The sequence below is a fragment of the Paraburkholderia aromaticivorans genome, assembly GCF_012689525.1.
Taxonomy (GTDB): Bacteria; Pseudomonadota; Gammaproteobacteria; order Burkholderiales; family Burkholderiaceae; genus Paraburkholderia; species Paraburkholderia aromaticivorans_A.
Genome location: NZ_CP051515.1, coordinates 3507074 through 3564221 on the forward strand (window position 1 = coordinate 3507074; position 57148 = coordinate 3564221).

A 57148-nucleotide genomic window follows, 5' to 3' on the forward strand; every position below is an offset into this window, starting at 1 on the left:
TGGCAATGGCTGGTGGGCGGCGTCGCGCCGCGCGACGAAGTGATGGCCGACGTCATCACCACCCGCAACGAATTCCTGCTGCTCGGCCTGGTGCTCGTCGGCGTGTTCGCAGCCGTGTTCCTGTTTGCGGTGCGACGCCTCGTGAGCCGCCCGCTCGACGAAGCCGCCAAGGCATCCGAGCGTTTCGCCTCGGGCGATCTAAGCGTGCGCGTCGCGAAGGGCGCGAACGCGCGCGCCGATGAAATCGGCCGCCTGATGCAGTCGATCGACGGCATCGGCGAAGGTCTCGCGCGCATCGTTTCGCAAGTGCGCAATGCTTCGACGGATATGTCGCACGGCACCGAAAAGATCGCCACCGGCAGCGGCAATATCGCCGCGCGGATCGCCACCCAGGCGAGCAGCCTCGAGGAAACGGCAGCCAGCATGGAAGAGATCACCTCGACCGTGCAGCAGAACGCCGACCACGCCGCGCAAGCCAACACGCTCGTCGCGCGCGCCGCCGATGCCGCGCTCGAAGGCGGCCGCGCTGTCGAACGCGTGGTGTCGACGATGGGCGAGATCAGCCGCTCGTCGCAGAAGATCGCCGAGATCACGAGCGTGATTGAAGGCATCGCATTCCAGACCAATATCCTCGCGCTGAATGCAGCGGTGGAAGCGGCACGCGCCGGCGAGCACGGCAAGGGCTTCGCGGTCGTGGCTTCGGAAGTGCGCGCGCTGGCGCAACGCAGCGCGGCTTCGGTGAAGGAGATCGAGAGTCTGATCGCGACATCCACGGCGACCGTGCAAAGCGGTTTCCAGATTGCCGAAGAAGCCAGTTCGACGATGCAGGGCATCGTCCAACAGGTCGGCCAGGTGCGGGCGATCATGGGCGAAATCAGCGTCGCGTCGCGCGAGCAATCGGGCGGCATCGAGCAGGTGAATCTCGCCGTCACGCAGATCGGCGAAGCCACGCAGCAGAACGCGACGATCGTCGGCGAGGCCGAACTCGCGGCGGCCGAGTTGCGCGATCAGGCCGCGCGTCTCGCGCAAGTGGTCAGCGTGTTCAAACTGGGGAACGGGCGCGATTGAGGTGCAGTGGTCGCGGCACGGTGCGGCTCGTCGCGCCGAGCGCCGCCCGCTGTTGCGGCAGTGTCGCCGCTCGGCTTCTTCAGAACTCGACGTCCAGTTCGTCGATTTCCTCCACTTCCTGTTGCGCGTCGGCGATCCACTCCAGCATCTCGGGCATCGCCATGATCCGCTGCCCGTATTCGACGATCTCCGGATCGAGTTTGACGTCGTAGGTCACGAAACGCGTCACGACGGGCGCGTACATTGCGTCCGCCGCGGTGCGCTCGCCGAACAGAAACGGCCCGCCGTACTGCTTCAGACAATCGCCCCAGATTGTCACGATGCGATCGATATCCGACTGTGCCCGCGCCCACACCTTGAAGCCCGGAAAGTGAGCTTTGAGGTTCATCGGCAGAGCCGAGCGCAGCGAGCCGAAACCCGAGTGCATCTCGCCGCAGATCGAGCGGCAATGCGCGCGGGCGCGAATATCTTCGGGCAGCAGCTTCGCGTCCGGTTTCAGTTCGTTCAGGTATTCCGCGATCGCGAGCGTGTCCCAGATTTTGATGCCGTCATGAACGAGGCACGGCACCAGGATCGACGGCGACAGCAACAGGAGTTCGGCGCGTGCCGCGGGATCGTCGATCGGCATCACGATCTCTTCGAAAGGCAAACCGCTGAACTTGGTCAGCAGCCAGCCGCGCAACGACCACGACGAATAATTCTTGCTGCTGATGGTGAGCGAGGTATTCGCCATACGATTCTCCTTCAGATGAGGCGCTCGGTCGGCGCCTGACGCGATGCGTGCACGTTGCCGTGCGCGCGCGCACCAAAGCGCGGCAAATTCGGCCCGTTCTCCCGACTCGCGCAAATGCTATGCCAACGTGATGGCACGGCTGCACCAGTGCGTATGCATGCATGGCACATGACTTGCCTTTATTTGGGTTCCTTCCTCTTCAGCATTCGTGCGAAGGTTATGAACCTGTTCGCATATCCCACATACCAGGCTTTCGCCGACATGATGCTGCCGATGCGGCACGGCGCGGCGCTGGTGAATCATTCGCTCGACGCGTGGCCTGCGTTCGCCGAGACATCGCATGGACGCTCGATCCGCGCGGGTTGCGAGTTGTTGACGCTGGCCGGACTCACGCCCGTGCGGCCGCCGTTCGAGATCGACAGCGTAATATCGGAAGGCAAATCCGTGGCGGTCGTCGAGGAGATCGCGGCGCACACGCCGTTCTGTTCGCTATTGCATTTCCGTAAGGAGACCCAGCCGTCGGCGCCGCAACCGCGCGTGCTGGTGATCGCACCGATGTCCGGCCACTTCGCGACGCTGCTGCGCGGCACCGTGCGCACCATGCTGGCCGAACACGACGTCTACGTTACCGACTGGCACAACCCGCGCGACGTGCCGTTGAGCCAGGGCCGCTTCGGCTTCGACGAATTCGTGCAGCACGTGATCGACTTCACCGAAACGATCGGGCCTGGCGCGCATCTGCTGGCCGTGTGCCAGCCAACCGTCGCCGCGCTAGCCGCAGTCGCGCTCATGGCCGCCGACGATCATCCCGCGCAACCGGCGAGCATGACGCTGATGGCCGGCCCGCTCGATACCCGCATCAACCCGACGCGCGTCAACGAACTTGCCAAAAGCAAACCGCTGGAGTGGTTCGAGCAGAAGCTGATCAGCGCGGTGCCGTTCGGTTTTGCGGGCGCGCATCGGCGCGTGTATCCGGGCTTCATGCAGTTGACCGCGTTCATGGCGATGAACCTCAACCGACATCTCGACTCGTTCGAGACGATGCATTACGAGCGCGCCAAAGGCGATCCGGCGAAGGCCGACACGATCCGCACGTTCTATGAAGAATACTTCGCGACGATGGACCTGACGGCTGACTTTTATCTGGAGACCGTCGATACGGTTTTTCAGCGTCATGCGCTGCCGTTGCATGCGCTCGAAGTGCGAGGGCGTCTCGTCGAGCCGTCGAAGATTCGCCGCACCGCGTTGCTCACTGTAGAAGGCGAGAAGGACGATATCTGCGCCGTCGGCCAGACGCTCGCTGCGCAAGACATGTGCGACAAGTTGCGGCCGTATCTGAAGACGCATCACGTGCAGACTGGCGTCGGGCATTACGGCGTGTTCAATGGACATCGCTGGGAGCGGCATATTTATCCGCGCGTGCGCGCCGTGATCTACGACAACGAACCGCGCGCCGTGCTGGTGAGTTCGGGGGCGCGCACGATTCAGCCGGTGCCAGCAGCGACGGCTGCAGAGGTCACTCCAGCAGCGCCGGCGGCAACGGCGGTGGTCGATGTGGAAGTGGGCGCGGCGGCAACGGCCGGGGCGAATGGATCGAGCGCCACGTCGAGTGCGGGTTCAACGGCTGCCATCAAGCCGCAGGCGTCACGCGCTCCGCGCAGACGGCCGCCGGCGGCGCAATGACTTGTTGTTCAGAAGCGAGCGGCGGCTGCCTGCTTGATTGCGTAGTACTCGCGCTACTCAAGCATGCAACCGCTGTCGGCTTTCGCTAAGCCGCAATACTCTTCCACGGCGTCACTGCTGGCACCTCGCACGGTCCGTCGACTTCAATCGATTTAAAATCGGCCGGCGAGACGATTTCGATGTACTCCATATCTTCCGAGTAGTCGAACAGATAGTGGACGATGCCCGGCGCCTGATGCACGCAATCGCCGGCGGCGACGAGCGTCTCCTTGTCGCCATACATAAAACGCGCCCAACCCTTCAGCATGATCACAATGTGGAAATCGGCCTCATGACGGTGCCAGCCGGTGCCTTGCTCTGGTGCGTGATTCGCCTTGACGAGTTGCGCGAGCACCTTGCCGCCGGTCGCCTGCGCGATGCCTAAATCACGGTAGAGAAAAAAGTCGCGTAAGCCCTGATCCTCATAGGACGTGTCTTGCGGACGGACATGACTGAATTGCGTGGCGAATTCGGTGGACATGATCGCGCTCCTCGCGAGTGAGCCGGCAGTTGAAAACGACGCGTTGGAGCGTCGGTTGCAAGCATCAAGCGCGCCAGTGTGCGGGCACTGCTTTTTGCTTTTTGCGCGATGCGGAGGCGATGCCGTGGATGTCGCGCCATGTGGCGAGGCGCGACGTGGTTTTGAGCGCTGTGGTGTCTACGCGGTCGGGCGGAACATCTCGAACATGTCGCCGATTTCCGCGTAGTCGGCGCGGTAGCCGGCGCGCATGATCGGCTGCGCGGCGTGGGTGTCGAACAGGCCGTCTTTCAGATACGCCTCGTTGATATGCACGCCGACCACTTGCCCGAGCGACAGATAGTTGTCCATCGGCGTGCCGTCGAGCGTATGCAGCCGCACCACTTGCAGCAGCTTGCATTCGAGCGCAGCCGGCGATTCGGCGACGTGCGGCACGGCCACGTTGCGACCCGGCGCGGGCGTGAGGCCGGCGAGTTCGAATTCGTCGACGTGCGGCGGGACTGGCGCCGACGAGCGGTTCATCTGCTCGGCGAGCGGTTTGGTGGCCAGATTCCAGACGAATTCGCCGGTGGCTTCGATGTTGGCGACGCTGTCTTTGCGGCCTTCGCTGCAGAAACCGATGATCGCCGGAAAGGTGGCGAACGCGCCGAAGAAACTATAGGGCGCGAGGTTCAATGTGCCTGCGGTGTCGCGCGAGGAAATCCAGCCGATCAGACGCGGCGCGACGATGGCTTTGAACGGATCGTGCGGGAGGCCATGGCCGGTGGCGGGGTCGTAGAAGTAGTGGGGCATGGAGATTTGGGGCCTTGCTGATGGGGCGAGACGGCATTTATACCGCAGAGCGGCGCGGGCTGCTGGGCGTGCGTTGGCTGCGAGGCTTCTCATGACGCTGCACTTTTAAGCCTCGCCCTTTCGCGTAAATCAACCCCGGCTAATCACACGCTTGCGCCCTTCCTTCACCTGCGCCAGATGCGCATCGTCCCAGTCATGGAAACCCGCGCCGCTGCGCACGCCGACACGCCCTGCTTCGACCTGCTCACGCAATAGGTCGAGCACGTCTTCGTCCTTGGCCAGTTCCGGCATCAGATGAGAAGCGATATCGAGGAAGGTGTCGAGGCCGCCCATGTCCGCGCCTTCGAGCGGTCCGACGATCCCCCAGCGGCGACCCAGCGACGCCTTCATCACGCGATCGACCACGTCCGGCGTCGCCGCGCCCGAGCGCACGATATTCAACGCCTCGCGCAGCACCGCGAACTGCAACCGGTTGCCGACGAAACCCGGAATCGCCTTCGCCAGCACTACGGGCTCCATGCCGATCGCGCTCATCAACGCTGCGGTCTGCTGCGTCACTTCGGGCGCGGTCGCCGTGCCCGGCACGACTTCGACGAGCGGAATCATGTGCGGCGGATTCCAGAAATGCGCGATCACAAAGCGGTCTTTCGCGTGCAACGGAGCGGCGAGTTGATCCGGAGGAAAACCGCTGGTGTTGCTCGCGAGAATCGCGTCGTCGGCCAGCAACTGGGTCAGCGCCGCATACAGGCGATGCTTCAATTCGAGGACCTCGGGAATCGCTTCGATCACGAATTGCGCCGATGCCATCATGTCGAGTTCCGCGTGCGTTTCGATGCGCGCCAGCGCCGCCCGTTTGGCCGCCTCGTCGATACGCCCGGCGTCGATCAGTTCGTCGAGCACCGCTTCCGCTTTCGGCGCGACGCTCGCGAGACGCGCCGGATCGACGTCGTGAACGATCGTCCTGTGTCCGTGCAATGCGCTTTGCGTCGCAATGCCGACGCCCATCAATCCCGTGCCCACTACGCCTATCGCTGCCTTGTCCAAACCGCTCTCCTGCTGCCATCGATAAAAGCGTTCAAGCATAGCGCAGCGCGCCGATTCGTAAGCCCGAACGTGACAAAGCCGGTCTTCCGCGAGGAAGGACCGGCTCTGTGGACTTCACGCCGACGCCGCGTCGTGCGGCGCCATCACGCGCGAATTAGTAGCGCTGGGGCGGACGATGGTCGTCGCGGTGATGCGGATCGTTGTCGTGCGGATGATGGCGCATCCAATCGTCATGGGCCCAATAGCGATGGCCGTCATAGTAACGATCGCCGTGCCAGCCGATATCAATCGACACGCCCACCGGCATCATGTGCGGTTGACCGTAGACCGCCGGTCCCGGGCCGTTTTCCACGACCACGCGTTCCTGAGCAAATGCGCTGCCGGCCGCGAGCAACGCGCCGCCCGCCAGCAAGGTTGCGATGATCGAACGCGATGTCTTGTTCAAGGTTTTCATAGTGACCTCCCATCAAAGTTTTGTATCAAGCCAGCGTCCGTGCTCAAGATCGACCTGGACCTGCAATTTCAGGCTCGAACCAGACGCCGTACGCTTGAGACCAACTTTAGCGGGGCAAACCGCATGAAGACGTGAGCACTTGTAAGCGCACATTTCATAGAAAGGGACGGATGGTCAAAGCGCATTTTGCCTGTCGCGCCCTGTCTACAAAGCCATGGGCCATGACTGGACCACGTGGGCTCGGCGGCCATCTTTCAGGCCCCGTTACATTCATTTCGGCCGGGAAATATTCGGAGACAAGCCCTCAGCGGCGAACGGGCCTGAAAAACAAAAAGCCACGGTACGCGTTTCGCGGACTGTGGCTTCAATAGTGATGCGATGCGCACCCGAAGTGCGCGCCCGTACGCGGTTGCTCCGCGCTTGGGCCGGTACGACTTGCTCTTAGTCGCTCAGCTTGACGCCGAACAACGTAGCTTGTGCTCTGCGCACGCGCTCTGCTTCGCGGCTACGCGCTTCGTACGAGTAGTCCGCATCCAGCGGCAGATGGGGCGACGCAAAGAGGTCGCTGACCTTTTGGAACAATGCAAAAATGAAGCTCATGGCGACTCCCGGTTAGTTACTGCATTTGCTAGGGTTTTCCCTTAATAAGAAGTATAGGGTTTTCCCTAGGAAAAAGCTAGTGCAATGCAGCAATTTCTCGGTGTGATGCGTTGTCGCAGGTATTTTTCACATGTTGCGTTGCATCATGACAACGTCCCTGTTTTTTAATTTCAGGGTCAAAAGGGCCGGCCTATTGCAGCGTGGTCGACACCGGCTTTCTACTGCGCACGGGCTTTGGGCTCGCCGCGGCCTTGCTCGGGTTGACCGCGGCGGCGTCGACGGCGCCTGGCGCCGTGCTGTCCGCGCGCATCAGCGTCGCGCTATTCACCGACACGATCAGACCCGGCAGCGTCCGCTCCGGATTGTCTTGCGGCTTGACCGCGGCGCCCGTCGCTGAAAACTCGACGTTCAACGCCCAGTGGCCCTCGTGGATGCCCTGATCGCGCAGAAGTGCGCCCAACAGTTCCTCGATGGAATATTTGTGTTCGCTAGTCGGCATGGTGGCTCCCGTCAGAAGATGCGCTGGCGTATCCGGTCCGGCTTCGCAACAGCGTTGAGAGTGTAGAACGTGGGGTTTGCATTGCGGCGTGGCGGAAACACGCGACGCCTTACGGCGTCTATCTGGTGAAACGGGGCGGTGGGCGGTGGGCGGTGGGCGGTGGGCGGAGGTAGGAAAGTGGATCGCCGCAACCGGCTTGACGCCGGCGCGGCGCGCACTGACTGTCAGTGCGGGGTAACCGCTTTCTGCTTATGTACATGCTGCGCTCGCGCGGCGCGCCTCGCATGCGCCGGCGTGGCGGTGGCTTGCTGTGGCGCGGCGGGCGCAGCCGCAGCCGCCTCGGAAGCGGCATTGGCGGCGGCTGCGGTCGCCATCGCCATGTGCGTGTCGAGCAAACTGGCCATCGCTGCCTGCTGGTTCTGCATCATCTGCTCAATCCGGTGCTGCTGGGCGGTGGTCTCGCGCGTGAGGCGCATCAGCAGCACGGTTTGCGTGATGCCGATCGCGACCGTCACCAGCAACGCGCCCACCACGATCGACAACATCCATTTCATGCGCCGCGAATGATCGGTCGCGGCGTGGCGCTGATCGGCGATCACGCCATAGAGCGCGTCCACGGTATCGGCGAAGGCGGTTGCCCGCGCGCGATCGAGTTCCGGCGCGGCGCGCAGCGCAGCCGCGGCTGCTTCGGCACGCCGGGCTTCCCGCCAAGGCGCGGCGAACGCGGCGTTAGCCTGCGCGGACGCCGATGAATTCATCGACGCCTCTGCGCCCGGCTTCGAACCTTCAGTAGCAGCGTCCGGTTGTGCCGACGCCGGTTCATCCGTTGTGCCCGCCGCGCCGCCCGCGACCGCAGCCGGTTCTTGCGAAGCCGAAGCCGAACCGGAAACCGAAGCCGAACCGGAAGCCGAGGCCGCCTTGGCAAAAGTCGCCGCGAAGCGTTGCGGCGCCTTGACACCGCCAGCGGTCGACGCAACCGCCGTGCCGACCATCCCATCCGGCTCGGCCGCCTGGCGCAGCGCGGTCACGCTGCGCGCCACGGTCGCTGCCGCCATCGCCGGGGCAAGCGGCGCCGATGCATCACGCGCCGGGGCCGCCGATTTCTCTTCGGCAAACGCGGCAGTGTCCGCTGCCGGCTTCGCATCGCCCAAAACCAGTTCGCCAGCCGGCGAAGCCACCACCAACGGCTCGATTTCGAGCCCGCTCAACAGCGCGTTGACCGGCACCGGTAGGTCGTCGGGCTTCGCAGCGCGTGGCGCACGGCGCGCAGCCCGTGCGTCCACCAACGCGTTGTCAGCGGCATCGGTCGCGCCGACCGCGGCCAACACCACATCGGGCAATTCGAAACCATGCAGCGTGCCTTGCCGGATGTCGATATTCATCGCTTCCAGCGTGGCGCGCGTGGGATCGTCGGGGAACAGATCGAGCGTGCTGTCGTCGCGGGAGGCGTTGCTCAGTTGCGCGAGGCGTTGTGCCGAGCGCGCGGCGCGCGCCAGCTTGTTTTCAGTTTCGGTCGAGACGGTGGCCTGGCGGCGCTTCTTCGAAGCGGCGCGCTGAGGCCGGGACTGCGGGGATGCTACGGAATCTGCCATAGAGAAAAAAGCGGTCGTCGCCGGAAAGCGGGCGCCGAGCACCGCTCGTCAATGCCGTTGGAATTTTTCGAGACCGCATTGTCGCATGGCCGCCCGCGCCCGCCGAAGCCATTCGGCGGGGATTTTCCGTTTTTAGGAAGCCGTGTCGTCCTGCCGGAACTGCTTGACGCCGTGCAGCTGACGCAAGCGCCCGCAGATCGCCTCATATTCCATATTCGACACGCGATGCAAGGTGATCACCACTTCATCGCACTCGGGCGCGTCCTCGCTTTGCTGCATCACGAACTGCTTGACGCGCGGGCTCGCGGCGCCGAGTTCGTCGTGCAGCGAGTGGAACGTCATGGCGCCGCGCTCGACGATCATCGTCAGTTGGCGCCGTTGCTTGACGGTGATGAAGCGGCGCTCAAGCGGCTTGATGCCGGCCAGGATAATCAGAATGATGATGGTCGCCGCGATCGCCGCTGTGTACAGCCCGCCGCCGACCGCAAGACCAATGGCGGCGACCGACCAGAGGCTCGCCGCCGTCGTCAGCCCGCGCACGATCTCGCCGCGCAGCAGGATCGAGCCCGCGCCGAGAAAGCCGATGCCCGACACCACCTGCGCGGCCATCCGCGAAGGATCGAGCACGACGTGGTCGCCGGTCAGCACTTCCGCGAAACCATACGCCGAGACGATCATGATCAGTGCCGAACCGACGCACACCAGCATGTGCGTGCGCAGCCCCGCGGCCCACGAAAGCCGCTCCCGCTCGAAGCCGATGACGCTGCCGAGCGCCGCGGCCACCATCAGACGGGCGATGAGTTCGAAATTCCCCAGCATTGTTTTTCCTCCTTACCGGAAATTATTTGAAGTAGTTTCCGCACCGGTGATGCAGTGCCAGTGTGACCCGTTTGCTTTATGCTAGGCCGCACATCGCGAGGCGGGTCGCACGGCTAGTCGCTGTCCTGATTTTGCGGTTGCCGGTTTGCAAAACAGGTAGCATCCACGCTCGTCGACAGGTTCGCCGGCAACTGCGCCGCGCTGAATCTCAGGCCGCGGAACAACAAACACGTCCGCCGTCGCTTCGCTTCGAAATACCCTGTTCGCCCCATTTGACTATGCAGAGCATGAACCCACCCGCCGCTTCCACCATCGCACTCGCTGCCAGTCTGCGCGATCACTTCGCCGGCGTGGTGCTGCCGATCTGGCGCGGCCCGGGTTTCAACACCGCACTGAAGCTGCCCTACGAAGCGGTCAGCGCCGAGAATCATCAGCCGCTGCCCGCCGAGCGCTACCGGGCGATGGCCTGCGCGCGGCAATTGTTCGTGTTCTCGCAAGCAGGCGACGCAGCCCATGCGCAGGTGTTGTTCGACTCGTTGATGCATACCTTTCAGGACACGCGCCACGGTGGATGGTTCTACAGCGTGGATGCGCAAGGCGCACCGCTCGACACCACCAAGGACCTGTACACGCACGCGTTCGTGGTGTTTGCGTGCGCGGAGTATGCCCGGCGGTCGGGCAATCACGACGCGCTGGAAATCGTGCATCGCACGTCCGCGCTGATCCAGTCGAACTTCGCCGCTGAGGACGATCTGTTCAACGCAGCGTTGACCGCGGATTTCGCCAGCGTGATGGGCACGCCGATCCAGAACCCCTTGATGCACCTGACCGAAGCCTGGCTGGCTGCTCGCGAAGCCACGCACGACAACGCTTTCGACGCCGCGCTGCGGCGCCTCGCCGGCGCAGTCGCGCGGCGCTTCGTGCATGCGCCCACGGGCTGCATCGCCGAATTGCCGATCGGCGCGGACGACAACCGTCTGGAACCCGGGCACCAGTTCGAATGGTTCTGGCTGGTCAAACAGGCGGGCGCCGTGTTCGAAGGCTCGGGTCTCGCCGAAGCGATGCCGCGTGCGTTCAGCTTCGCGGAGCAACATGGCGTGGACCAGGAAACCGGCGGCGTGTACGCCTCGCTCGACGAAACCGGCCGGATCAAGGACGCGACCCAACGGATCTGGGCCCAAACCGAATATCTACGCGCACTGGCGAGCCACGGCGAACCGGCGGCGCGCGCCGCGCTGCCCCGGCAAATCGAACTGTTCCAGCAACGGTTTCTGCGTCCGCAGGGCTGGTTCGAATGCAAAACGCCGGCGGGTGAAGTGGCGCGCGCCGACATGCCGTCGACCACGCCGTATCACCTCGCGACCGCCTACGAGGCATTGCCGGCCTGAACGCCGTCGGCAAATGTCTCACGACGCGCGGACGTCTCAACTTCGCTAGCCATCCTGGCCATGGCCAAGAAATTCGCCGAACCCTGGTATCGACCACCGCCTGCGGACGAAATCTGCCCGCTATGCGGCCGGCCAATCCCGGCGAGCCAACGCGACTTGCATCATTGGGTGCCGAAAACGAAAGGCGGCAAGGAAGTCGCCGCCTTGCACCGCATTTGCCATCGTCAGCTCCACGCGCTGTTTTCGGAAGCCGAATTGGCGCAGCGCTATTCGACGGTCGACGCGCTCCTCAGCGACGAGGCGGTACGCACCTTCGTCCGCTGGGTTCGCACTAAGCCGAATGATTTCTACGAGCGCACGCGCCGCAGCGGGCGCAAAAGCTAAGGGTCGAACGGCCAGGGACCGGACCGATCGCGAAGCCGGCTGAACGCCGGCCGCGATCTCACGACGGGACGAGGACACAAAAGCCGAACGCCCGGTCCATCAATACTCTTCGCGCTGCCAGGGGCTCCAGCCGCTGTCGGCAGATTTAAAACGCATATAAGTTGCGCTGTGCCCGGTGGGGGTGTCCGACGTGTCGCCGTGCGGCTTCTGATCGGTGACGTGGAGGGCGAAAGCCTGGCGGTCTTCGGTGTCGACCGTGATACGGCCGACCGGGTCCGGAGCGCCTTCTTGAGGTGATTTAGACTCCAAAATCGCCAGATAAGGGGTCAAACGACTCCAGAACGAGGTAAGTTCTTCTTGCAAATAATGTGTCAATGTTTTTCCTGGAAGAGTAATACGAGCAGTTTACCCTACCCGCGGGAACAGCCTTCCAATTGCTTTCCAGGCCTCAAAAAAGCCGGAGCCTGGGAATACCCGAATACTGGTTGATTGGCGTCCGTCATAAAGACGTGATACAACTCTCACTTCGCGCTCGATCACGTGTGTAGAAATAGCGGTCGCGAACGCAACACACAACATTTACTGGATTAAAAATGGCAACAGGTACTGTGAAGTGGTTTAACGATGCAAAGGGCTTTGGCTTCATCACGCCGGACGACGGCGGCGAAGACCTGTTCGCGCACTTTTCGGAAGTTCAAGGCAGCGGCTTCAAGTCCCTGCAGGAAAACCAAAAAGTGACGTTTGAAGTTAAGCAAGGCCCGAAGGGCAAGCAAGCTGCGAACATCCAGCCGGCCTAAGTACCGTCAGGTACGTTGAGGCACCCTTAGGCGCTTGCGTCTAATGCAAAATGGCCCGCTTCGGCGGGCCATTTTCTTTGTCTGACGTTTTCTTTTTGAGCGCTCGCGCGGTCTAAATTGCGCGCATACCCGACAACGAAAAATCGGCCGACTGCCCGCGTGTCTCGTCGATTTGTTGCATCCGCAACACAGATTCTGAAATTTCGAAGACGGAAACGGCCTGCTTCAATTGCTGCGTCTGCTGATGCAGCGAAGCCGCCGCCGCTGCAGCCTCTTCAACGAGCGCCGCGTTCTGCTGCGTCATCTCGTCCATCTGCACCACCGCCTGATTGACCTGCTCGATGCCCGTGCTCTGTTCGAGCGACGACGCGCTGATTTCCGCCATCATCTGCGTGACGCGCGAAATCGATGCGGACACGTTGCTCATCGCTGCGCCGGCGTGCTCGACCAGCGTCGAACCGCCCTGAATCTCGGCGACCGATTCGCTGATCAGGGTTTTGATTTCCTTCGCCGATTGCGCGCTGCGCTGCGCGAGGCCACGCACCTCGCCCGCCACCACGGCAAAGCCGCGCCCTTGCTCGCCCGCGCGGGCCGCTTCGACGGCCGCATTCAGCGCCAGGATGTTGGTCTGGAAGGCAATACCGTCGATCACCGAAATGATCTCGGCAATCTTGTCCGAACTCTGGGCAATGCCGCGCATCTTGTCGACCACCTCGTTGACCACTTCGCTGCCTCGCGAGGTTGCTTCGAGCGCGGTTTCGGCGAGCGCGTTGGCTTCACGGGCGTGTTCGGCGTTCTGGCGCACGGTAGCCGTCAGCTCCTCCATGCTCGACGCGGTTTCTTCGAGCGACGCCGCCTGGTTTTCGGTACGCGCCGACAGATCGGCGTTGCCGGTCGCGATTTCGTCGGCACCGAGGTGGATCGAGTCGGCGGATTCGCGCACGGTCTGCACGGTACGCGCCACGCTTGCCTGCATTTTCGCGAGGCCCGAGAACAGCCGGCCGATTTCATTGGTGCCGCGCGCGGCGATCGGCTGGTCGAGACGGCCTTGCGCGATACGGTCGAAGTGACGGCCTGCTTCTTCCAGCGGCGCCACCACGCCGCGGCGCAGCGCCGCGTACACGGCGAACGTGCCGGCCACCAGCGCCAGCAGGATCACGATGCTGACGGCGCGGAAGGTCGCCATGCGCGTATCGATCGAATCGAGCGACGCACGGCTCGCGGCGCTGCCGAACTGCACGAAGTTGTGCGACTCGCCGAGGTACGCGTCCTGGAACGACTGCGTCGGTTGATCGAGGAAGGCCTGAATGTTGTTCGAATCGAGAAACTGCACCAGCTCCGCGAGCGCGTCGTGCAGCTTCTTGTAGCGCTCGGCGAGCGCGGCGGCGCGGGTGGCGTTTTCGTCGCCGGTCTTCGGCGCGCTCATGAAGGCCGCGAACGACTGGTCGGCGGCCGTCAACTGTTCGCGGGCGTGCTGCACGATATCGGTCGGCTCAGAGCCGCCGCGCACCATGCGCGTACCGGCGCGCGACAGGTTGATGCGCGCGTCCATCAAATGCTGGGTCGTTTCGTTGACTGCGTCCACCTGCTTCAGGGCGATGTTCGACAGATCGCCCACGTCGTCATGCGTACGCGTGAGCGACCAGAACCCCAACCCCACCGTGACAAGCTGGAAAACGCAGAACGCGGCCAGAACACACAACAGGCCGGATGCGACCTTGATCTTGCTGAACATCGTGAATACCTGAAGACAAAGAATGACGGGACCTACGTCAGGGTTAACGGCATGAGCGCGCCGTGCTTGAGGCCAATTCCGTCAAAGATCGTCTTACGCCCCCTTTTCATCGGCCAACGTCACTATTGCGATCATTTCGCGCAACAATGCGCTGCGCAGATTACCGATTCACCTTGACGCGGTGCGTGCGCGCTTCCTAGAGTGGGTAGGGACTGCACGACGCAGGCCAGTGCGGATTGCCAATGCGGGCCACGCCCGAAGGAATCACAATGACCGACCTCCTCGACCGGGCGCGCGGCGCACTGCATGCCCAGCCGTTCAGCATGCTGTTAGGCGCAGAGTTGATGCACACAAGCACCAGCGAACTCACGCTGAGCTTGCGGATCCGCGACGAACTGCGGCAGCAGCACGGCTTCGTGCATGGCGGCGTCATCAGCTATCTCGCCGACAACGCGCTGACCTTCGCGGGCGCGCTGCTGCTCGGGCCGAAGGTCGTGACCGGGGAATACAAGATCAATTACCTGCGGCCGGCCATCAACGGCACGCTGATCGCTCGTGCGAAGGTCGTCTACGCGGGTCAGCATCAGGCGACCTGTCAATGCAACGTGTATGTGATGGAAGGCAATCGCGAGAAGCTGATTGCCGTCGCACAAGGCACGGTCAACCGGATCAGCGAGAACGGCGACCACGAACACCCGGGCTGACGCCGCCGCACCCCTTGGCTAAAGCACATTGCGCCGCCATGAAGGCGCTTGTCCACGTTTCGTCATTTAGCTAATATACGAAACGTTATCGATCCATGGCTCCGTTCGGCGCACCTCTTCATGACAGATGAACTCACCCGTATCAACGCGCTCGCCAACGCCAGTCGGCTCGCCGTCATGCGCTGGCTGAAAGAGCCGACGCGGCATTTCCCGTATCAGGACCACGCCGATATCGAAACGGTCGGCGTGTGCTGCACGTTTATCACCGACAAGCTCGGCATTGCGCCCGCCACCACCACGCGTCATATGCGCATCCTCGCCGACGCGGGACTCGTGCGCGCGCAGCGGATCGGCAAATTCACGTACTACAAGCGCATCGACGCCGAGTTGCAGAAGCTCGGCCGCGATCTCGCGAATCTTTAGGCGCGTGGTCTTCTTCAGGCTACCGCGCCATCACGTTATCGATACTTCAGGGAGCCACATGGACGAACTCGCACTTGCCGCCGACGCCGACCGACGCGCGCACGCTTACCTTGCCGGCATCGGCAAGCGCCGGGTGTTTCCGGACGCGGCCGCGCTCGCGCAACTCGCCGCCTTCGACGAAGCCTTCCCGCAACATGGCCACGCGCCCGCCGACGTGCTGCGTCTGCTCGACGAAAGTGGTTCGCCCGGCACGGTCGCCTCGAACGATCCGCGCTATTACGGCTTCGTGATCGGCGCAGTGCTGCCGGCTGCGGCGGCGGCCGAGCGTCTGATGGGCGCGTGGGACCAGTGCGCGTCGACCTTCGACAACTCGCCGGTCGCGGCTACGCTGGAGAAAATCGCGGCGCGCTGGGTGCTCGACGCGCTGGATCTGCCGCGCGAAGCGGCGATCGGCTTCGGCACCAGCGCGACGGCGTGCACGCTTGTTTGCGTCGCGGCCGCACGGCGCGCGCTGCTCGCGCGCAAGGGCTGGGATTTCGACAACGACGGCCTCGACGGCGCGCCGCCGGTGCGCGTCGTGATCTCCGAGATGGCTCACATCACGGTGAAGAAAGCGCTGCGCGTGCTCGGCTTCGGCATGAAGCGTGTGATCAGCGCGCCAGTCGATGAGCATGGCCGCATCGACCCCGCGCAGTTGCCGCCGCTCGACGACATGACGATCTTCTGCGTGCAAGCGGGCGAAGTTAACACCGGCGAGTTCGATCCGTTCGCGGAACTGATTCCGCGCGCCAAGGCGGCCGGCGCGTGGGTTCATGTGGATGGCGCGTTCGGTCTGTGGGCGCGAGCCTCGTCGAAACGGGCGCTGACCGATGGCATCGACGGCGCCGACAGTTGGACCACCGACGGCCACAAGTGGCTCAACACGCCCTACGACGGCGCCATGGCGATCTGCCGCGACGCGCAGGCGCTGTCGGCGGCGATGAACAGCGACGCGGTCTATCTGACGGGCGCGCATGACGCGCAGAAGAACGTGAACCTCGAGTTCTCGCGCCGTGCGCGTGGCATCCCGATCTGGGCGGCGCTGCGTTCGCTCGGGCGCAGCGGCGTGCAGGAGATGGTGGACCGGCATTGCGCGCAGGCTGCGCGGATCGCCGAAGGTCTGCGCGCCGCCGGGTTCGAGGTGCTGAACCGCGTGGTGCTGAACCAGGTGCTGGTGCGCGCGAAGGTCGACGCGCAGACGGTCGCGGTTCGCGAAGCGGCGCAGGCGTCGGGCGAAACGTGGTTCGGCCAGACCGTCTGGCAAGGCCGGCCGGCCTTTCGCATCAGCGTGTCGTCGTGGCGCACCGAAGACGCGCACGTCGATCAGTTAGTGGCGCTCCTTACGCGACTGCTCGCCGAACAGCGCGACTGAGCGGCGCGCCGAAGACGCGCACGTCGATCGCTTAGCCGCGCCGCCCGCGCGACTGCTCATGGAACAGCGCGAATAACGGCATCGGCGGATACAAAAAGGCGGTTCCTGCTCGACACAGGAACCGCCTCTCTTCATGTCTCGCGAAGCCCGCTAGCGTGAATCACTCCGCCGCGTACGTCTTCTGCGTTTGCTCGCCCAGACCTTCGATACCCAGACGTATCGTCTGGCCCGGCTTCAGGAACACCGGATTCGGCTTCACGCCCATGCCGACGCCCGGCGGCGTGCCGGTCGAAATCACGTCGCCCGGTTGCAGGCTCATGCACTGCGATACGTACGAAACCAGTTTCGCGACGCCGAACACCATCGTCTTCGTGTTGCCATTCTGATAGCGATGACCGTCCACTTCGAGCCACAGGCTCAGGTTCTGCGGATCGGCGACTTCGTCGCGCGTGACGACCCACGGGCCGATCGGGCCGAACGTGTCGAAGCCCTTGCCCTTGTCCCACGTGCCGCCCTTTTCGATCTGCCATTCGCGTTCCGACACGTCGTTGATCACGCAGTATCCGGCGACGTGATCGAGCGCGTTGGCTTCGTCGATATATTTCGCCGGCTTGCCGATCACCACGCCGAGTTCGACTTCCCAATCGGTTTTCTTCGAGCCGCGCGGAATTTCGACATCGTCGTTCGGGCCGCTGATCGCGCTCGTCCACTTGTTGAAGATGACCGGTTCGGCGGGCACCGGCAGATTCGATTCCGCCGCGTGATCCGCGTAGTTCAAGCCGATGCAGATGAACTTGCCGATCTTGCCGACGCACGGACCCAAGCGCGGATTGCCTTCGACCAGCGGCAGCGAGGCCGGATCGAGCGCGCGCAGTTTGGCGAGACCTTCGTCGGTCAGCGCGGCGCCGTCGATATCGGCGACCACGTTCGACAGATCACGAATCTTGCCTTGCGCGTCGAGCAAGCCCGGCTTTTCCTGGCCTTTCGGCCCATAACGAAGCAGTTTCATCCTGGCACTTCCTTTCAGTGGTGTTCGGTTCGTGGTTCAGCGTGCGTCGGCATACGTCGGCGTCTATCAGTTCGACCAGCCGCCGTCGATCACATGCGCGTGGCCCGTCGTAAACGACGACTCGTCGGACCCGAGATACAGCGCCAACGCGGCGATTTCTTCCGGCTTGCCGATGCGGCCCATCGGCTGACGCGCCACAAAGGCCGCCTGCACGGCGTCCAGCGACGCGCCTTGCGCCTGAGCCTGCGCGACGATCCGCTGTTCGAGCGACGGCGAAGCCACCGTGCCTGGGCAGATCGCGTTACAGCGTACACCACGCGTGATGAAGTCCGCAGCAACGGACTTGGTCAGCCCGATCACCGCGGCCTTGGAGGCGCTATACGCAAAGCGGTTCGGCACGCCCTTCACGCTCGACGCCGCCGACGACATGTTGATGATCGAGCCGCCGCCGTGGTCGAGCATGGCGGGCAGGAACGCGCGGATCATGCGGTACATCGCCTTTACGTTCAGGTCGAAGGCGAAGTCCCAATCCTCTTCGCTGCATTCGAGAATGTTGCCCGCGTGCACGAAGCCCGCGCAGTTGAACAGCACGTCGATCGCGCCGACTTCGGCGGCCAGCGCCTTGATCGCCACGTCGTCGCGCACGTCGAGCTTGCGCGCCTCGACCGGCTTGCCGGCGAGTCCGTCGATGCGGATATCCGTGGCGATCACACGCGCGCCTTCGCGTGCGAAGAGTTCGGCGGTGGCGAGTCCGATGCCTTGTCCTGCCGCCGTGATCAGGGCCGTCTTGCCGGCCAGTCTTTGTGTCATCTACGACTCCAGTTGAATGGGCTTTGCTTGTCTCTTTCGGAATTCACAGTCGATAAAACGCGGCGGCGTTGCCGCCGAAAACCGCTTCGCGCTCGGCGTCGCTCAAGGAGGCGAGCAAGGTGTTCGCCACCGAATGCCAGAGCAGATAATCGCCGTTCAGGTCGAGCACCGGCCAGTCGCTGCCCCACATCAAACGCGCCGGACCGAAGGACTTCAGCAGATGGTCGATATACGGGCGCAGCGTTTCCTCGGTCCAGCCGGGTGACGCCTCGGTGACGAGGCCCGACAGCTTGCAATGCACGTGCGGCAGTTGCGCGAGCCGCGTGATCGCGTCGGCCCAGCCTGGATAGCCCGCGCGTCCATAGCGGATGGGCGGCTTCGCCCCATGATCGACGACGATGCGCAGCGCCGGAAAGCGCGTCGCGAAAGTTTCGAACGGCTCGACGTGGCGCGCGTAAATCAATGCGTCGAAGGCGAGGTCGTGTGCAATCAGCGCTTTGATTGCCGGCGCGAGATCGGGGTTCGCGATCCACGTGTCGTCCGGCAAATCCTGCAGCATCGGCCGCACGCCCTTGAACTTCGGCTCATGCGCCAGCGCTTCGATCACCTGCGGCGCCGTGGGCAGCAACAACGGCACCCAGCCGACCACGCCCGCAATCGACGGCTCATGGCGCGCCAGGTCCAGTAAATAACGCGTTTCGTCGATGGTCGGCGCCGCCTGCACCACCACCGTCCGTTCGATGCCCGCGCGTTCGCGCAACGGCTTGAGATCCTCCGGGCCAAACGTCCGGTACAGGATTTTCAGTTCCGGCGTGAGCCACTCGTAATCGCCGCGAGCGGGATCCCAGTAGTGCTGGTGGGCATCGATAGGCATCGTCAACTCAATCCTCTGGCGCGGGCGCGCGGCTGTCGAGCAAACCTTCGTCCCGTAGCGCGGACCACAAGGCCGCGGGGATCGGCTTCTCGAACGACGCGGCGTTCTCGCGCAATTCATCGGCACTGCGCGCGCCGGTCAACACCGTGGCGACCGCCGGATGCGCATACGGAAACTGCAAGGCGGCGGCCGCGAGCGGCACGCCGTGCGCACGGCATACCGCTTCCAGCCGCGCGACGCGCTCGATCACTTCGGGCGGCGCCTCGCCGTAGTTGAATTTCAGATCGCCTTCGACGCCGCGCGCCAGAATGCCCGAGTTGAACGCGCCGCCTAACAGGATGCTGACGCCGCGTTTTTCACAGGCCGGCAACAGGTCGTCGAGCGTGGTCTGTTCGAGGAGCGTATAACGGCCCGCGAGCAACGCGCAATCGATATCGAACTCGGCCATCGCGTCGAGTATGACCGCGCCTTCGTTGACGCCGAGCCCGACCGCCTTGATCGCGCCAGTCGAGCGCAACGTGTTTAGCGCGCGAAAGCCGCCGCCTTCGGTCAGTTGCCGCCAGTAATGGGGATGCTTGTCGCCGTGCGTGACACGGCCGATATCGTGCACCAGCAGAATGTCGATATCGACGATGCCGAGGCGCTGCTGGCTGTCTTCGAACGAACGCAGAATGCCGTCGTGCGTGTAGTCGTAAATCGCTTCGAAGGGGAGCGGGTTTTGCCAGCCTTCCTTGTCGTCGAAAGGCGTGGTGCGCGGCACGAAACGGCGCCCCACCTTGGTGGACAACACATAGTCGGCGCGCGGATAGCGCCGCAAGGCATCGCCCAGACGATGCTCGGCTTTCGTGTTGCCATAATGCGGCGCGGTGTCGAAATAGCGCACGCCGGCGTCCCACGCGGCGGCGATGGTGGCGTGAGCTTCTTCGTCGGACAGATCGCGGTAGAGGCCGCCGAGCGGCGCCGTGCCGAGTCCCAAACCGGTCACCTGCAGCGGCCCGCGGCCGAGGTGGCGCCGTTGCCCGATCTTCGATCCGATCGTTGCGGTCATTGAGCGCGTCTCCAGTGTCGATCTGAGTTAGTGCTTCAGCACTTACTCAGATCTTATGCGGTGTCGACCTGAGTTAGCGCTTTAGCGCTTACTCAGATCCCATCCGCGCTTGTGTTTTACCATGCATGGGCGGGGTTTGCCCACGGTGTGTACAGACTGCTTGCCGCCAGGACCGCGCGGCTAGACGCAGCCGCTCAGTGCGGCTCGATCGCGACGACCCGATGCTGCACTGCGGCGCTCGACGGCAGGCAAGCCGGTCCAACCGGTTCGAACGTCTTGTACGTCAGGATGAATTCCTGATGACCCAGCGTCTCCGACTTCGAAGCGGCACCGCGCGACACCGCCACCGTTTGCTCGAACACTTCGCGGCCCACTTCGTCGAGCGTGCCGCGGCCTTCGAGAATGCGGCCTGCATCGACATCCATGTCGCCGGAGAGATTGCGATACGTCGTGGGATTCGCGCACACCTTGATCACCGGCGAGATCGCCGAGCCGACCACCGAGCCGCGTCCGGTCGTGAACAGAATCACATGCGCGCCGCAGGCGATCAGTTCGCCGATCTCCGCGTTGTCGCTGATGTTGGGGAAACCGAAGCGCGGCTCGCCATCCGGCACCACGTCGAGCAGATACAGGCCGCCGGTCGGCGGAATGTCGCCGGGCTTGATGATGCCGACAATCGGCGACGCCCCACTCTTCGCATATGCACCCAGCGATTTTTCTTCCTGCGTGGTGAGTCCGCCGTCCGCGTTGCCGACTGCGAAACTGCCGTGGCCGAGAATCGAGTAATAGCGCGCCGCCTTCGCGACGCAAGCCACGATTTCATCGCCGAGCGCCGGGCGCGCCGCGCGCGTCTTCATATGGAATTCGCAGCCCACCAGCTCGCCGGTTTCTTCGAAGATGCAGGTCGCACCCGCGTCGATCAGATGATCGAACGCGCGGCCCACCGCCGGATTCGCCGTGATGCCGCTGGTGCCGTCCGAGCCGCCGCAGATCGTGCCGATCACCAGTTCGCTCAGCGCCATCGGCACTTTCTGCTGCGCGGCGAGTTGCTTGCGCGCATCGCGAATCCAGTCGACGCCGTATTGAATCGTGCTGCGCGTGCCGCCCTTTTCCTGGATCGTCAGTACTTCGACGGGACGGCCGCTTGCGCGCACCACGTCCACCAGATAGTGCTTGTTCATGCTCTCGCAACCGAGCGACACGAATAGCACCGCGCCCACATTGGGATGCGTGGTGAGCCGCTCGAGCATTTTTTCGGCGTAGCCGTTCGGATAGCAGCCCGGAAAGCCGATCAGATGCACAGGCGGCTCGCGTTCGGCGGAAGGATCGTCGAAGGCGTCGAGCGGTTCGCGAAACTGCGTGACGATCTCGCGCGCGACGTGATGCGCGCACTCGACCAGATACGCCACCGCGACCACATTGCGGATGCCCTTGCGGCCGTCGCGACGCAGATAGCCCTGAAGCGTGGGCTGCTGCGCGGCGACAGGTAGAGATGCTACGGAAGTGTCAGTCATGATCGTTCCAGCGCGGCGCGAGGCCACGTCATTGTGCTCACATCAGTGATGGACGAATTCGTGGCCCGCGTCGTGCGTGTACGTCGGCAGGTAATCGCTTTCGAGGTTGTGCGTATGCAGATGCGCACCGCGTGCCACTGCTTCTGTCACGTGACCGATCACTGCACCGTAGCGCAGCACCTTGTCGTCCTTCGCGAGTTCATGGCGCGCCACCTTGTGACCGAGTTCGATGGTTTTAGTGAGCGTCACGCGCTCGCCTTCGATCTCGACCTGCGTGCCGCCGTCCAGGCGCGCCGCCGCGATCAGGCAGTTGTCGGCGGGGCTTAGCAGGATCAGGCGTGGGTCGGTTTGCAACGGGCGGCTGGTCAAATGAGTTCTCCGATGTGCATATGCATCAGTTCTGGCCTTCGCCGCTGGCGAGGCGCGCCACCATCAGCGAGCCCAGAATGATCGCGCCGTAGATCGCCTGAATCCAGAACGACGGCACCTGGGCAAGCGTCAGCAGGTTCTGTACGACGCCGAGCAGCAGCACGCCGGTGAGCGCGCCGAACATGGTGCCCTTGCCGCCGTCGAGGGAAATGCCGCCAATCACCGCCGCCGCGAACACCGTGAAAATCATGCCGTTGCCCTGGTTCGCATTGATCGCGCCGACATAGCCCGTCACGATCAAACCGCCCACCGAGGCAAGGATGCTGCCGAGCACGAATACGCCCCACGTGATGCGCTCCACGCGAATCCCCGCCGCGCGCGCCGCTTCCGGATTACCGCCGATGGCGTACAACGCGCGGCCCAGCCGGTGATAGCGCAGCATGAAGGCCGCGACTGCGAACGCCACCGCCGCGAGCCACACGGACAAAGGCAAGCCGAGCACGATGGTGGTCGCGAGCGCGAAGAACGACGTCGGCATATCGAACAGCGTGCCGCCCTTGGTTGCGCCGACCAGCATGCCGCGCAACACGATCAGCATGGCCAGCGTGACGATGAACGCATTGAGCCGCAAACGCACCACGAGAAAGCCGTTGATGAAGCCGATCACCGCGCCCACCACCACGATGGCGAGCAAGCCGGCTGCCGCCGGCCATTGCATGCCGAAGCCCGCGGACGCCGCCGGCATCACCAGCATCGCGCCCACGGCGGGCGCGATACCGACCGTCGATTCGAGCGACAGGTCGAACTTGCCGGTCAGCACGATCAGCGATTCGGCGAGCACGACGAGCGCCAACGCCGCCGACGCACCCAGCACGCTGATGAGGTTAGCCTTGGTCAGAAAGCTCGGGCTGACAAACGCGCCGATCACAATCAGCAGAGCCAGCGCGGGCAGCAACGCCAGTTCGCGCAGGCGCGCGAGTTCGGAGCGCGCACGTTTGCCGCGTGACGCCGGCGCGGCCAACTGCGGCTGAGCCTGAGCTTGCGCGGTGCCGAATGCAGGGCTGGGCACACTATTCTTCATGAAGACTGACTCCTTCAACGGATGCGATCAGGTCGTGGTCCTGCCAACCCGCGGGAAATTCGGCCGCGACACGGCCACGGAACATGACCAGCACGCGGTCACAGGTGCGCAGATCGTCGAGTTCGCCGGACACGACCAGCACGGCCTTGCCCTCTTCGCGCACGCGATCCACGACGGAGAGCAACGCTTCCTTCGATTTCACATCGACGCCCGCGGTGGGATCGATCAGCACGAGCACATTAGGATTGGTGGCGAGCGCACGCGCCATCACCACCTTTTGCTGATTGCCGCCGGACAGACCCGACACGACATGCTCCGGACCTTGCGCGACGATGCCGAGCGCGTCGATCATCTTCTGGCCGAAGGCGTTCTTCTTCGCGGGCGGCGCGATGCCGAATTTGCCAAGCACCCGCGCGATCGTCATCGATGCGTTTTCCGCGACCGATTGCGTGAGCACGAGCCCTTCGTGATGCCGATCCTTCGGCACGCAGCCGATGCCGTGCGCGAGCGCCGCGGGCACATCGCCAGGCGGCAAGATTGCGCCATCGACGCTGATCGTGCCGCGTTTGGCCGCGCGCAGGCCGGCAATCGCTTCGGCCACGCTCGTACGGCCGCTGCTCGTCGCGCCGGTCAAGCCGACAACTTCGCCACGCTTGACGGTGAACGACACGGCTTCGTAATCGGCGCCGGCCAGTTCTTCGACTTCCAGCGCGATCGCCGTATCGGCGGGCAACTTGGCGCGCGCCGCCGCATCGGCGACGGCGAGACCGCCGCGTTCGCCGGTCATCGCTTCGATCAGCTGCTCGCGCGGCAACGCGGAAACCGGCGCGCTGACAATATGCCGCGCGTCGCGCAGCACCGTCACGGCCTGGCAGATTTCGTACACTTCCTGAAGATGATGCGAGATGAAGAGGAACGTCACGCCCTCGCGCTGCAACTCGCTGATGCGCCGGAACAAACGCTTGATCTCGTCGCCATCGAGTTGCGCGGTCGGTTCGTCGAGAATGATGAAGCGCGCGCCGTACGACAGCGCGCGCGCAATCTCCACCAGTTGCCGCGCTTCCACCGACAGGTCGCCGGCGCGGGCATCTTCACGCACGTCGATCTTCCAGTGATCGAGCAACGCGCGCGCGTCGCGCCGCATGGCTTGCCAATCGATCACGCCGCCGCGCAACGGCTGCCGATTGATGAACAGATTCTCCGCCACGCTCAGATCGCGGATGATCGTCGAATGTTGATAGACGCACGCCACGCGCTCGCGCCAGGCGTCGCGATCCGCGATCGACGGCGCGGCCGCGCCGCTGAAACGCACCTCGCCGGTGTCGGGCTTGCGCAGGCCGGTGAGGATCGACACCAGCGTCGATTTACCCGCGCCGTTGCGCCCGACAAGCGCGTGCGACTCGCCGGGCATCACGCGGATGCTCACGTCTTGCAGCGCGGCCGTCGAGCCGAAGCGCTTGGTCACTGCAAGCGCTTCGACGACGGGCACGGAGGGCGTGAGCTCGCTCATTTGACCGTATTGCCCCACAAGGCTTTGTCGTCGACGTTCGATTTCGTCACGAGCGGTGCGGGCAATTGGTCTTCCAGAATGCCTGGCGCCAACTGGATGATGTTGCTGCCATGATCGGTCGGGCCCGGCTTGAAGGTCTGACCTGCCAACGCCGCCTTGATATAGAACAGCCCGTATTTCGCGTATGAGTCGGCGGGCTGCGACACGGTCGCGTCGATATCGCCGCGGCGGATCGCGTCGAACTCCTGAGGAATGCCGTCGTTGCTGACGATCACGACATGCTTCGCATCGCCGGCGGGAAACAGCATCTGCTTGCGACGCAAGGTTTGCAGCGTCGGCGACAGATAGACGCCGCCTGCCTGCATGTAGATCGCCTTCACGTCGGGATTCGCGGTCAGCAGACTGTCGAGCGCAGTGGCCGCGACGTCACCCTTCCAGCTCGCCGGAATTTCCAGCAGCGACAAACCCGGATAGCCCTTCAGGCACGAGCGGAATGCTTCAGACCGGTCGCGTCCGTTGACCGATGCCAGGTCGCCCATGATCTGCACGACCTTGCCCGACTTCACGTGATCGCCGATGTACTTGCAGGCCTTCTCGCCGTACGCGTGATTGTCGGCGCGCACCACCATCGCGACCTTGCCTTGCGTCGGCGCGACGTCCACGGCGACGACCGGCACATTCTTCGCCGCGGCGGCGTCGAGCGCGCGGCTGATCGCCGCCGAATCCAGCGGGCCGACCACGATGCCCTTCGCCCCGAGGTTCAGCAGGTTGTTCATGTCCGTGATCTGCTGGACGGGATCGCCATTCGAATTGACCGGCGCGAGGATGTCGAGGCCGCTCTCTTTCGCATACTTGGGCAGATAGTTGTTGTACGACTGCCAGAACGGCGACGTCAGCAGCGGCAGACCGAGGCCGATCTTGCCAGAGTCGGCGGCTTGCGCGGCGCCCGTCACGGCGAGGCCGGCGAGGCACGCAGCGGCTGCTGTGACGGAGAGCGGAGTGCGGAACAAACGGCGGGCCGTGAGCGGCCCTTTCGCGAACGACATGGTTGTCTCCAGATATGCGTTGTGGGAACTGCGTGAACCGGCTCTGAGGCCCGGCACTTCGTCCTGCGCTTCTTATTCGAGTCTTGTCGAGTATTGGCGGCGTTAATTCACCAATGAACGTATTATTCATATATGGACTTTTCGAAGTCAAGGAATATAGACTGCACCGACCGTCCGTGTTTTCCCTGGACGTGCGCCATCTCCGCGAGATTCGTCCCGCACGTACACTCACGCGCCACATAATGAGAACAGCCCAAGGAACCTCCCTCACGATGGACGCAGACGACAAAGACGACGCCGACCGCTACCGCGCTCCGGCGCTCGACAAAGGCCTCGACATCCTCGAACTGCTCGCCGAGCAGAAGGAAGGGCTGACGCGCGCCGAAATCACCAAGCTGCTCGGACGCAATGCGAGCGAGATGTATCGCATGCTCGAACGGCTGGTCGCACGTCAGTACGTGGTGCGCTCGGCGGCGGGAGACCGCTACTCGCTCAGCCTCAAGCTGTATGCGCTCGCGCACCGTCATCCGCCGATGAACCGTCTGATCTCCGAAGCGCTGCCGCTCATGCAGCGCTTTGCCGATGCTGCCGAACAATCGTGTCACCTCGTGGTGTACGACCGCGGCAACCTGCTGGTAATTGCGCAGGTGGATGGTCCGGGCACGTGGGGCATGTCGGTGCGGCTCGGTTCGCGCGTCGGCCTGATCGACACGGGTTCGGGGCGCGTGATGCTCGCGTTTCAAAGCATCGAGCAGCGCGAACAGATGCTGGCTGAACACACCAAGGTGAAGGGCGAGGTCACGATCGATCGCGACGCGCTCGAACAGGCCTGCGAGCGGATTCGCGCAGCGGGTTTCTCGCAGAAGGACAGCCAGCAGACGTTCGGTGTGACCGACCTCACGTTTCCGATCCAGGGTCCGTCGGGCCAGGCGATCGCGGTGCTCACCTGCCCGTATTTGCGGCGTATCGACGAATACGTCGCGCCGACGCTCGAAGCCGCCACCGCGCTATTGCGCGAGACGGTTCAGGCGCTGTCGATGTTTCACGAGAACGCTGCCTAGCGCGTGATGCTGTCGGTCGAACCCGCGCGGCGGCCCGTCGAAAATCGGCCGCTCGCGCACATGGTTTAGAATGGCGACCCTCTCAAAAATCACGCCGCATGGGTTCGCTCATGCGCGCTCATCGATAAGCAATGGCGAAACTTCTGACCGATTCCGAATTCCAGCGTTTTTCCGAACTCCAGCAGAAGCAGTCGAGCTTCACGATCACGCCTGAAGAAGCCGACGAACTGCGCGACATCGTCGCCCATGCGCAAAAGCGCCGCGACGATCGCGCGGCAGCGATGCAAAGCATCGAGACGTTCATCCAGCAATTCGACATCAGCCCGGACGAGCTGTTTTCGCCGGAGCAGATCGGCGATGCAGCGCGCACGTACGGCCTGATTCCGGCCGCGAAGAAAGAGCGTGTGCTGCCGCCGCAATTCACGTTCAACGGCAAGCCGTATCAGTGGACGACGCGTGCGCTGCCGGACGATATTCGCGTGCCGTTGTTCGATGCCTTCAAGGCGGGTGAATCGGTGAAGTCGTTTATTGCGACGCCGAAGGATGCGGGCCGTTGCGCGGCGACGATCGCGCGGTTGGAGCGGGAGACCGGGGCGGTTTATGGGGATGCGTGGCTGGAGGAGTTGGCGGTGACGCGGTCGCAGGTCGATGAGGCAGCGACTAAGCTGGCGGCCTGAGGCTTCTCCGGTTTCTTCTCGCGGCGCCAGGCCTTGAGCGCCTCTCGTCGCTTTGATCACCGCATCGAACGCGTCGGATGCGGTGATCTATTCAACTCAGCGCTTTGGGCACGCCGCCTAGGCGCCTGCCTCCGTCGCTTCATCCAGCGCCATTCTGAATCCGACCACACCCGGATCCTCCGTCCGCGTGATCGTAAAACCGCTGGCTTTGGCGAGCCCGATCATCGGGGTATTCTCGCGCAGCGCCTCGCCGACTAGCCAATGGATGCCCCGCACCCGCGCGTATTTGATGATCCGATCGATCAGCAATTGGCCAAGGCGCCGGCCTTTCTGATCCGAGCGCACCGCCACCGCGAATTCGGCGGTTTCGTTGTCGGGATCGGCGACCGCGCGCACCACGCCCAGCGTCCGCGTGAAACCTTCTTCGCTCTGCACGGTGGCGATCAGCGCCATTTCGCGGTCGTAGTCGATCTGCGTCATGCGCGCGAGCTGCGAGTGGTCGAAGCTGCCCACCGCGCCGAAAAACCGCAGGCGCAAATCCTCGGGTGTCATTGCTTCGACGAAGTCGTGATGCGCAGCTTCGTCTTCCGGACGGATCGGCCGCACCGTCACTCGCACACCTTGCCAGTCCACCGTCTCTTCGAAACGGCGCGGATACGGCACGATCGCGAGGCGGCTGCGCATCGGCGCAATTTTCAGCGTGGGCTCGACGATCATCACGTGATCGCGGTACACCCTGAGCTTCAGCGTGAGCCCGACGAGCTCCTTGACGTCGCACACGGCTTGCGAGAGTGACGTCAGCGCGGCCAAGGCCGGTTCCGGCGCAACCAGCCGCGCGTAGGGCGAACGCGTGACGATGTCGCGCGCGAGCATCGGATTGAGCGGCGGCAAGCCGTAGATGCGCAACGGTTCGGACACGCCGTCGGCCGATGGCGCCGTGAAGCTGAAGACGGGTCCGAAGTTGTCGTCGTCGTGGAGTTCGACGGCGAGGTCAACGACGGGTTGGGTGGAAGAGTTGGTGCTTGCTTCGGCGCAGTCCGGCGCGGTCGGCGACTCCGCTGAGGCCTGCACGGCGCGTTGCGCGATCGTTGGTCCTGCACCCTCCACAGCGCCCCGCGCCGATCCCTGCGCGACGTCCTGCGTAGCGTCTCTCGCCATATCGGCGCCTGTTGCGCGTCCGTCCTGCGCTTCCACCCGCAACCCGAACCGGTCTAGAAACCGCGCCGCCGCCTCGCCGGTTAGTTGGTGCTCACCTGCTGCAAGCGCCGTGCGCGCCTGAGCCTGGGCCGCGTCGATGCATTCGGGAATTTGCGCTGGCAAACCTTCCGGCGTCTGCATCAGCAGTTCACGCCCCATCCGGTAATCGACCAGCCGCGCGAAGGCGCGCGCGAGGCGCTGCGGCGTCGTATGAACGGGGATGCCCTGCGCGTGCAGCGCGTCGCGCGTGACGGCATCCACGCCGCCGAAGAAGCACGCAAGCAAGCCGCGATAAGCGAAGCGCTGATTCGCGATCAGGGCCTGCGCCACTTCGCCGACCGGCGCGCCGTGCGTCGAAGCATGGACCACGAAGGCCGTGCCGGTGCTGCGATGATCCGCGAGCAGTTTGAGGGCGGTGCCGAAGTGCTCGGGACGCGCGTCATCGCCGAGTAGCAGCGGGTTGCCGCCGACCGCGTACGGCAAGGTCTGCTTCAACGCATCCGACGCCTCGTCCGGCCACGGCGCGAGCGTATCGCCGGCTGCGGCGAAGGCGTCACAAGCCAAAGTGGCCAGGCCGCGGTCGCTCGTAATCAGCGTGGCCGTGGCGCCTGCCGCCACGCGGCCCACGCCGAGCGTCTCGATCTCGTCGAGCAGGTCGTCGAGCGCATCGACGCGCACCATGCCGGCGCGGCGGAACGCGGCGGTGTAGAGCCCGTCGGCGGGATCGGCGCGGCCGGAGCGCAGCGCCAGCACCGGCTTGTTGCGCGCCGCCGCGCGGGCTGCCGACATGAACTTGCGCGCCGCCCGCACGCTATCCAGTTCGAGCAGGATGGCGCGCGTGCCGGGGTCGCTGGCCAGATAGTCGAGCACGTCGCCCGCGTCCACGTCCGCTTCGCCGCCGAGCGCCACCGCGTGCGAGAAGCCGAGGCCGCGCGCGTGCGCCCAGCCGAGCACGGCATTGGTCAGTGCGTTCGACTGCGACACCCACGCGACGCCGCCCGCCTTCACCGTGCAAGACGGTGCGCCCAGATGCGCGCGCAGCGCCGGCGACACCACGCCGAGACTGCCCGGCCCGACGATCCGCAGCAGATTCGGCCGCGCCGCCGAGAGCGCGTGCCGCAGCGCGAGCCGGTCGTCGTCGCAACGCACCTCGCCGACGATGATCGCCGCGCGCGTGCCCAATCCGCCAAGCTTATGGATGATGCCGGGCCACGTCGCCGGTGGCGTGCAGATCAACGCGACCGTGGGCGCCTCCGGCAAATCGCCCGGGTCGTGGATCACGGCGTGGCCGCCGAGCGTTTCGTACTTCGGATTGACCGGCCAGAGCGGGCCGTCGAAGCCCCCATCCAGCACGCGCGTCCACACCATCGCGCCGGTGCTGCCGGGCCGCTCGGAAGCGCCGATCACGGCGACGGATTTGGGTCGAAACAAGGCGTCGAGATTGCGAACGGTCACAGGCGCTCCGAGGACAGCAACCATCTTGCATGGGACCAGAGTAGGCGCTACAGCGCTAACTCCGGTCGACAGGGGAAGGCGAGCCAGGCTTCGTGGGCGGGCGCGCGTCTTCGTCAGCATAGGCGAAGTTGAGCGCTCGCGCGGCGCTTCTCCTCGAGCGCCGGGCAGACACCCGGTCGCGGCCGGCCGCCCAGGGCGCGCCGGGGATATTTGTTATCGAGATCAAGCAAACAACGAGCGCCAATGCGACAATCTTCCAGCCGCCACGATGGCGGTTTGCCTTGAAATCGCTGGCCGATGGCGGTTCGGATCGCGTGCGCCGGAGACGCGCCAAAAGCGATTCGTTTGGGGACAACGCGCGGCTAGCGATGCAGCACAACCACCGTTTGCAGTCCGGCCATCTTGCCGGCCGGATCGCGCACGATTAAAAGCAATAGAAGGTGATTTATGCGGCGCTTGCCATCGCTGATCGCGTTGCGCTTCTTCGAAGAGACGGCCCGGCACATGAGTTTCAACCGCGCAGCCATTGCGCTGTGCGTGACCCAAGGCGCCGTGAGCCGGCAAATCAAGCTGCTCGAAGAATCGCTCGGCGCGAAACTGTTTGAGCGCGACCACAAGGGCATCCGACTGACGCAGGCGGGGTTGCAATTGCTGCCCTGCCTGTCCGAAGCCTTCGACACGATCGAGCGCGGCTTTCGTCAAATCACGGCCGCCAAAGGGCGGCGGCGCCTCGTGCTCGCCTTACCGCCCACTTTCGCCACGCAATGGTTTTCGCCGCGGCTGGGTTCGCTCGCGGTGGAATTGCCCGACGTCGAACTGTCCGTCCGTACTGAGGCGCACGGCGACGTTCACTGTCAGATTCGCTTCGGCCGCCAGGCGCTACCGGACGCGCACTCCGAACTGCTGATGATGGAGCGCCATGTGCTCGTGGGCGCGCCGCGCCTGCTCGGCCAACCGCTCAACGCGCTGCTTGAACGCATGCCGGCGTTGCATGTGCTGCACAACGACGCCCGGCTCGAATTGTGGCCGAACTGGCTGGCCAAGGCGGGCATGCCCGCGCGTTATGCGGATAACGGCATCGAGTTCTCGACGCTGGAACAGGCGATTCGTGCGGCGAGTAAAGGCGCGGGGCTGGCGATCGTCGACCGGAACATGATTGTCGAGGAGCTGGCGGATGGCACTCTCGCGCAGTTTTCCGACGTCGAAGTGAGCGGGCCGTTCGGTTACTGGCTCGATATTCCACAGCGGCACGTGGGGTTGGAACATGTGCAGGCGCTGGCCGGGTGGATGCGGGAAGAGGTGTTGAAGCTGGGGTGAGCGCTCAGAATGTCCCTGAGTTCCGGAAAATGACCTTGGAATGTTTTGATGCGAATGTTGGCGCAAATGGGCACTTTTGGGATATTGGTGTCCAAGCGCGGCCTGTTTGTGAGGCGCGCGAGTAACGTTGCGGTCGGTCGTCGAGCACATTGGCAATCGGGATTGCACCAAATGGCCTTTCCGCAGGCTTAAAAATACCAGTAGGTATCGATAATGTCCCGTCTTCTAACGAGAACGTTCACCACTGCGCGCCTGCTTTTCTTTCTTGCTTTCGCGCTTGGCTGGGCGGTCGACGCCCGCGCAGATTGCCCTACCGCAGGGATGCCTATCACGTTCGCCTATGGCCCTGTAGCCGTGTCCAACTCGCTCGCCTCAGGCGAGACGATCCCGGGCACGATCAAAAGTTTTACCCTTTCGGGGCAATGCACCAATCCATCCACTTTCAACATACCCGTCGTAGTCTGCGCGACTGGGCAAACGCTCGTTCCCAGCATGACGGGTGTTTTCACGACAGGTTTGGCGGGCGTCGGCATGCGGATGCGCAACAGCCAAGGCACAGCTCTTAACCCCTCGGGAACTTGCAGTGCGGATTCGTCGCTGGGAAACACTAGCTCCACTGGGAGCTTCAATGTTTCCGGCACCGTCGAACTGGTGAAAACCGGCACGGTTACCGGTGGCACCATCGCCTCGGCTCAATATATCAGCGGCGTATTGAATACCAACGTTCAACTCAATAATGGCTCAAACAGATTGACCGTTACGGGCGGACCAATTCGCGGAGTTAGTTGTTCGGTCACGGCCAACACGGCGAACCAGACTATTTATCTCGGCTCGGTTAGCGCTTCCGCCTTCCCTACCGCCGGTTCGACGGCCGCTACCACGCCCTTTTCTATTGGCATGAGTTGCCAATCCGGCGTCTCGGTCGCGGTGACTTTCTCCTCGGTATCCGGCACGTCGGGCGTCCCGACTGCCGTGGCGTCGAACGGCACGGCAACCGGCGTGGGCGTGCAATTGCTCAATGCTGCACGTACAGCGATTGTGCTGGATAGTCCCTTTCCTCTGACTTCCGGCACGACCGGGAACATGTCATTTCAATTTTTTGCCCGGTACTACCGGTTAGGAGCCGCGCCCGTGACGCCCGGAACCGTGAATGCCTCGGCGATATTCACCATGACATACCAGTAACCTTGATGCTTCGACGCACAAGGGCTTAATGCCAACCGGGCCTTGTGCTGATCTCGATCACGTGTTGAGGCGATGCTGCGCAACCGTCCCCCGGCTACATCGCCTTCTTGAACGGCACGCCCGAGTGCTCGCGCAACTCGTTGAACACGATCTTCGGCCACGCCTTCTGCGCGACTTCGATCTCCGACACGTGCGAGGCCAGATACGTCGGCGCGTCGGACGCGTCGAGCGCGATCCGCGCCGCGTACGAATCGGTGAAACGGCGCAGTTCGGCCGCATCGTCGCAAGTCACCCAGCGCGACATGCGGTAACGCGCCGGCGCCATGCGCACGTCGACCTTGTATTCCGTCGACAAGCGGTGCGACACCACTTCGAACTGCAGTTGCCCGACCGCGCCGAGAATGATCAGGCCGCCCACTTCGGGACGGAACACCTGAATCGCGCCTTCCTCGCCGAGTTGCTTGAGCGCCTCGCCGAGCTGCTTGGCGCGCATCGGATCGACCACTTCGACCGTCTGGAAAATTTCCGGCGCGAAAAACGGTAGGCCGACGAATTGCAATTGCTCGCCTTCGGTCAGCGTATCGCCGAGACTCAACGTGCCATGATTCGGAATACCGATGATATCGCCCGGATACGCCTCGCTCACCGTCTCACGACGCTGCGACAGGAACGTCACCACGTTGTTGGCGCGGAACGTCTTGTTCGTGCGCGTCACCTTCACCGCCATGCCGCGCTCGAAATGCCCCGAACACACGCGGATAAACGCCACGCGGTCGCGGTGCGCCAGGTCCATGTTCGCCTGCACCTTGAACACGACGCCGGTGAACTTCGGCTCGTCCGGCATGACCGGACGCTGCACGGTCATGCGCATGGACGGCGGCGGCGCCAGATCGACCAGTGCATCGAGAATTTCCTTCACGCCGAAGTTGTTGATCGCCGAGCCGAATAGCACCGGCGACTGCTGGCCGGCGAGGAACTGCTCACGATCGAAATCGGGCGACGCGCCGGTGATGAGGTCGATCTCTTCTTTCGCCTTGACCCAGCTATGGCCGAAGCGGCGTTCGCCCTCTTCGTCGCCGAGCGCCTGCAGCGTTTCGACTTCGCCTCCCGCTTTGTCTTGTCCGGCACGGAACAGGCGCACCTGATCACGCTGGATGTCGTAGACGCCCTGGAATTCCTTGCCCATGCCAATCGGCCACGTGAACGGCACGGCGGCCACGCCCAGATGCTGCTCGATTTCGTCGAGCAGTTCGAGCGGCTCGCGCACTTCGCGGTCGAGCTTGTTGATGAAGGTGACGATCGGCGTCTTGCGGCTGCGGCAGACTTCGAGCAGTTTGAGCGTTTGCGCTTCCACACCGTTCGCGCCGTCGATCACCATGACGGCGGCATCGACCGCGGTCAGCACGCGGTACGTATCTTCAGAGAAGTCTTCGTGGCCCGGCGTGTCGAGCAGATTGATGACGGCGTTGCCGTACTCGAACTGCATCACCGAGCTGGCCACCGAAATGCCCCGCTGCTTTTCGATCTCCATCCAGTCGGACGTCGCGTAGCGGTTGCTCTTGCGGCCCTTCACGGTACCGGCGATCTGGATCGCGCCCGAGAACAGCAGCAGCTTTTCCGTGAGCGTGGTCTTGCCCGCGTCCGGGTGGGAAATGACCGCGAACGTGCGGCGGCGTTTGAGTTCGGAGACTGACATCGGGTCTGGCGACAAATAGGGTTCGGGCACTACAGGCCGCTGCGGGCGGCGCTTTGCGTTTCCGCTCTGCCCGGCGAAGCATGTCGGGCGCGGGGAAACGGGCGAGTGGACGCGGTTCGCACGGCGGATCCGGACCGCGGGGCGACGAAAGTCGCACTTCGGCGGCAAATCATGGAGGGATGCCGGCTTGGGACAGCGCCGGGACGAATGATACACGTCTGCGCGACCGTACACGAACATGCGTCTGCGTCAGGAAGCGACAGACTTGATGCAATTCGTCAGGCGAACGGCGGTGAGGATACGTTTGGCCGCGGGCTACGCCCGCTGGCGGCGGCTATTGATAAGACATCGTGAACGTCGTTGTGCCTTTTACTGCCCCGGGAATCAACGGACCCGTCGTGCGAACGTAGCGCGCGGTAAGGGGAATTTGCATTTGCCCACCCGGTGCGATGCCAGCCGACCACTGGTTCATATTTCCCGCCGTCGCCGAGTCCGGGCCATAGGCCACTACCGTTGTTCCGTTGACGATCTGCAAGCCGACGCCCGAGGCGGATGACCCTTGCGCAAGACTCAAGGTCGTCGTACGGTTGGCTGGGTTGGCCGGGTCAGTGAGCGTCACGTTGACATTGACGCCAGCGGGACAGTTCACCCCGAGCGTGAACGGCGTGCTCCCCGTTGTAGCCCCGTTCGTCGAAAGGGCCGGCGAAAGGGCCTTCGGCAGCGAAACGTCGACTGACGGAGTGGTCTCGCTGCAAGTATTGCTCGCAATGACCGAACCGGTGTTGAGAGACTGTGTGGTCGAAGATGTCGTGATGCAATCGCCGCTAAACGTAACTGTCATGCTTGGCAAGGTGGTCAGCGTGCCGCTGCCAACCGATCCGGTCACCACGAGGTCGGCCCGCGTATAGTGCGCATAACCGCCGTTATTGCCGGGAAGCGTTTGCGTAACCGGCGCCTGCACCCAGCTTCCGTTCCAGAGGCTCGTTATGTAGAAACGCACACCGATGCCGGGCACGTTCGTCTGAAACGTCGACGCATCTCCCCGCTACGGCTGTACCAGTGACGCTCATGGCTTTCTGAACGTTACAGGTCAGGCCGTTCGAACTGAGGCCAACGGCTTGCGTAGCACTTTGAAGCACCGTGCCGACAGGGGCATTTCGCGGACTAGCAAGCGATGCTGAAAACGCCAGGTTGGGCAAAATGCCGCTGCCATTGGACGGAAAAACGACTGCTGCCGCCAGTGCATCAGCCGACGCGGCGATTCCGAGCAACACCCCCGCCACAACGCCAGCATGCCTCCGAAACGATCCCGCGCGGCGGACGCTTGCGGTGAGCCACGACACGATCGAGCGAATCAAGTCCGTCTTCATGTCACACATATCTCCGTGCCCTCATCAATCGGCGCTGTGATCGGCAGCGTGCAATACTGGCATCGGCTCGGTGGCTGAGTCATCTACACAATGCCCTTCGATCAACGTATAAGCCGCCTCCGACGTGCTGCTTTTCACCGGCAAGGAATATTTTATCCGGCACACCTCACCGTTCTTTTCGCCTAGCTTGACGACTAGCGTCCCTTGATCGCCGACGCCGCGCGCAAAAATCCGGCTGCCCTGCGCAACCATGCCGACCTGATTACCGTCGGCATCCAGCACATCCGCGCCGAACGGCAGCCCTTCACCACCCAGTCGCGGCGCGTGAATCAGCGCTGCGCGTCCCGTCACCGTCTTGTACTTGAGCATGACCACCGAACCCAACCGCGGCACCGCACGCTCCGAAGTCGACTCAAACTCAACATCGCTCGACGAGCCCTTCGGATCAATATCCACCGTGTTCATGCTGTACGGCGTCAGGTAAGGCACCACCGCGTAGCCACGATGGTCAAGCTTCCCCCCCGTTGCGCTCGACACCGTCGCGCCCGCCGCGCCCGGTGCTTCGACGATGCCAAACGTATCGCCCACCGTCTGCGAGAACGTCACGCCGCCCGGATGCGCGACGATCGAACCGCTCACGCCGGCCGAGGCCTGGGTCGAGTTGCTTCCCGCACTCGCCGACGCCGTCATCTGCGCATACGGTGCGCGATAGACGCCGCTCACGCCGCCATTCACATTCGCAGCCGACGACGAACTCTGCCCCGCCGTCCCGTACGCGTTGTACGAGTACTGGTTGTGGTCGCCCGCCGATCCGCTGATATTCGCCTGCATCGTCGCTGCGCCGCTACCCGCGTTCAGGTTCGTCGTCAGCACCGGCGCATGCGGCGTGTGGCCGAGCGGAATCGTCGTGCTGAGCATGATCTCGTTCGACAACGTGCCGTCTGAGCTGCGCGTACGGCCCGCCGTCACGCTGTAGGTGCCGAACTTGAAGCCGTTCGAATAACCGGCTTGATAAAACACGTCACGGCCCGGGCGGTTCCAATAATGCTGCGACGAAGCCGTCAGAAACACCGAGCTGCCGTTTTTCAGGCTCTGGTTCACCGTCAATTGCAAACGGCCGCGTTGGCGGTCGGCTGCATTCACGTCACCGTCGTGCAACGCGAGGTCGCGCAACGACGCCGCATCGGCGAAGTTCAGATAGCCTGAGTCGGAAAAGCGATAAGCGCCCACTGCGATATTCGTCGAAGTCGGGTCGATGAACTTACTGTAGCCGATGTGCAAACTATTACCGTGCAGCGATTTGTCGCCCGGTACTTCAGTGCGTGCGGTCGTGATGTCGCTGGCGAATGCGCCGTACTTCGTGTTGAATGCCGCGCCCATGTTCGCCGCCACGTATCCGCTCGACGCCAGCACGCCGCCGTACAGCGTGACCAGATTCGTCAGGCCGCGCTGCATCGTGAACTGCGTGAAACCGGGCTTCGTCTGCAGCGAGTCGTCGCGCAACTGGCCAGCCGTCACCGCAAAACGCGTGGTGCCGGGGCGCAGTGATTGCGCCACCGCTGCGTAGGGCACCGTGAAACTCTTCGTGCGGCCGTCCGCTTCGGTGACTGTTACGTCGAGATTGCCGCCGTAGCCCGTTGCATAGAGATCCTTGATCTCGAATGGACCCGGCGACACGCTCGTCTCGTAGATCACCTGAGCGTTCTGACGCACCGTCACGCGCGCATTCGAATCCGCCGTGCCGCGCACGACCGGCGCGTAACCGCGCAGCGATTCGGGCAGCATGCGATCGTCGGTTGCGATCTGCGCACCGCGAAACGATACGCTGTCGAATACGTCGCCGGTCGTTTGCGCGTCGCCGAGCGTGACCTGCGAGCGCAGCTTCGCGACGTCGTGCTGCACGTAGGTGGCGATATTGTCGAACTGCGTCGCCTGGCCTGTCGCCGCCGTTACCGACGACTGATGACGGAAGTGCCACGCGCCGATGTTCACGCCAGCGTTCAGGCCGAGATACGCCTGCGTCGACTGCACGCCACCGCTGTTCGACTGATAGGCGTTCGCGTTGTAGCTGATGAACCCGGCGTTCACGCCGTTTTCCCACAACTCGGGCGGCACATAACCACGCGCCGAGTTGCGCATGTATTTTTGCGGCACCGCGATCGCAATTTTCTGCTCGGTGAAGTCGAACTCGATGCTAGCTTCCGGCACGGCAGCGGCAACGTCGATGCAATCGTTCGCTGCGGACTTCGTCGCGCTTTCGTTGCGCTCGGCGTCGACCTTCGCGAAGTCGATACCATAGCCTTCGAGCGTCTTACGATCGAAGCACGCGCGCGCGCTTTCGCCATCGCGCGTCGCGACGAAGCGAACGTTGTCGTGTGCAACGCGCACGTCGTTAACCAGCAGGTCGACCGGGTACACGCCAGGCGACACGATATTGCCACGCGCAAAGCGCGAGACATCGACGGTCTGTTTCGCGTCGGTCTGCAGGAAGGTCGTGTCGAACGTGACCGCACCGGCTACCTGCGCGGCATCCTTCGCGCTGGCATTTTCCTGGACCATATAACCCAACACCGCTAAAGCCGACAGCACGACGGCAGTGATCGGCTTGAGGCCGAACGAACCGTGTTCACCGTTAATGCCGGTCTTCGATTGGATTTGACGCGAGGATTTCATGACCGTAACACCGCTTGCAGGAAACGCCGGCCTCTTGATGAGGTACAAGTCGATGTTATGGATTTAGAAAATAGGAATCCCTAGGACAGTTCTGAATTACGAGATAAACAAACACAGGCGCGCGCGGTGGCGCGTATCGCGACTTGCGCGATAGACAGAGGCTTGAACCGGGAGGACACGGGCGGCATGATGCCGCCCAGGAAGGACGCGAGGAACGGACTCGCTTTACTGGCTTAGCGTTGCATCGCCCTCGATGGGGCCACCGAAATCGCTGATCGCGATGTAGTGAACCTTGGCGCTGGCCTGTACACCGGCCATCTGCGGCACGGGAATGATCTGCGTGCCGTGCGGCGCCACCATGCCGCCGTTGTCGTTCTTGTACGTATGGCCGTTCGTCGTGACATCGATTGAACTGAACGACACGTAGTAGGCGCTGGGATTGGACACCGCCAACGCCTGCCCTTTGCCGACCGGCGCGGGCACGACTTTCCAGTCGAGTTGACGCGGCGCTTCCTCCGGCCGGCCCGACAGCTTCGGCGGCCGCACGAACACCTTGATTCGCGTGCGGTACGCGAACTGGAGCGTGTTGGCGTCGCTCGTGTTCGCGGCCTTGGGCGGAATATCCAGCACGTTCAGCCAGTAGACGGACTCACGGTCCTGCGGCAACGCTTCGCCGCTGTACATGACGCGCAGTGTCTGCGATTTCTGCGGATCCATCCGGAAGATAGGCGGTGTGATCACAAACGGCACCTTGGACTCGCCGGGCTTTGCGTCGGCATTGCCGTCGTCCATCCATACCTGCACGAGCGATGGGTTGCGGCTGTCGTTTTCGAGCTTGACAGTCACTTCACGCTGATCCAGCGGATATACGACCCGTGTGCCGCCGATCGTTACGCTCGCGTGTGCCGCGCCTGCGAACAACGCCCCCGCCAGACCCGCCACCGCCATCCACCGACGCATCGCTTTCATCACCGTTCCTTTTCTTCAAGCTTGACCGCGACTAATCTCAAAACTAGTCTATAAAAATGGCGTTTGCTGCAACAAACGCCGTTTTTTCGTTACTTATTGATATTGCATCGTGTACTGAATCGACGATGACACCGAGCCTGCTGCAGCCTTGCCGGTCGCAAAGTACTGGGCAAAGTACTTCACCGTCGCGTTGCCAGCGGTAATCGGCGCGCCGTTGGCGGAGATGTCGTTGTTGCTCTCGGTGAGGATGTTGATCGGCTGCATATTCGTGTTCAACAAGCGGATTTCGACGTTTTGCGCAGGGGCTACCATCGATTGATTCGCCAGGTAACCATTCGATTGATCAACCGTCGAGCCGTTTTCGAAGCGCGCAATCGCCTTGGTTGCCGCGCCCGAACAGCCGGTCAACTGCATCTGAATGGCCCCTGCGTTGGTCGTGCCGGCAGTCGCGCCTGCCGATGCCAATGCGCCTGCCGGAACTGGCGGCAGCGTGACGGCAATGTCAGCCGGGTTGCCGGAGGTCACGCCGTTAATCGAGCAAGTGGTGTCGGAGATGGAGCCGGTGAACGTAATGGTGCCGTCTGCGGCATGGGCTTTCATCGACAACAAAGCGGTAGTACCCATGGCGGCCACGATAAGTCCGGAAATGATGCGTTGTTTCATTTAAGCTCCTGAGATTCAATCAATTAAACGATTAGGAATTTGGCGGCTACTTCGTATCTTCACGTCGAACCGCCCAGGCAATCGCGGCTTTCGCTCGACTCCATCGTCGTTCCCACCGAAGCGTTGATCACCATGAACAGAATCTTAAAAAACCACGGCCCGGCTGTCGTTCAGATGAGTCTTAATTTAATGGGATAACACTAAGAGTGCGACCAGCTTGCTTTATCGCGTCGGGCATAGCTTTGCGGGATACAGAAAAAATTTTGCGATGCATCGGGCGCCGTGAATTAAGAATAATCCCAGGCTTCGACGGGCAGCTCATCGAGCCGCATGCCGAGCGGATTCTTTGCCGGCTTGCGTCGATGGTCGATCCAAACCAAAAACCCGCCGCATCGTTGCCGATGCGGCGGGTTTTCTTCAGCGTTTCAGTGCGTTAAGCGCCGCTAGCTTCGTTCAACGTCAAATGCTTCGTTTCCGGCGCCCATGCAATCGACACCACCATGCCGATCAGCAGCACCGCCGCGAGCACCATCATCGTGATATGGAAGCCTAAATGCACGATGCCGAGCGGCAGCAGAAACGTGCCGACGGCCGATCCAAGCCGGCTACACGCAATCGCGAGCCCAACACCACATGCACGCACCTCCGTCGGAAAACACTCCGGCGGAAACACGCCGACGAGATTCGAGAACGCCGACATGGTGAGCGTGAAAATCCCAAACGCGACGATCATGCCGAGCGTCGCCGACTCCGGCAGCAAACTCAACGCGATCAGCGACACGCACGTCACCGCGAACGAGCCGATCAGGAAGACGCGCCGCGGAAGTTTGATCGTCAGCCAGATGCCGATCAACGCCCCGAGCACGAGAAAGCCGTTCAGCAGAAAGTCCGCGCTCGAATCATTGCTCAAATGAATCGCTTTCAGGATGGTCGGCAGAAACGTATAAACAGCGAAATACGGAATCACGAGGCACACGAAGAACGCGCAATTGAAAACCGTGCGGCGAATCAGATCCGGTTTGAACAGACGCATGAAACCGCCCGCCGATTGCGCGTGCTCGTTGTGGCCGCCATCCAGAATGACGTTCGCGCCAAAGTGCTTCAGCACGATCGACTTCGCTTCCGCCGTGCGGCCTTTGCCATGCAGCCAGCGCGGCGATTCCGGCGTGCCCATGCGCAACACGAGAACGATCAACGCCGGCACACCCGCCGACGCCAGCAGCCAGCGCCATGCATCCGGCGAGGCATCGGCGTACTGCATGCCGAGCACATTCGCCACAACGTAGCCGATCGTCCACACCACACTGAACGAGCCAAGCAACGTGCCGCGATGTTTGCGCGGCGAGAACTCCGCGAGAATCGCATGTCCGACAGCAAAATCTCCACCCATGCCGAAGCCGATCAACACCCGCAGCAAACACAACTCGAGCGGTGAACGCACATAGAACTGCGCGAACGCAGCCGCTGTGATGATGATAAAACTCAGCAGGAAAATCTTCTGCCGTCCCATGCGATCCGACAGCCAGCCGAAGACCAGACTGCCGATAAAAATGCCCATCAACGCGGAACTGCCGATCATGCCCATCCAGAAGGCGTCGAGCGGCATCTGGCGATTCAGCGACGCGAGCGCGTAGCCGATCGTGCCGAGCGCGAAACCTTCAGTGAAGTGCGCGCCGAACGTCAACCCGGCGATCTTGACGTGAAAGGCGTTCAGCGGAACGTCGTCGAGAGGAATGGGGCCGTGCGCGGATGCCGCTGCCGCCGGCAAAGTGGGGGCAAGGCCGAGAGTGGCCGCCTGCATATCCTGATTGCTCACGCTGTCTCCTTCGTTAGTATGGATCGCCGGGCGTCGCCGGCATGTTGCCGCGCGCCCGATTGCGTCGTCCGCCTGTGCGTCACGCAGGTGCATGACGTACGGCGGACGCGCGGTGTGAAGATCAGCGTCCGAGGCCGCCCATCATCATGTACTTCAGTTCGGTGTATTCATCGAGCCCGTACTTCGAACCTTCACGGCCGAGACCCGACTGCTTGACGCCGCCGAACGGCGCGACTTCCGTGGACACGATCCCTTCGTTGATGCCGACCATACCGCTTTCCAGCGCTTCACCGACGCGCCATGCGCGGGCTAGGTCGCGCGTATAGAAATACGCCGACAAGCCGAACGGCGTGTCGTTGGCTGCGGCAATGGCTTCCGCTTCGATCTTGAAGCGGAAACACGCGGCCACCGGTCCGAAGGTTTCTTCCTCGGCGATCAGCATCGAGCTGTTGGCGTCGACTAGGACCGTCGGCTCGTAAAAAGTGCCACCTAGCGTGTGCGGCTTGCCGCCGGTCAAAATCTTCGCGCCCTTCTGCAACGCGTCGGCGACATGCGTTTCGACCTTCTTCAACGCAGCCTGATTGATCAACGGACCTTGTTCGACCTCGCCTTGCAGCGCGTTGCCGACGCGCATCTTGCGCACTGCTTGCGTCAACGCGGACGTGAACGCATCGTAGATGCCGTCCTGCACATAGAAGCGGTTGACGCACACACACGTCTGCCCGGTATTGCGGAATTTCGAAGCCATCGCGCCTTGCACGGCCGCGTCGAGATCCGCGTCGTCGAAGACGATGAATGGCGCATTGCCGCCGAGTTCGAGCGACAACTTCTTCAGCGTATCCGCCGACTGCTTCGCCAGCAGCTTGCCGACGCGCGTCGAACCGGTGAACGACAGCTTGCGCACCACGTCGGATTCCGTGAGCGCGCCGCCGATCGCCACGGCATCGCCGGAGACAATGTTGAACACGCCGGGCGGAATGCCCGCTTTCCCGGCCAGCACCGCCAAAGCGAACGCGGACAACGGCGTTTCTTCCGATGGCTTGAGCACCATCGTGCAACCGGCCGCGAGCGCGGGGCCGGCCTTGCGCGTGATCATGGCGAGCGGAAAATTCCACGGCGTGATCGCCGCGACCACGCCGACTGGTTCGCGCGTCACGATGATCTTCGCGTTCGGATTCGGGCTCGGGATCACGTCGCCGTATGCCCGCTTCGCTTCTTCCGCGAACCATTCGAAGAAGCTCGCCGCATAGCCCACTTCGCCGCGCGCTTCGGCAAGCGGCTTGCCTTGCTCCAGCGTCAGCAGTTCGGCAAGCGCGTCGCGGTTCTCGAGCATCAATTCGCCCCAGCGTTTGACGCGGGCGCTGCGTTCTTTCGCCGTCAGCGAACGCCATGCGGGCAACGCGCGCTCGGCGGCCGCGATGGCCTGCGCCGTCTCCGCCGCGCCACCTTTGGCTACTTGCGCGACGACCTCGCCGGTCGCGGGATTCAAAACAGCATACGTGTCGGCGCCTTCGTACCACTCGCCGCCAATGTAATGTCCGGTGCGGAGAAATTCGTTCATGCGGCCTTCTCCAGCGTTTCGTCGAACATGCCTTGAGCCAGGCGCGGCGCGCGCGCAATACGCTTGCCCGCGGTGTAATCGTTGATCAGATCGCACGGCGTGTAGTTGCGTTCGAGCTCGAACAGTTCATCCGCCGAGAGCGTCGTGCCGAGCGCGGCGAGCGCGCTGTCGAACTGCGCCGGCGTATCCGCGCCGACCAGCATGCTTGCGACACCGCGATGATTCAGCACCCACGCCTGCGCGATCTGCGCAGCGGAAACGCCACGCCGCGCGGCCACGCGCGCCACCGACGCGGCAATCTCACGCGAAGCCACATCGCCATACATTTGCGCGGTGAAGAAGTCGGTCTGATTGCGCGTCGAGTTCGGATCGCACGTCAGCAGCCCGCGCGCCAGCGGACTGAACACGGACACCCCGACGCCCTGATCCTGGCAATACGGAATCATTTCGCGCTCTTCCTCGCGGTACGCCAGGTTCAACTGCAATTGCATATTGATCGGCTTGTGCCAACCGTTGCGCTCGCAGACCTGCATGATCTTCGCGAACTGCCACGTGTACATGGTCGACACGCCGATATAGCGAGCCTTGCCGGCGCGCACAATATCGTTGAGCGCGCCCATGGTTTCTTCGACTGGCGTATTCACGTCGAAGAAATGCAGCATGTAGATGTCGACGTAATCCATGCCGAGGCGCGTGAGCGAGCCGTCGATGCCGTCCATGATGTGCTTGCGCGAATGGCCGCCGGCGTTCTGATACGCGCCCATGTCATAGCCGACCTTAGTGGCCACGACCATTTCCTCGCGTCGCGCGAGACGCTTCAGAATGCGGCCCACCACTTCTTCACCGACGCCGGTCGAATAGAAATCGGCGAGGTCGATAAAGTTGACGCCTGCTTCGAGCGCATGACGAACAATCGGCTCGCTTTGCGCTTCGTCGAAAATCCACGGCTTCCATTGCGGCGTGCCCATGTTCATCGTGCCGAGGCACAGACGCGAAACCTTCAGACCGGATTGGCCGAGGCGAATGTATTCCATAGTGCGTGTCTCCTTCCTGATAGCAGCCGGCAGCGCGGACGGTTAGTTGCGCATTCCGAGGAAGCGCGCCGAACCGCGCTGTATGCCATTAACGTTGCTTCGGTGTGTAGAACGGGTTCGATACGTCGCGCGCGGCGGCGAAGACTTCATCGCGATGCGGCAGGCCCTTCATCGCCGCGAGGATCGCGTTCTTGCACGCGCGGTAGTTGTTCTCGAAGACGGCGTCGAGATCGTCGGTTGACGGATTGACCCAGTTTGCCGACACCACCACCCAGTCGTTTTCCGCTTCGGGCGGCAGCGTGCCGTTCTCCAGCGACTCGGCCACGGCCTTCGCGATACCGGCTTGCGAGGCGCCCCACGTCGCGTTGCCGTGGAATTCGCTGCCGATCTGCGCTTTGTTCACATACAGCGTCAGCGGCTTGGTCGGCACGCCCGGACGCGCGATCACGACGAACGGCGCATGACCCGCCGAAGGCGTCGCCAATGCGGTGGCGAAAGCCTGGCCAGCCGGGCCGTTGCGCGGGCCAACGAGTACGTTGATGTGCGCGAGATTGACGCCGGGGCCTTCGAATCCTTCGCCGATAAAGAGTTGTTTGTCCGTCGATGCGCTCATGGTCTTCCGTCGAGGTTGATTGGATGGCCGATTGTGACGTTCGGCATCCGCGACCATGTATCGATGAGTTTTGATGCGGGGTATGAGAGGAACTCAACTCCGGGTTAGCCCCGAGCGCGGCGGCCTGCGCGTATCAAAGCGCGCAAAGGTGAGGGTTTTCGGGACTATCACAGCAACACTGTGGAATCGCCGCGAAAGGTGAGCGTGTCGACGATCGGTCGCGCACCTGCGCAGCGAAATTCTGCACAGCGTCGTACGCGCGAGGCGCAACTGAGAGGGACTCAAGCGACGGCTGCAGCGATTCTTCGCACAGCCTGGGAACGCCCGCCAGCAAGGGCTGGCGCGGGTTTCGGAGGAAGTGGGCCAGTCACGGCGGCCTGCAGCGGCAAGCTTGCTGCAAGGTGCGTGATTCGATGAAACCAGGCTCACCGAAGCAACCAGGCCCGACGCGGGTCGCCATCCGAGCCTATGGTTCACGCGCCAGGTTCACGCGAAAGGTGAGCGTTTTCGGGACTTGCTCAGCCGCGTGAGAAAGGTGCGAGAAAATCCGCACGCGACATCACTTTAAACAATGCTCCCCACGACGAGCGGACACGTCACGCGCTGAAGCACTTCAACCTTCGATCAGAAAGCGCTCCCGATTCTTGCCTGCGAGCCACGCGGGCGAGCGGCCGCGGCCGCTCCAGGTCTCGCCGGTTTTCGGGTTGCGATACTTGGCGACCGAAGGCGTTTTGCGGGCCACGGTGCCCTTGCTCGTGAAACCCAGTTCTTCAGCCGTCAGGTCGTATTCGGCTACTTTCTGCTTGATCTCGGCGATCGCCTGCGCAATTTCCTTCTCGCGCGCCGCCGCGACTTCCTTGTGGAGTTTTTCGAGCTGGGCAGTCAACTGCTTGTACGAGGCCATGACGGGTGCTCCGATCATTTTGACGAGAACTGAAGTGCGGACACTATCAGACGAATAAATTGCCGGATAGAGAAGCCCGACACCGCGAGCGGGTAACGCGCTTAAAAGACGCCGGCCCGGACGCAGTTGGTTCGCTCAATCGTCGATTGCATCGTACACGCGGCGTTCGAAGTCCACTGTCATTGAAAACGGTTCGACGGAGCGCCTTTGAATCAGCATCAGACCGATCAGGTCTTCCACCGGATCGGCGAACCAGCTCGTGCCATACGCACCCGGCCAGCCGAACGAGCCCATCGAGCGATAGCCGAGCGGCAGCTGCTGCGCCGGATCGTCGACGATGGACAAGCCAAGGCCGAACCCCTGCCCTGCCCACAGCGCATGACCGAAGGCCGACACGCGGCGTTGGTCGCGCGTCAGAAAATTCGAGCGCATCAGATCGACCGAGCGGTGCGACAGCAAACGCGTCGTGCCGACCCGTCCGCGACCGAGCAGCAGTTGCGCGAATTGCAGGTAGTCCTGCGCCGTCGAAACCAGCCCGCCGCCGCCGCTCTGGAATCGGTCCGGATCCGCCCACCGGCTCGACGACGGATGGTCCTCGACGATACGCCGCCGCGTACCCTGTTCGACACCATATGCCGTGGCCAGCCGGGCGAGTTGCGCGTCGGGCACCCAGAAAGCAGTATCGCGCATGCCGAGCGGCTCGAAAATCCGCGTCCGGAAAAACTCGCCGAGCGTCATACCGCTCACGCGTTCGATCAGGACGCCGAGGACATCGGTCGCGATGCCGTAGTGCCAGCGTGAACCGGGCTGGAACATGAGCGGCAAACTTGCCATATGGGCAAGCCAGGCGTTGGCGTCCATGTGCGCTTCGAATCCGTTGAAAGCGGCTGCGTAAGCCTCGGCCAGCGGGCCGGTCGCGGTGAAGTGATAGGCGAAGCCGGCGCGGTGCGTCAGCAGATCGAGCACGGTGAGCGACGCTCTGGCGGGGTCGGTTTCGTCGAGTGGGCCGGTGGGGTCGCGCAGCACGCGTGGCGCGGATAGTTCCGGCAACCAGAGTGAGATCGGCGTGTCGAGGGCGAGCCGATCTTCTTCGATCAGCATCAGGATCGCGGCGCTGGTCACCGGCTTGGTCATGGAGGCGATGCGGAACAGCGTGTCGCGCTCCATCGGCAACTGCGCCGCGTCGTCGCGCCAGCCGAGCGGCTCGAAATAGCCGATCTCGCCGCGCCGCCAGACCATCGACACCACGCCCGCCACTTCACCGCGTTCCACGTAGCCTTGCATGGCGTTGGTCAGCGCCGTCAGCCGAGACGCGGAAAGTCCTGCTGGTTGCATGTTCGTCCTGAATCAGTGGAGGGAGATGGCAGCCTGCTCGCCCTGACCTGATGCGCGCTTTCCGTCGGCGGACGGCGGACGGCGGACGGCGGACGTCTGGAGCGTAAGGCGCCGTTAGCGCGTGCGCGACGAATGACGTGGCTTGCCATCCTGCCAAGACAACGCCCTGCGCCGCGCCGCCAATGTGACCGTCACGTTCCCTTATTTTTGCAGAAAACGTTACCCGATCGAAGGTTACGTCAAAGCCGTCCACTGCGCGGGGCGTTCAGGCTTTCTGGCGCTGCTCCAGAGCCGATAGCGCGGCGTTGAGCCGTTTGACGCGGTTCGCCTGCGCCGGCACCAGGGCCGCGCCGGAAACAGAGTCGATGCGGTTTCGCCAATACGACAGCGGGATGCGGTCTGCCGCGGAGATATGCGAGATTACGTGTTCAAGATGTTCAATATCTTTTTCGAGTTGGTGATGATTCATTGCTTTCCCCGGATTACTCGTTGAACTATTTTCAATGTGTAAATCGAAGCATAAAGCGTGCCGCAATTACTTCCGGTTTTTGCCTGAACGGAAAATCCTTCCTGGCACTTTCCGCATAAGCGACCAAACCGGCAAAACCTGCCCACTGCTTGAATCTTGAGCCACTGGCAAGAGAATACTGTGGCTGAACTTCGCGTTCCGTTAGGTGCCGCACCGACTTGGCTAAACGACGCGAATTGGACGTTTTTAATTGCGCTCGGCGACAAGAAAAATATTATGAAGCGTGGCATTAATACCCATTGAGCATCATAGCCGCGGAGAGAACCCGCATTAGACGCAGGTCTTTATGACGGCCGTACGCTTATCGCGCCGACCTTGAAGCATTGCGTGAACCCGTTTGCCGCGCACGAATGAAATCGGTGCGACGATCGAAACGCCCGCAATCGTTGTCGAGCCGCGGCTGAAGGAAGAATGCTTGAGGCGTTGGTCGCGCCGGCCTTGCGCCGGCGCGCCGTTATTTCGCCCGGCAGGCGTAAATCAGGTTGAGCGTGCCGTTCTCGGTGGACTGACGCACGACATCGAACGCACCGCCGCAACTTGCGCTGGCCTGCTGCGAGCAGGAGTCGGAACCGGCTGGGCACTGCACCAGCGTCGTCGCGCGGCCGTCCGGCAAAAACAGCGGCGCGCTGCTGCTGCAACCGCTCAGCGCGACCATGGCGCCGGCCGCCAGCGTGGCACAGGCCCGACGCGCGTAGAAGGAGAGACTGCGTTTCATTTGAAACCCCGATCACGTCTTGTTTTTCGATCACGCGATTGTGCCACGCGTCAATTACGCTGCGTCAATCGCCATCGCCGAACGTTGTCACACGTCGATGCCGTATGCCGCGATCTTCTTATAGAGCGTCGCGCGACCCATGCCGATCTGGCTCGCCGTGTCGATCACACGACCGCCATTGGCGCGCAAGGCGTCGCTCAGGAATCGCTTCTCGAAGGCGGCCATCGCCTCACTCCACGAGGCCGGTTCAGGCGCACTAGCCTGCGCGCCTGCCGCGTGCGCCGTCGAAAGCGCCTCGGGCAAGGGCACGTTCGGACGATGCGCGCCGCCGCCATGCGCCGAGCCGATAAACGGCGCCAGTGCCCGCGCATCGATCCGCTCGCTGTCGGACAGCATTACGGCGCGCTCCAGCGTGTTGCGCAATTCGCGCACATTGCCCGGCCAGCCGTACGAACACAGCAGCCGCAGCGCGTCGTCCTGCAATTCGAAGTGACTGGCGCCGCGCGCCTGCGTCGACAGATCCTCGAGCATCGCGTAGGCCAGCGCCTCGATGTCGGAGGTTCGCTCGCGCAACGGCGGCGCATGGATCGTCAAGACGTTCAGCCGATAGAACAGGTCAGCGCGAAAACGCCCGGCCGCGACGAGCGCGGGCAAATCGGCCGACGTCGCCGCGATGATCCGGACATCGGCGCGCACGATCCGGTTCGACCCCAGCGGTTCGAACTCCTTGTCTTGCAACACCCGCAGCAGCTTGCCCTGCAAAGGCAGCGGCATATCGCCGATTTCGTCGAGAAACAGCGTGCCGCCGTTCGCGAGTTCGAACTTGCCGACGCGCCCTTTGCGGTCCGCTCCGGTGTAGGCGCCGGGCGCGGCGCCGAAGAATTCGACTTCGAGCAAGGTGTCGGGAATCGCCGCGACGTTGACCGTTACCAGCGGCTGATTCGCGCGCGCCGAGCCGCCGTGGATGGCATGCGCAAGCAACTCCTTGCCGGTGCCGGTTTCGCCGAGCAGCAGCACCGGCGACTCGAGTTGCGCGGCGCGACGTGCCTGGCGCTTCACTTCGAGACTGGCCGCGCTCGTGCCGACGAAACTGCCGAAGGTATATTTGGCCCGCCGAGCCTGCGCGAGCGACTGGCGCGTCGCGATCAACTCTTCCTGCACGCGCGAGTAGTGGGAAAAGAGCGGCGTCAGCGCCTTCAGTTCGTCGAAGAGTGCGAAGCCCACCGCGCCCACCGTGGCGCCCGCGTCGTCTTTCAGCGGCAAACGCGTGACGACGAGCGGTTCGCGGTCCGTTTCCAGAATATCGAGCAGAATCGGTTTGCCGGTGTTGACGACCTCGCGCATCAGGCTGTTCGGGATCACCGCTTCGCAATCGCGGCCGATGGCCTGCGCCGGGTCCGCAAACCCAAAGCGCGCCGCATAGCGTTTGTTGATCCAGACCACGCGCGCGTCGGCATCGACGATAAACGTGCCTTCGCTGAAATTTTCGAATGTGCGGAAGAGCGAATCCATCGCCCGGCGCAGTACGTCGCCGTAAGTGGCAGGCAAGCCTGCCCAGTCGTTCATCATGTTGTCGCTGTCTCCGGCTATCGTTTTATTATGCCCGTCTCATTTCGTAGACAAGCTTATCTCATTGAAGAGATCGCCAGCAAGCTTGCAGCATAAGGGTTTAACCTCAGTTTGGCTTAACTTCAGCCAATTTACGTCCCGTTTTTGAGACGTTTGGGTACAATCGGCCGGATCGCGTTTTGAACTTCGGTCTGCGAAATCAGGCGGCTGGCCGTTGCCGCGTATGTGGCACGGAACCTGCATTTGCGGGCGCCATGTCGCCGCACCCTCGAGACGGCGACCATGTAGAACAACCAAGCTTTGGAGACTCAATGTCCTTTGTCATCGTCCTCGCCGCGCTGGCGTTTCTGATGTTTGCCGCTTATCGCGGCTACAGCGTCATTCTATTTGCGCCGATCGCCGCGCTCGGCGCCGTTCTGCTGACCGATCCGGCGGCCGTCGCGCCGGTCTTCACCGGCATCTTCATGGAGAAGATGGTCGGCTTCGTGAAGCTCTACTTCCCGGTGTTTCTGCTGGGCGCCGTGTTCGGTAAAGTCATCGAACTGTCGGGCTTCTCGGAATCGATCGTGGCCGCCGCGATCCGCTATATTGGCCGCTCGCGCGCCAATGCGGTGATCGTTGCGGTGTGCGCGCTGCTCACCTACGGCGGCGTCTCGCTGTTCGTGGTGGTGTTCGCGGTCTATCCGTTCGCCGCCGAGCTGTACCGCCAGAGCAATATTCCGAAGCGCCTGATGCCCGGCGCGATCGCACTCGGCGCATTCTCGTTCACCATGGATTCGCTGCCAGGCACGCCGCAGATCCAGAACATCATTCCGACCACTTTCTTCAAGACGACGTCGTGGGCTGCGCCCGCACTCGGCGTGATCGGCTCGCTGTTCATCATCGTGGTCGGCCTGACGTATCTGGAATGGCGCCGCCGTTCGGCGATGGCGACCGGCGAAGGTTACGGCACGGATCTCATCAACGAGCCGGATCGCGTGGAATCGAAGCAACTGCCGCATCCGTTGCTGGCGGTTGCGCCGCTGGTTCTGGTCGGCGTCGCGAACTTCCTGCTGACCCACTGGATTCCGAACTGGTACGGCGCGTCGTACACCGTTGCGCCGGACATTCTGCCGGGCATTCACGCACCGGTCACGACGACGATCAAGGCCGTGGTCGCCATCTGGGCCGTGGAGGGCGCACTGCTCCTCGGCATCATCATGGTTGTCGTGACGGCGTTCAACCGCGTGCGCGAGCGCTTCGCGATCGGCACCAAGGCTGCGGTGGCGGGCGCACTGCTGGCTTCGTTGAACACGGCGTCGGAATACGGTTTTGGCGGTGTGATCGCAGCGTTGCCGGGCTTTCTGGTGGTCAGCAACGCGTTGAAGAGCATTCCCAATCCGCTTGTCAATGCAGCTGTTTCGGTGAGCTCGCTGGCGGGTATCACGGGTTCGGCGTCGGGCGGCATGAGCATCGCGCTCGCGGCCATGTCCGACACATTCATCAAGGGCGCGGAAGCGGCGCATATTCCGATGGAAGTGTTGCACCGGGTCGTCGCCATGGCGAGCGGCGGTATGGACACGCTGCCGCACAACGGTGCGGTGATCACGCTGCTGGCAGTCACGGGCTTGACGCATCGGCAGTCGTATCGCGACATCTTCGCGGTCACGGTCATCAAGACCATGGCTGTGTTCTTTGTGATCGCAGTCTATTACGCGACTGGTTTGGTCTGAGCGGGTGGGGGCTGGGCACGATGCCGGCAACGCGCCGGCATCCTGAGTTTTGATCGGTTACCTTGTCATCCCGACAACCGATCTTGCCTCGCACACCTGCCATGAGCTCAGCGCCTTCTTTCTGGATGATTCCCACAGCACCCACGCCGGTCGGCCCGTTCTCGCATGCTGCCGAGGCCGACGGCTGGGTCTTCCTGACCGGCCAGATGCCGACCTCCCCGACCGACGACGCCGTGCCGCTTCCCGAAGGCGTGGTCGCCCAGACCAAGCGCGTGATGGACAATCTCGTGCTGGTGCTCCAGGGGCTGGGCCTCGGTCTGCAAAACGTGGTGGCGGCACGCATCTTCCTGACCGAGTTCAAGCGCGATTACGCGCCGATGAACGAGATCTACCGCGCCTTCTTCCCTGCCGACGCGCTGCCGGCGCGAACCTGCATCGGCGTCACCGCACTGGCGCGCGATGCGCTCGTCGAAATCGATTTCATCGCCAAACGGCCGGGTTGAGCGCGCGAAGCCGAATGGCGTATCAATGCGCCGATTGCTCGTCGAGTCCGTAGTGATCGGATAAGGCTTCGTGCAGCGAGATCGAGAGTTCGTCCATCTCGGTGGTCCAGCGTCCGTTGTCGCTGCATAGTCGCTGCAACCGCCGGCATTGGTCGACGAACCGCGGTTCCTGCACGACGACGAACGCGCCGCTCGCGCTATGCGCCCAGCCGGCCAACGCCTGTACGTCTTCCTCTTCGACGATCGCAAGCAGTCTCAGCAGATCTTTTTGCAAGTGCTCTTTGAGCATCGCCGTGTAGCGCGCCTTGTCGTCCGCGCTGAGCGTGCTCGCTGCGTTGGGAGCGGGGGCCATGGCCTCGGCTGACGCTACGTTCTCCGGTGCAGCCTGTATCTGTGCCGGGGGCGTTGCCGACGCCACCGCCAGCAACGCGGCTTGCAATTCACTCAGCGACGCCGGCTTGGCCACATGCCCACTAAAGCCACGCTCGCGCCAGTTGTGCGCTTCCTCGTTTTCGGCCACGGCGCTGAAGGCAAGCACCTGCACGGTCGCATGCAACTTACGCAACGCGGCCAGCAGCTCGTAACCGTCCATCTCCGGCATGTGGATGTCGGTCAGCACCACTTCGAAACTCGCCTGTTCGAACAACCTCAGCGCGTGCCTACCGTCGTGGGCAATAGTCGGCGCGCACCCCAACTCGACCAGTTGTTCGGCGATCAGATTCTGGATCAAGGGATTGTCTTCCGCGACGAGGACGGGAAGACCTCGCAGCTCCGGATGGGTTCCCACCGGATCGGCCATTGTGGGCGCAGGAGTCGGCGGCGCAGCTGCGGACGTGCCCCCGCGCGCCAGTTCGATCGCCGACCGAATTGCCGACCGGCTGAATTCAGTCACCTCGAGCACGCCGTCGCCGCGCGCCTCGGGATGGTGCGGACCGCCACGCGTGATCCACACGGCGCCGACCCGTTGCATCACGCGCAGAGCAGCGACCACCTCGAGATCGTATTCGCCGGTGACGATTAACACGTCTGGCCGGTTCACGCGCAACCACGCCTGCGCGGCGGCCGATGAGGACACGAGGTGTCCTGCCCAACCCGCGCGCTGGAGCCAGCGGTCCAGAAATTCACCGACTTCCTGCTCCATGGACAGGATGAGCACCGTTCCGCGCTCCTCACGGACCGTTGCCGGCGCTCGCAAATCGACGGCCGGCTTCGCGAGCGGAATCGATACGCGGAATGCGCTGCCCACGCCGGGCACACTCTCTGCGGCAATCTGACCACCCATCAGCTCGCACAAGCGCGCGCAGATCACCAGGCCAAGACCGGTGCCGTCGGCTCCGCGCGAAGCACTCTGCTCCCCTTGCGCAAACGGTTTGAAGAGCCGCGCCAGCGTTTGCTCGTTCATCCCAGCGCCCGAATCCGAGACCCGGCAAGTCAATATCGCGCGGTCCGGTGAATCGTCCGTCACTTCGGCGCGAAACGTGATTTTGCCGGTCGAGGTGAACTTGAACGCATTGCTCAGCAAGTTGTTGACGATCTGCGCGATGCGCATGCGATCGCCGAGCAACGTCTGTTCGAGAGTCGGTGAGAAGAGCGCATAGAAACGGATCGAGCGGTCACCATGCATCGGCGCGTAGGAGAGCGCAATGCTTTCAAAATCGTCGATCAGACAAAACGGCTCCGTGACCAGCGACATCGCGCCAGCATCGATCTTCGAAAAGTCGAGAATGTCGTTGACAACGCGGCGCAGCGCACCTGCAGCAAGGCCCAATGTTGCGAGCCGTTGCGAATGCGCCTCGAGGCCGGGCGTGCGGGCGAAAAGTTCGAGATTGCCGAGCAGCGCGTTCAACGGCGTACGGATTTCGTGGCTCATCGCGGCGAAGAAATTCGTACGCGCGCGCATCAGCGCCTCGGACGTTTGCTGTGCATGCCGCAATTGGCGTTCGAGCATGGTCTGCGCGGTGACGTCGAGAATCGCGCAGAACAGCACGTTCTCGCCAGCGTAACGCGCGGGCGCGTAAATGAATTGCAAAAACCGTGAGGGCGCGCCTCCGTCCTGGTCCGGCGGCAGCGAGGTTTGCGGCTCGTCTCGCTGCTTCGTTGGCGATTGATGCAAAGACTGAGGCAGCATCTGCGCCGGCCGCGCGGGCGCGACGAAGGCAGCCACCCGCGCAAACGACATGGCCGACGGCTGATCCGGCGCCTGAACCAGAAATTCGCCGACGATATGCGGCGGGAGCCGGTTGCCATCGGCCTCAATCCCGAGCAACTCGATCGCAAGCGCGTTGGTGGTCAGGACCGAATAGTCGCTCTGCCGAACAATGCACAAGCCGACCGGCGTCGCGCTAACCAGAATGTGGTTGAGCATTTCGCTTTGCAGCGCGCGTGAAGTCTCCGTGAACGAATTGCGCAGCAACCGCAGCCCGAAATAGCGGGCCATCAGCACAATTTGCCATCAGGATGAGCGCCGTCAGGCAGCCAATCACCGCCAGTTGCCAGCCGAGTGCGACGGCCAGCGCGCCCCATGGTACGTAGCCGACCAGGAGGCCGAAGCCCATCGCCAGTGGCTCGTGAAAAATCGCGCCTTCGCGGCCGTAGTGAAAGATCTGGGTGGGCGTAGCGGCCACCGCCTGCTGCACCAGGTTGGCGATCGAGGCGTCGAGCGGCACCGACGACACGGCAATGCGGTGGTCCACCGTCATCAGCAGATTCACGCCCTCGTTGTCAGGTGGCGCGATACGCAATGCGAGCGCGTCCAGCGGCAAGCTCGTGCTGATTAGCACGGTCGGCGTGTCGCCGGCATAGTAGGCGCTCACCGCGGAAATCACCGGACGATTCTGCAGCGGATCACGGTACGGTCCGAGCCAGATACACTCGCCTTTTCGCGGCACGCGCCTGCCGGTTTGCGCCTCGATCCGGCGCTCGAGCGTCTCGCGCAGCACGCTCGCGATCGCCGGTTGCGGCGCAGGCATTGCGGCCTGATCGGGACCGCCGGTTTGGCCCACTAGCGGCTGAGTCAGCGAAGGCAGAATCGCTACATAGTCTTCATTCAGCCCAATCAACGTTGCCCGTTGCCGCAATTCAAAGGCCTGCTGGGTGACGAGTGTCGATTGCGCCGATTCGTAGAGGCGCCCGAGTTTTTCGCCCAATTGCAAGCCCCAAGCGTTGCGCGTGATTTCGTCGACCACAATGTCGAAATTTGAGTCGACACCGTCTGTCTTGCCGAGCGCTACGCCGGTCTTCAGGATCGCTTGCTGTATGGCATCCGGCGCGCTCCGCCCGCCGGATGGGCCATAGTAATAACCGAGCGTCAACTCGGCGCGCCGCAGGAACGACTCATCCTGGTGGATGAGCAGAGAGACGTCGGTGGCGTTCTGTGACGCGAGGGCCCGGCGATAGTCGAGCTGCTTGAGCCCGGCGACGACAATCAGCACCAGCGCGAAGATCACCACGATCAGCATCAGCGAACCGATCGTCGCCAGGTAGAGCCGCTGTTGGCGCTTCGCGCTCTGCGCGAGCGTGGCGAAAGCCTGCGCCAACGACTCTTGAGTACGGTCGAGGATCTTCTGCATTAGCTCGCGTAAGTGGCAGATTCTCGCAGGCAGACCGCTGCAAAATCAAGGGACAAGGAGCGTCTGCGGTCCTTGGAGGAGTGCAGTGTAGACCTTTTGAAGGCATCGCGCGACGCATGCGGCACCATTTCACGCCGCCATCCGCGATGCGCCAAACAGCCCCGTGTTAAAGGCTTAGACCAGGCTGAACCTGAGCGGTTTACCGGGAAACCGTCAAGACTAGCGGGGTTAATTGCCGATATTCCTTGCAATCAAGTAAGCACCGCGCCGACGCGCGGGTTAGCACCAGCCAGGAAGCCATGGAATGGCGCCGTCGAAGCGGCGCGCGCGGGCGAAGCAGGCCGTTCGCCGTCGTCGCGGCCGAAGTGCGCATGCTGGCGCAACGCGGCGCGGGGTCGTCGGGGGAAATCAAATTGGTGGTCAAAGCCAGTGCGAACGAAGTTGCGGCGGGCATCGAACTGGTTGCACGCACAACGTCGCAGATGCGCGTGATCGACGAGGCGGCGGGCCGCGTGTCGTCGATCATCGTCGACGTGGCGAATGCGAGCAGCGACGCCTGAGATCAGGCGACGCCGCGCGCCAGCTATGGCAAGCGATGTCGAGCAGGAAGAAGCTACATTGATCTGATAGATCGGCGTTACTCCCACCTCGACAGTCCAGTATTGACGCAGCACGATGGCACCGTCAGCGCCCAGTTGTTTGCAAGGGCAGGCTGACCCGAGTAACAACGGCGTTTAGCGGCCCGCCCCCTCCGTGGACGGGCCTATTTTTTTGGGGCTGACTCTGGTGTATGCGCAGTTGAGGATTGTGGAGGTTCCGCCTTCGATCCTTCGTTGTTGCCAGTGCAGCAGATAAGGTGAACGGTGAGGAAATACGGGAGTGCATCCTCACAAACTCGCCACACGACGATCGCCTCGCACAAAGCGATGCGATGCTACGCTAGACAGGCAGCGTTTCCATTCTCGCGCCACATGCTGCCACGATGACACAAGCCCCTTCTCATGCCGATTCCCGCCACCGGAGGCCGACGTGATCCCTTCCGACTCGCCTCGCGTCAATCCGCTGTCTTCGCACCTCACCGCCATGGCGCGCAACAACGCGTGGTCAAACCTGCGCCTCTA

General features: G+C 63.0%; 53 protein-coding genes and 1 pseudogene (2 of these 54 cut by a window edge). 17 read left to right on the plus strand and 37 right to left on the minus strand.

All coding sequences use genetic code 11. From position 1 onward, the window contains the following. Positions 1-1068, plus strand: the 3' portion of a protein-coding gene (locus HF916_RS27445; RefSeq protein ID WP_168791867.1) for a methyl-accepting chemotaxis protein. 906 nt of this gene lie to the left of the window's left edge; the window shows 1068 of its 1974 coding nt (coding positions 907-1974); its start codon lies beyond the left edge, outside the window; its stop codon occupies positions 1066-1068. A gap of 79 nt (positions 1069-1147) precedes the next feature. Here HF916_RS27445 and HF916_RS27450 read toward each other — a convergent pair whose 3' ends face one another. Then, on the minus strand, positions 1148-1801 hold the full coding sequence (locus HF916_RS27450; protein ID WP_168791868.1) for a glutathione S-transferase family protein: 654 nt from the start codon (positions 1799-1801) through the stop codon (positions 1148-1150). A 219-nt stretch (positions 1802-2020) separates the two neighbouring features. Between HF916_RS27450 and HF916_RS27455 the strand changes: the two genes are divergently transcribed. Beyond that, positions 2021-3484 (plus strand): polyhydroxyalkanoate depolymerase, encoded by a 1464-nt coding sequence (locus tag HF916_RS27455; protein WP_168791869.1) that lies wholly within the window; start codon positions 2021-2023, stop codon positions 3482-3484. Between the two features lie 85 nt (positions 3485-3569). On the opposite strand, the gene HF916_RS27460 is transcribed toward HF916_RS27455, so the two are convergent. The 8 genes from HF916_RS27460 to HF916_RS27495 all read right to left on the minus strand — a co-directional run bounded on the left by HF916_RS27460 (position 3570) and on the right by HF916_RS27495 (position 9801). Next, positions 3570-4004: a cupin domain-containing protein gene (locus tag HF916_RS27460; protein WP_168791870.1), complete on the minus strand. Its 435-nt coding sequence runs from the start codon at positions 4002-4004 to the stop codon at positions 3570-3572. 177 nt (positions 4005-4181) lie between these two features. Next, on the minus strand, positions 4182-4793 hold the full coding sequence (locus tag HF916_RS27465; protein ID WP_168791871.1) for a flavin reductase family protein: 612 nt from the start codon (positions 4791-4793) through the stop codon (positions 4182-4184). Positions 4794-4922: 129 nt separating this feature from the next. Beyond that, positions 4923-5798 (minus strand): 3-hydroxyacyl-CoA dehydrogenase family protein, encoded by an 876-nt coding sequence (locus HF916_RS27470; RefSeq protein WP_240975634.1) that lies wholly within the window; start codon positions 5796-5798, stop codon positions 4923-4925. A 193-nt stretch (positions 5799-5991) separates the two neighbouring features. After that, on the minus strand, positions 5992-6291 hold the full coding sequence (locus tag HF916_RS27475; RefSeq protein ID WP_168791873.1) for a hypothetical protein: 300 nt from the start codon (positions 6289-6291) through the stop codon (positions 5992-5994). Between the two features lie 441 nt (positions 6292-6732). Further along, entirely contained in the window at positions 6733-6891 is a 159-nt protein-coding gene (locus HF916_RS27480) for a hypothetical protein (RefSeq protein WP_165924046.1), read from the minus strand. Between the two features lie 190 nt (positions 6892-7081). After that, a complete protein-coding gene (locus HF916_RS27485) occupies positions 7082-7390 on the minus strand; it encodes a hypothetical protein (RefSeq protein WP_168791874.1) in 309 nt (102 codons plus the stop codon). Between the two features lie 224 nt (positions 7391-7614). Continuing rightward, the gene (locus HF916_RS27490; protein ID WP_168791875.1) at positions 7615-8982 is read right to left on the minus strand and encodes a hypothetical protein; all 1368 of its coding nucleotides are present in this window, start codon (positions 8980-8982) and stop codon (positions 7615-7617) included. A gap of 132 nt (positions 8983-9114) precedes the next feature. Continuing rightward, the gene (locus HF916_RS27495) at positions 9115-9801 is read right to left on the minus strand and encodes an MgtC/SapB family protein (RefSeq protein ID WP_168791876.1); all 687 of its coding nucleotides are present in this window, start codon (positions 9799-9801) and stop codon (positions 9115-9117) included. Between the two features lie 278 nt (positions 9802-10079). Between HF916_RS27495 and HF916_RS27500 the strand changes: the two genes are divergently transcribed. Together HF916_RS27500 and HF916_RS27505 are read left to right on the plus strand one after the other, a co-directional pair. Further along, entirely contained in the window at positions 10080-11189 is a 1110-nt protein-coding gene (locus HF916_RS27500) for an AGE family epimerase/isomerase (RefSeq protein WP_168791877.1), read from the plus strand. 60 nt (positions 11190-11249) lie between these two features. Further along, positions 11250-11573 (plus strand): HNH endonuclease, encoded by a 324-nt coding sequence (locus HF916_RS27505; protein ID WP_168791878.1) that lies wholly within the window; start codon positions 11250-11252, stop codon positions 11571-11573. Positions 11574-11672: 99 nt separating this feature from the next. Here the strand turns inward: HF916_RS27505 and HF916_RS27510 are convergent, their stop codons facing one another. After that, complete coding sequence (locus HF916_RS27510) at positions 11673-11948, minus strand: hypothetical protein (protein WP_012428697.1); 276 nt, start codon at positions 11946-11948, stop codon at positions 11673-11675. A gap of 218 nt (positions 11949-12166) precedes the next feature. Between HF916_RS27510 and HF916_RS27515 the strand changes: the two genes are divergently transcribed. Next, positions 12167-12370, plus strand: a complete 204-nt coding sequence (locus HF916_RS27515; RefSeq protein ID WP_007178724.1) for a cold-shock protein — start codon at positions 12167-12169, stop codon at positions 12368-12370. Between the two features lie 112 nt (positions 12371-12482). Here the strand turns inward: HF916_RS27515 and HF916_RS27520 are convergent, their stop codons facing one another. Then, entirely contained in the window at positions 12483-14105 is a 1623-nt protein-coding gene (locus HF916_RS27520; protein ID WP_168791879.1) for a methyl-accepting chemotaxis protein, read from the minus strand. A 269-nt stretch (positions 14106-14374) separates the two neighbouring features. On the opposite strand from HF916_RS27520, the gene HF916_RS27525 reads away from it, so the two are divergent. From HF916_RS27525 to HF916_RS27535, 3 genes are all read left to right on the plus strand, one after another. Further along, positions 14375-14809: a PaaI family thioesterase gene (locus HF916_RS27525; protein WP_168791880.1), complete on the plus strand. Its 435-nt coding sequence runs from the start codon at positions 14375-14377 to the stop codon at positions 14807-14809. 120 nt (positions 14810-14929) lie between these two features. Continuing rightward, on the plus strand, positions 14930-15232 hold the full coding sequence (locus tag HF916_RS27530; RefSeq protein ID WP_106281679.1) for an ArsR/SmtB family transcription factor: 303 nt from the start codon (positions 14930-14932) through the stop codon (positions 15230-15232). A gap of 58 nt (positions 15233-15290) precedes the next feature. After that, on the plus strand, positions 15291-16643 hold the full coding sequence (locus HF916_RS27535; RefSeq protein ID WP_168791881.1) for a pyridoxal phosphate-dependent decarboxylase family protein: 1353 nt from the start codon (positions 15291-15293) through the stop codon (positions 16641-16643). Positions 16644-16803: 160 nt separating this feature from the next. On the opposite strand, the gene HF916_RS27540 is transcribed toward HF916_RS27535, so the two are convergent. From HF916_RS27540 to HF916_RS27580, 9 genes are all read right to left on the minus strand, one after another. Beyond that, on the minus strand, positions 16804-17652 hold the full coding sequence (locus HF916_RS27540; protein ID WP_168791882.1) for an ureidoglycolate lyase: 849 nt from the start codon (positions 17650-17652) through the stop codon (positions 16804-16806). A 66-nt stretch (positions 17653-17718) separates the two neighbouring features. Beyond that, positions 17719-18462, minus strand: coding sequence for an SDR family oxidoreductase (locus HF916_RS27545; RefSeq protein WP_168791883.1), 744 nt, complete (start codon positions 18460-18462; stop codon positions 17719-17721). 43 nt (positions 18463-18505) lie between these two features. Further along, a complete protein-coding gene (locus tag HF916_RS27550; RefSeq protein WP_168791884.1) occupies positions 18506-19336 on the minus strand; it encodes an amidohydrolase family protein in 831 nt (276 codons plus the stop codon). Between the two features lie 7 nt (positions 19337-19343). Then, positions 19344-20384, minus strand: coding sequence for an aldo/keto reductase (locus HF916_RS27555; RefSeq protein ID WP_168791885.1), 1041 nt, complete (start codon positions 20382-20384; stop codon positions 19344-19346). 194 nt (positions 20385-20578) lie between these two features. Next, positions 20579-21898, minus strand: coding sequence for a UxaA family hydrolase (locus HF916_RS27560; protein WP_168791886.1), 1320 nt, complete (start codon positions 21896-21898; stop codon positions 20579-20581). Positions 21899-21940: 42 nt separating this feature from the next. Then, the gene (locus HF916_RS27565) at positions 21941-22267 is read right to left on the minus strand and encodes a UxaA family hydrolase (protein ID WP_168791887.1); all 327 of its coding nucleotides are present in this window, start codon (positions 22265-22267) and stop codon (positions 21941-21943) included. Between the two features lie 25 nt (positions 22268-22292). Further along, entirely contained in the window at positions 22293-23348 is a 1056-nt protein-coding gene (locus HF916_RS27570; RefSeq protein WP_168791888.1) for an ABC transporter permease, read from the minus strand. Next, positions 23338-24858 carry a sugar ABC transporter ATP-binding protein gene (locus HF916_RS27575; RefSeq protein WP_168791889.1) on the minus strand — a complete coding sequence of 507 codons (1521 nt, stop codon included), beginning with the start codon at positions 24856-24858 and terminating at the stop codon, positions 23338-23340. Before HF916_RS27575 ends, HF916_RS27570 begins: the two co-directional genes overlap by 11 nt. Continuing rightward, positions 24855-25904 carry a sugar ABC transporter substrate-binding protein gene (locus HF916_RS27580; RefSeq protein ID WP_168791890.1) on the minus strand — a complete coding sequence of 350 codons (1050 nt, stop codon included), beginning with the start codon at positions 25902-25904 and terminating at the stop codon, positions 24855-24857. Before HF916_RS27580 ends, HF916_RS27575 begins: the two co-directional genes overlap by 4 nt. 272 nt (positions 25905-26176) lie before the next feature. Between HF916_RS27580 and HF916_RS27585 the strand changes: the two genes are divergently transcribed. Beyond that, the gene (locus tag HF916_RS27585) at positions 26177-26965 is read left to right on the plus strand and encodes an IclR family transcriptional regulator (RefSeq protein ID WP_168791891.1); all 789 of its coding nucleotides are present in this window, start codon (positions 26177-26179) and stop codon (positions 26963-26965) included. A 131-nt stretch (positions 26966-27096) separates the two neighbouring features. After that, a complete protein-coding gene (locus HF916_RS27590; protein ID WP_168791892.1) occupies positions 27097-27642 on the plus strand; it encodes a hypothetical protein in 546 nt (181 codons plus the stop codon). Between the two features lie 117 nt (positions 27643-27759). On the opposite strand, the gene HF916_RS27595 is transcribed toward HF916_RS27590, so the two are convergent. Then, positions 27760-30294 (minus strand): GNAT family N-acetyltransferase, encoded by a 2535-nt coding sequence (locus HF916_RS27595; RefSeq protein ID WP_168791893.1) that lies wholly within the window; start codon positions 30292-30294, stop codon positions 27760-27762. 128 nt (positions 30295-30422) lie between these two features. Between HF916_RS27595 and HF916_RS27600 the strand changes: the two genes are divergently transcribed. The 3 genes from HF916_RS27600 (at position 30423) to HF916_RS27610 (ending at position 32796) form a co-directional block, all read left to right on the plus strand. Further along, the gene (locus HF916_RS27600) at positions 30423-30722 is read left to right on the plus strand and encodes a hypothetical protein (protein ID WP_168791894.1); all 300 of its coding nucleotides are present in this window, start codon (positions 30423-30425) and stop codon (positions 30720-30722) included. A gap of 19 nt (positions 30723-30741) precedes the next feature. Continuing rightward, positions 30742-31611: a LysR family transcriptional regulator gene (locus tag HF916_RS27605; RefSeq protein ID WP_168791895.1), complete on the plus strand. Its 870-nt coding sequence runs from the start codon at positions 30742-30744 to the stop codon at positions 31609-31611. Between the two features lie 213 nt (positions 31612-31824). Beyond that, positions 31825-32796 (plus strand): fimbrial protein, encoded by a 972-nt coding sequence (locus tag HF916_RS27610; RefSeq protein WP_168791896.1) that lies wholly within the window; start codon positions 31825-31827, stop codon positions 32794-32796. Positions 32797-32890: 94 nt separating this feature from the next. Here the strand turns inward: HF916_RS27610 and HF916_RS27615 are convergent, their stop codons facing one another. From HF916_RS27615 to HF916_RS27680, 14 genes are all read right to left on the minus strand, one after another. Then, positions 32891-34492, minus strand: a complete 1602-nt coding sequence (locus tag HF916_RS27615; RefSeq protein WP_168791897.1) for a peptide chain release factor 3 — start codon at positions 34490-34492, stop codon at positions 32891-32893. 334 nt (positions 34493-34826) lie between these two features. After that, positions 34827-35507: a fimbrial protein gene (locus HF916_RS27620; RefSeq protein WP_168791898.1), complete on the minus strand. Its 681-nt coding sequence runs from the start codon at positions 35505-35507 to the stop codon at positions 34827-34829. 379 nt (positions 35508-35886) lie between these two features. After that, positions 35887-38535, minus strand: a complete 2649-nt coding sequence (locus tag HF916_RS27625) for a fimbria/pilus outer membrane usher protein (protein ID WP_168791899.1) — start codon at positions 38533-38535, stop codon at positions 35887-35889. Between the two features lie 225 nt (positions 38536-38760). Then, positions 38761-39504: a fimbria/pilus periplasmic chaperone gene (locus HF916_RS27630; RefSeq protein ID WP_168791900.1), complete on the minus strand. Its 744-nt coding sequence runs from the start codon at positions 39502-39504 to the stop codon at positions 38761-38763. Between the two features lie 93 nt (positions 39505-39597). Continuing rightward, entirely contained in the window at positions 39598-40167 is a 570-nt protein-coding gene (locus HF916_RS27635) for a fimbrial protein (RefSeq protein ID WP_168791901.1), read from the minus strand. Between the two features lie 433 nt (positions 40168-40600). Next, positions 40601-41983: an MFS transporter gene (locus HF916_RS27640; RefSeq protein WP_168791902.1), complete on the minus strand. Its 1383-nt coding sequence runs from the start codon at positions 41981-41983 to the stop codon at positions 40601-40603. 121 nt (positions 41984-42104) lie between these two features. Further along, a complete protein-coding gene (locus HF916_RS27645; RefSeq protein WP_168791903.1) occupies positions 42105-43544 on the minus strand; it encodes an NAD-dependent succinate-semialdehyde dehydrogenase in 1440 nt (479 codons plus the stop codon). After that, complete coding sequence (locus HF916_RS27650; protein WP_168791904.1) at positions 43541-44578, minus strand: aldo/keto reductase; 1038 nt, start codon at positions 44576-44578, stop codon at positions 43541-43543. Before HF916_RS27650 ends, HF916_RS27645 begins: the two co-directional genes overlap by 4 nt. A gap of 88 nt (positions 44579-44666) precedes the next feature. Next, a complete protein-coding gene (gene fae / locus HF916_RS27655; protein WP_168791905.1) occupies positions 44667-45191 on the minus strand; it encodes a formaldehyde-activating enzyme in 525 nt (174 codons plus the stop codon). A gap of 613 nt (positions 45192-45804) precedes the next feature. Continuing rightward, positions 45805-46095, minus strand: a complete 291-nt coding sequence (locus HF916_RS27660) for an H-NS family nucleoid-associated regulatory protein (protein WP_168791906.1) — start codon at positions 46093-46095, stop codon at positions 45805-45807. A gap of 135 nt (positions 46096-46230) precedes the next feature. Further along, positions 46231-47430: a serine hydrolase domain-containing protein gene (locus tag HF916_RS27665; RefSeq protein ID WP_168791907.1), complete on the minus strand. Its 1200-nt coding sequence runs from the start codon at positions 47428-47430 to the stop codon at positions 46231-46233. Positions 47431-47695: 265 nt separating this feature from the next. Continuing rightward, a complete protein-coding gene (locus tag HF916_RS27670) occupies positions 47696-47899 on the minus strand; it encodes a hypothetical protein (protein WP_168791908.1) in 204 nt (67 codons plus the stop codon). 514 nt (positions 47900-48413) lie between these two features. After that, entirely contained in the window at positions 48414-48674 is a 261-nt protein-coding gene (locus HF916_RS27675) for a hypothetical protein (protein ID WP_168791909.1), read from the minus strand. 87 nt (positions 48675-48761) lie between these two features. Then, positions 48762-50243 (minus strand): sigma-54 interaction domain-containing protein, encoded by a 1482-nt coding sequence (locus tag HF916_RS27680; RefSeq protein WP_168791910.1) that lies wholly within the window; start codon positions 50241-50243, stop codon positions 48762-48764. Between the two features lie 311 nt (positions 50244-50554). Here HF916_RS27680 and HF916_RS27685 point away from each other — a divergent pair, with 311 nt between their 5' ends. Together HF916_RS27685 and HF916_RS27690 are read left to right on the plus strand one after the other, a co-directional pair. Then, positions 50555-51955, plus strand: a complete 1401-nt coding sequence (locus HF916_RS27685; RefSeq protein WP_168791911.1) for a GntP family permease — start codon at positions 50555-50557, stop codon at positions 51953-51955. Between the two features lie 101 nt (positions 51956-52056). After that, positions 52057-52458 (plus strand): RidA family protein, encoded by a 402-nt coding sequence (locus tag HF916_RS27690; RefSeq protein WP_168791912.1) that lies wholly within the window; start codon positions 52057-52059, stop codon positions 52456-52458. Between the two features lie 22 nt (positions 52459-52480). Here HF916_RS27690 and HF916_RS27695 read toward each other — a convergent pair whose 3' ends face one another. Both HF916_RS27695 and HF916_RS51750 read right to left on the minus strand, forming a co-directional pair. Next, positions 52481-54895 (minus strand): ATP-binding protein, encoded by a 2415-nt coding sequence (locus HF916_RS27695; protein WP_346777724.1) that lies wholly within the window; start codon positions 54893-54895, stop codon positions 52481-52483. Continuing rightward, entirely contained in the window at positions 54801-56027 is a 1227-nt protein-coding gene (locus tag HF916_RS51750) for a hypothetical protein (RefSeq protein WP_346777725.1), read from the minus strand. Before HF916_RS51750 ends, HF916_RS27695 begins: the two co-directional genes overlap by 95 nt. Positions 56028-56330: 303 nt before the next feature. On the opposite strand from HF916_RS51750, the pseudogene HF916_RS27700 reads away from it, so the two are divergent. Both HF916_RS27700 and HF916_RS27705 read left to right on the plus strand, forming a co-directional pair. Then, a pseudogene (locus HF916_RS27700) lies at positions 56331-56581 on the plus strand (methyl-accepting chemotaxis protein); the annotation flags it as partial. A 475-nt stretch (positions 56582-57056) separates the two neighbouring features. Beyond that, positions 57057-57148, plus strand: partial view of a DinB family protein gene (locus HF916_RS27705; protein WP_168791913.1) — the 5' portion only. It continues 517 nt past the right edge of the window; the window shows 92 of its 609 coding nt (coding positions 1-92); it begins with the start codon at positions 57057-57059; the stop codon falls past the right edge of the window.

What these genes read in the sequence shown, in the direction of transcription:
- HF916_RS27450 (WP_168791868.1), bottom strand. Translation starts at nt 1,801, where the DNA reads ATGGCGAATACCTCGCTCACCATCAGCAGCAAGAATTATTCGTCGTGG.
- HF916_RS27455 (WP_168791869.1), top strand. Translation starts at nt 2,021, where the DNA reads ATGAACCTGTTCGCATATCCCACATACCAGGCTTTCGCCGACATGATG.
- HF916_RS27460 (WP_168791870.1), bottom strand. Translation starts at nt 4,004, where the DNA reads ATGTCCACCGAATTCGCCACGCAATTCAGTCATGTCCGTCCGCAAGAC.
- HF916_RS27465 (WP_168791871.1), bottom strand. Translation starts at nt 4,793, where the DNA reads ATGCCCCACTACTTCTACGACCCCGCCACCGGCCATGGCCTCCCGCAC.
- HF916_RS27470 (WP_240975634.1), bottom strand. Translation starts at nt 5,798, where the DNA reads ATGGGCGTCGGCATTGCGACGCAAAGCGCATTGCACGGACACAGGACG.
- HF916_RS27475 (WP_168791873.1), bottom strand. Translation starts at nt 6,291, where the DNA reads ATGAAAACCTTGAACAAGACATCGCGTTCGATCATCGCAACCTTGCTG.
- HF916_RS27480 (WP_165924046.1), bottom strand. Translation starts at nt 6,891, where the DNA reads ATGAGCTTCATTTTTGCATTGTTCCAAAAGGTCAGCGACCTCTTTGCG.
- HF916_RS27485 (WP_168791874.1), bottom strand. Translation starts at nt 7,390, where the DNA reads ATGCCGACTAGCGAACACAAATATTCCATCGAGGAACTGTTGGGCGCA.
- HF916_RS27490 (WP_168791875.1), bottom strand. Translation starts at nt 8,982, where the DNA reads ATGGCAGATTCCGTAGCATCCCCGCAGTCCCGGCCTCAGCGCGCCGCT.
- HF916_RS27495 (WP_168791876.1), bottom strand. Translation starts at nt 9,801, where the DNA reads ATGCTGGGGAATTTCGAACTCATCGCCCGTCTGATGGTGGCCGCGGCG.
- HF916_RS27500 (WP_168791877.1), top strand. Translation starts at nt 10,080, where the DNA reads ATGCAGAGCATGAACCCACCCGCCGCTTCCACCATCGCACTCGCTGCC.
- HF916_RS27505 (WP_168791878.1), top strand. Translation starts at nt 11,250, where the DNA reads ATGGCCAAGAAATTCGCCGAACCCTGGTATCGACCACCGCCTGCGGAC.
- HF916_RS27515 (WP_007178724.1), top strand. Translation starts at nt 12,167, where the DNA reads ATGGCAACAGGTACTGTGAAGTGGTTTAACGATGCAAAGGGCTTTGGC.
- HF916_RS27520 (WP_168791879.1), bottom strand. Translation starts at nt 14,105, where the DNA reads ATGTTCAGCAAGATCAAGGTCGCATCCGGCCTGTTGTGTGTTCTGGCC.
- HF916_RS27525 (WP_168791880.1), top strand. Translation starts at nt 14,375, where the DNA reads ATGACCGACCTCCTCGACCGGGCGCGCGGCGCACTGCATGCCCAGCCG.
- HF916_RS27530 (WP_106281679.1), top strand. Translation starts at nt 14,930, where the DNA reads ATGACAGATGAACTCACCCGTATCAACGCGCTCGCCAACGCCAGTCGG.
- HF916_RS27535 (WP_168791881.1), top strand. Translation starts at nt 15,291, where the DNA reads ATGGACGAACTCGCACTTGCCGCCGACGCCGACCGACGCGCGCACGCT.
- HF916_RS27540 (WP_168791882.1), bottom strand. Translation starts at nt 17,652, where the DNA reads ATGAAACTGCTTCGTTATGGGCCGAAAGGCCAGGAAAAGCCGGGCTTG.
- HF916_RS27545 (WP_168791883.1), bottom strand. Translation starts at nt 18,462, where the DNA reads ATGACACAAAGACTGGCCGGCAAGACGGCCCTGATCACGGCGGCAGGA.
- HF916_RS27550 (WP_168791884.1), bottom strand. Translation starts at nt 19,336, where the DNA reads ATGCCTATCGATGCCCACCAGCACTACTGGGATCCCGCTCGCGGCGAT.
- HF916_RS27555 (WP_168791885.1), bottom strand. Translation starts at nt 20,384, where the DNA reads ATGACCGCAACGATCGGATCGAAGATCGGGCAACGGCGCCACCTCGGC.
- HF916_RS27560 (WP_168791886.1), bottom strand. Translation starts at nt 21,898, where the DNA reads ATGACTGACACTTCCGTAGCATCTCTACCTGTCGCCGCGCAGCAGCCC.
- HF916_RS27570 (WP_168791888.1), bottom strand. Translation starts at nt 23,348, where the DNA reads ATGAAGAATAGTGTGCCCAGCCCTGCATTCGGCACCGCGCAAGCTCAG.
- HF916_RS27575 (WP_168791889.1), bottom strand. Translation starts at nt 24,858, where the DNA reads ATGAGCGAGCTCACGCCCTCCGTGCCCGTCGTCGAAGCGCTTGCAGTG.
- HF916_RS27580 (WP_168791890.1), bottom strand. Translation starts at nt 25,904, where the DNA reads ATGTCGTTCGCGAAAGGGCCGCTCACGGCCCGCCGTTTGTTCCGCACT.
- HF916_RS27585 (WP_168791891.1), top strand. Translation starts at nt 26,177, where the DNA reads ATGGACGCAGACGACAAAGACGACGCCGACCGCTACCGCGCTCCGGCG.
- HF916_RS27590 (WP_168791892.1), top strand. Translation starts at nt 27,097, where the DNA reads ATGGCGAAACTTCTGACCGATTCCGAATTCCAGCGTTTTTCCGAACTC.
- HF916_RS27605 (WP_168791895.1), top strand. Translation starts at nt 30,742, where the DNA reads ATGCGGCGCTTGCCATCGCTGATCGCGTTGCGCTTCTTCGAAGAGACG.
- HF916_RS27610 (WP_168791896.1), top strand. Translation starts at nt 31,825, where the DNA reads ATGTCCCGTCTTCTAACGAGAACGTTCACCACTGCGCGCCTGCTTTTC.
- HF916_RS27615 (WP_168791897.1), bottom strand. Translation starts at nt 34,492, where the DNA reads ATGTCAGTCTCCGAACTCAAACGCCGCCGCACGTTCGCGGTCATTTCC.
- HF916_RS27625 (WP_168791899.1), bottom strand. Translation starts at nt 38,535, where the DNA reads ATGAAATCCTCGCGTCAAATCCAATCGAAGACCGGCATTAACGGTGAA.
- HF916_RS27630 (WP_168791900.1), bottom strand. Translation starts at nt 39,504, where the DNA reads ATGAAAGCGATGCGTCGGTGGATGGCGGTGGCGGGTCTGGCGGGGGCG.
- HF916_RS27635 (WP_168791901.1), bottom strand. Translation starts at nt 40,167, where the DNA reads ATGAAACAACGCATCATTTCCGGACTTATCGTGGCCGCCATGGGTACT.
- HF916_RS27645 (WP_168791903.1), bottom strand. Translation starts at nt 43,544, where the DNA reads ATGAACGAATTTCTCCGCACCGGACATTACATTGGCGGCGAGTGGTAC.
- HF916_RS27650 (WP_168791904.1), bottom strand. Translation starts at nt 44,578, where the DNA reads ATGGAATACATTCGCCTCGGCCAATCCGGTCTGAAGGTTTCGCGTCTG.
- fae (WP_168791905.1), bottom strand. Translation starts at nt 45,191, where the DNA reads ATGAGCGCATCGACGGACAAACAACTCTTTATCGGCGAAGGATTCGAA.
- HF916_RS27660 (WP_168791906.1), bottom strand. Translation starts at nt 46,095, where the DNA reads ATGGCCTCGTACAAGCAGTTGACTGCCCAGCTCGAAAAACTCCACAAG.
- HF916_RS27665 (WP_168791907.1), bottom strand. Translation starts at nt 47,430, where the DNA reads ATGCAACCAGCAGGACTTTCCGCGTCTCGGCTGACGGCGCTGACCAAC.
- HF916_RS27670 (WP_168791908.1), bottom strand. Translation starts at nt 47,899, where the DNA reads ATGAATCATCACCAACTCGAAAAAGATATTGAACATCTTGAACACGTA.
- HF916_RS27675 (WP_168791909.1), bottom strand. Translation starts at nt 48,674, where the DNA reads ATGAAACGCAGTCTCTCCTTCTACGCGCGTCGGGCCTGTGCCACGCTG.
- HF916_RS27680 (WP_168791910.1), bottom strand. Translation starts at nt 50,243, where the DNA reads ATGATGAACGACTGGGCAGGCTTGCCTGCCACTTACGGCGACGTACTG.
- HF916_RS27685 (WP_168791911.1), top strand. Translation starts at nt 50,555, where the DNA reads ATGTCCTTTGTCATCGTCCTCGCCGCGCTGGCGTTTCTGATGTTTGCC.
- HF916_RS27690 (WP_168791912.1), top strand. Translation starts at nt 52,057, where the DNA reads ATGAGCTCAGCGCCTTCTTTCTGGATGATTCCCACAGCACCCACGCCG.
- HF916_RS27695 (WP_346777724.1), bottom strand. Translation starts at nt 54,895, where the DNA reads ATGGCCCGCTATTTCGGGCTGCGGTTGCTGCGCAATTCGTTCACGGAG.
- HF916_RS51750 (WP_346777725.1), bottom strand. Translation starts at nt 56,027, where the DNA reads ATGCAGAAGATCCTCGACCGTACTCAAGAGTCGTTGGCGCAGGCTTTC.